Genomic DNA, 57,671 nt, shown 5'->3' with positions numbered 1-57,671 from the left:
TTCTTGCAATACATTTAGTTGAACATCTCCTTTACGGAAAGTATCTGAAGCACGCAGCGCCATTTCTTTAGAACCACCACCACCTGGAATTACACCAACTCCAAATTCGACTAATCCCATATAGGTTTCTGCCGCTGCAACTACTTTATCTGCGTGTAATGAAATTTCACATCCACCGCCTAAAGCCATTCCGTGCGGAGCAGAAATAGTAGGAATTGCAGAATAACGCATGCGCATCATGGTATCTTGAAAATATTTGATCGCCATGTTTAATTCATCATATTCTTGCTCTGCAGCCATCATAAAAATCATTCCAATATTAGCGCCTACAGAAAAGTTTGGCGCTTGATTACCAATAATTAAACCTTGGTAATTTTTTTCAGCTAAATCAATGGCTTTATTTACGGCAGCTAAAACATCACCACCAATCGTATTCATTTTAGATTGGAACTCTAAATTTAAAATTCCATCACCTAAATCTTCAATTACTGCACCAGAGTTTTTCCAGACCTCGTTCGTTTTTCTGATGTTATCTAAAATGATAAATGAATCTTGACCCGGTTTTTTAACTTGCTCTTTTGCAGGAATATCGTAATAGTAGGTAGCTCCTTCTTTTATAGAATAAAAAGAAGTTTCTCCTTTTTCAATCATTTCTGTAACCCAAGTGGCAATTTCATAGCCTTCGGCTTTCATAATCTCAACACCTTTGGCAACGCCAATTGCATCCCAAATTTGAAAAGGTCCGTGTTCCCAGCCAAAACCTGCTCTTAAGCCATCATCAATTCTGTAAACTTCATCAGAAATTTCAGGAATTCTGTTTTGAACATAGGCAAACATTGCTGCGAACGATTTTCTATAAAATTCTCCAGCTTTATCTTTTCCTGCAACTAACACTTTAAAACGATCTGCAACGTTATCAATCGTTTTCGTCAATTCTAAAGTAGCAAATTTTGCAGATTTCTTTTCTCTGTATTTTAATGTATTTAAATCTAATGATAAAATATTTTTATTACCCTTCGCATCTTTTGTCATTTTGTAAAAACCTTGTCCGGTTTTACTTCCCAACATGTTGTTCTCCATCATGTGGTTTACAAAATCAGGAATCACAAATTGATCTCTCATTTCATCTTCAGGGCAATTGTCTTTTACGCCATTTGCCGTATGAACAAGTGTATCTAAACCAACAACATCAATAGTTCTAAAAGTTGCAGATTTAGGGCGACCAATAACAGGTCCCGTTAATTTATCAACTTCTTCAATGGTTAAGTCCATTTCTTTTACAACATGAAATAAACTCATGATGCCAAAAATTCCGATTCTATTTCCAATAAAAGCAGGAGTGTCTTTTGCTAAAACAGAAGTTTTACCTAAAAATTTATCACCATACATCATTAAGAAATCGGTAACCTCTTGAGTACAGTTTGGACCGGGAACCACTTCGAAAAGTTTTAAATATCTTGGTGGATTAAAAAAGTGAGTTACCGCAAAATGCTTTTGGAAATCGTCACTTCTCCCTTCGTTCATAAACTTAATCGGAATTCCAGAAGTATTAGAAGTAATTAAAGTGCCTGGCGTTCTGAATTTTTCTATTTTTTCAAAAACGATTTTTTTAATATCTAAACGCTCTACGACTACTTCCATTACCCAATCAACATTTTTGATTAAGTGTAAATCATCATCTATATTCCCCGTTGTAATTCTATCTGCAAACTTTATGCTGTAAATAGGAGAGGGTTTAGATTTTAAAGAGGTTGTTAAAGCATCATTTACTAAACGATTTCGAACTGCCTTGTCTTCTAATGTAAGTCCTTTTGCTTTTTCGATGTCGTTTAATTCTCTTGGAACAATATCCAATAAAAGAACTTCAACACCAATATTTGCAAAGTGACACGCAATACCAGAACCCATAATACCAGATCCTATAATTGCTACTTTTTTAATTCTTCTTGTCATTTGTTTATATTTTTTTACTGCTTCTTATTTATCTTGATGAATAGCCTCAAAAATTTTTCTTTCCGCTATTAATTCGTTGATTGTAGTCATTACTTTAAAGAAAGAGTCTAATTCGCTTTCTGAAACATATTCTCTAACAATGTTGTTAAATTGATACACGTGGTTTTTAGAAAACTTACGCATTTCTAATCCATAATCTGTTAATCTAATTAAAACACTGCGCCCATCATCTGGGTTTTTTTCTCTAGAAATAGCGCCTTTTTTCTCCATAGATTTTAAAATTCTAGAAAGACTCGTGGGTTCCATTCCCATTAAAGGTCCTAGAGCAGTAGATGGCGTGCCGTTTTCTTTATCGATAGTTAAAAGAACAAACGCAGAAGACATTGTGCTTCCGTAATTTGTAGCTTGTTCGTTATACATTTTGGCAACGGCTTGCCAAGTTGCTCTTAATTGATGGTCTATTGAAATGTTCTTATCCATTACGCCAAATATAATAAAATTTATTATGCACGCATAGTAAATTTTATAAAAGTTATGCATGCATAGTAAATTTTAACAGAAAATTTACTTTTGTTTGAAGAGAAATGTAGGTATAGGCTTCAATTGTTTTAAGATCTTGTATTTTTTTTGATTGTTTACACTTGAAATTTCTAGAATATAGACACCAGTGTTAAAAGAAGACATATCAATTTCTAAATTAGTTTTAGCAGTTACTTTTTTTAAAAGTGAACCCTTAACAGAATATATTTTAACAGTACTATTTTCTGTGTTTTGAATTGTTAAAATATCTTTTACTGGATTTGGGAATATTTTTAATTGCAGAAGTCTTGTGTCCAAGAATTCTGCGGAGTTTAGAGTAAGATTACAGTTGTTGTTGACCATATCGTTACCTCGGCAAGCTAAACGAGGGTATGTAGACCGAAAATCGTAATCTTGATCATGGTAAAATCCATATTTACCTCCTAAACCTTCTGTATAGAAATAGGGTGTTGCTCCGTCGTTTTTAGTGGTTAACCAAAATCTATTCCTATTTTCATCATCTCTATCAATTTTCCAAACAGTCGCAAATTTTGAAAAAGCAAAAATTGGATATTTAAGGGTGTCTCCAACTTTTAAGGAAAAATCATAATATATGTTTTCAATTTTGTCATTCTCTTCTATTTCTAGCCTGTATATTTTTTTTTCGGCAATATCTTCCCTGTAATAATGATTTGAAAAACTAAACTTTGTGGTATCAATTATATAAGGACTATGTAAACATTCGTATAATCCACTTCGGGTCCCTATTGCTGCATAATGTTTAATTTTTTTATATGTTTTATCATCAATAATTGTATCCTTATCTATTTTGTATCTATTTATTTGATTGTAATGGCATGGATTTCTACTAGAACGATTGACTTTTATGACATCCCAGAACGCGTCTTTTTTTAAAATAGGTTCATAATCTTGTGAAATTAAATTCAAGGTAAAAAAAATAAAAAGAGGCGCAAAAAGTAATTTTTTAAACATGGCATTTATTTTCTACGAAGTTAATATTTTTTAGGTCAGAGTATAATTTAAAAAATAATTAAGAGATCGCTGTAACATAATAAGTGCTTTTTATACTAATAAGTAGAAAATATGTAGATTTGTGTTCCTTATCATATTATAAAAATAGAGCGAAGTCAATGAGTAATTTATTAGAAATCAATAATATAGTAAAAAATTATGGAGATTTTAGAGCATTGAATGATGTGTCTATCCATATCCCTAAAGGAAGTGTTTATGGTTTATTAGGACCCAATGGAGCTGGAAAAACTTCGTTGATAAGAATTATTAATCAAATTACCATGGCAGATTCTGGTTCTATTTTAATTGATGGAGAACCATTATCACCCAAACACACTTCAGATATTGGTTATTTACCCGAAGAACGTGGTTTGTATAAATCGATGAAAGTTGGTGAACAAGCGTTGTATTTGGCACAATTAAAAGGATTGTCTAAAGCAGAAGCTAAAAAACGATTACAATATTGGTTCGATAAATTTGATATCTCTGCCTGGTGGGGAAAGAAAATTGAGGAACTTTCTAAAGGAATGGCGCAAAAAGTACAGTTTATTGTTACGGTAATGCACAATCCTAAATTATTAATTTTTGATGAGCCTTTTTCTGGGTTCGATCCTATAAACGCACAATTAATTGCAAAAGAGATTTTGCAATTGCGCGATGAAGGAGCAACGATTATATTTTCTACACACAGAATGGAGTCTGTGGAAGAAATGTGTGATGAAATTGCGTTGATTGATAAATCGAATAAAATTTTAGATGGTAAATTAAACGACATCAAACGTCAATTTAGAACCAATACGTTTCAAGTAGGCTTAAATACATCGATTCCCAATGAAGTAAGAGCTGCTTTAGAACAAAATTTTGAGGTATTACCTGCGGATTTTAAATTATTAGGAAACGAATTAACGTGTAACGTAAAATTGAAAAATACAAGTTCAGCAAACGATTTATTGTCTTTTTTAACAGGCAAAGGCGAAGTGCAGCATTTTGTAGAATTAATACCCAGTGCAAACGATATTTTTATAGAAGCCGTAAATAAAAACAGGTAAAAAGATGAGTAAGTTAAAATTAATTATTCACAGAGAATTTATTGCAAAAGTTCGTAATAAATCATTTATAATGATGACTTTTTTAAGTCCGTTACTATTGGTTGGCGTTGGTGCTTTAGTCTTTTTTTTGATGAAAAAGAACAAGGAAATAGAAAAGAGAATTGTGTATGTAGATAATTCTGGATTATTTTCGAAGGAAGACTTTAAGGATACTGAAATTGTTTATTATGAAGATTTTACATCATTTGGTATTGAAGAAACTAAGAAAAAAGTTGAGAACGGCGATTATTATGGAGCCTTAATCATACCAAAAAAAGATAGTTTAGAGTTATTAGCATCCTCGATAGAATTTTATTCAAAAGAATCACCAGGAATGTCTGTTATTAATTCTTTAGAATCTAAAATAGAACGAAAATTAAGAAACGAAAAGTTGAATTATTTTGGCATTGATATCGATAAGATTAATGCCTCTAAAATTCAATCTAATATTAAAATGGTTAATTTTTCAGGAGAAGAATCATCAAAATTAATTAACGGGTTAAAAGTTGGCGTTGGTGCAGTTGCGGGGTATATGTTGATGATGTTTGTGCTTATTTACGGAACCTCTGTAATGAGAAGTGTTATCGAAGAAAAAACAAGTAGAATTGTAGAAATCATTGTGTCCTCTGTAAAACCCTTTCAATTAATGTTGGGTAAAATAATCGGGAATGCTTCTGCAGGTTTGTTGCAGTTCTCTATTTGGGGTGTCTTATTGTTTATAATTTTCACGGTAGCTTCTTCTGTTTTTGGGGTCGATATGGCAGAGATGCAAACATCTCAATTATCAGTAGAACAATTAGAGATGGCAAAACAAGCCGCTGGTGGCGATAAAGTGCAATTGATTATTCAAGAGCTTTTAAGGTTACCAATTTTAAAATTATTTGTATTATTCATTTTCTACTTTTTAGGAGGTTTTATGTTATATAGTTCTTTGTATGCCGCAATTGGGGCAGCGGTAGACAACGAAACCGATACACAACAATTCATGTTCCCGATTATGTTACCGTTAGTTTTGGGAGTATACGTAGGTTTTGCTACTGTAATTAATGATCCTCATGGACCGATACCTGTGCTCTTTTCACATATACCATTAACATCACCAATTGTCATGTTAATGAGAGTTCCGTTTGGTGTTTCTTGGGGTGAGTTGGCAATCTCAATGATTTTATTGGTAATTACCTTTGTGTTTATGGTTTGGTTAGCAGCTAAAATTTATAGAGTAGGTATTTTAATGTATGGTAAAAAACCTACCTATAAAGATTTGTATAAATGGCTAAAATATAAAGGATAAATGCAAGATAAATTAGAGCAAGTTACAGATTCGATTGTTGAGGAAGCGAATTCTATTTTAGATTTTTCTTTGCCATTAAGTAAAGAAATAAGCATTACTATTCAAGGACTATTAGTCGTTATTGTTGCTTTGATTATAACTTCTTTTATTTTAAAATTTGTTAGAAAGTTTGTAACCAGAAAAATGCCTAAAAATGACAAACTTAAATTTGTAAGTGTTTTTAGCTATGTGAGATGGTTTATTTTTCTAATCATTTTTTTAATTGCCATGCATACTTCTGGCGTAAATGTTACGGCAATTTTTGCAGCATCTGCGGCATTATTAATTGGTGTAGGTTTAGCGTTGCAGACACTTTTTCAGGATATTCTTTCTGGTATCTTTATTCTAGTAGATCAATCTGTGCATGTTGGAGACATTATTGAGCTCGAAGGAAAAGTTGGCAGGGTTTTAGATATACGTTTAAGAACCACAAGGGCAGTTACGGTAGATAATAAGGTGTTGGTGATTCCGAATCATTTGTATTTGACTAATATTTTATTCAATTGGACAGAAAACGGAACAGAAACAAGAGAATTTGTAGATGTTGGTGTGGCGTATGGGTCAGATGTAGAGTTGGTTAGAGATCTTTTAGTAAAGATTGCAGAAGAGCAACCGGCAGTTTTAAAAGCTCCGAAACCCATGGCTTTGTTTACTGATTTTGCAGACAGTTCTTTAAATTTTAGAATTGCGTTTACATTAACCAATAGTTTTGATGTGCGTTTTACACAAAGCAATATTCGTTTTGCAATAGACAAAGCATTTAGAGAAAACAATATATCAATACCATTTCCGCAAAGAGATGTTCACCTTATAAAACAAACTTAAAAAGTATGTCAAAAATATTAATTATAGAAGATGAAGCGGCAATTAGAAGAGTTTTAACCAAAATTATTTCTGAAGAAAATGATGCGTACAGGGTAGAGCAGGCAGAAGATGGTTTGCAGGGCATTGAAATGATTAAAGATAACGACTACGATTTGGTTTTATGTGATATTAAAATGCCAAAAATGGATGGTGTTGAGGTGTTAGAAAAAGCAAAAAAAATAAAACCAGAAATACCAATTGTAATGATTTCTGGACATGGAGATTTAGATACAGCGGTAAACACAATGCGATTGGGTGCGTTTGATTATATCTCAAAACCACCCGATTTAAATCGTCTTTTAAATACAATCAGAAATGCTTTGGATACAAAGGTGTTGATTGTAGAAAATAAACGCTTAAAGAAAAAAGTTAGCAAAAATTACGAGATGATTGGTGAGAGTGCTGAAATTAGTCACATCAAAGAGATCATCGAAAAAGTAGCAGCAACAGACGCAAGAGTTTTAATTACGGGTCCAAACGGAACGGGTAAAGAATTAGTTGCGCATTGGTTGCATGAAAAATCAGGTCGATCTAAAGCAGCAATGATCGAGGTTAATTGTGCTGCAATTCCGTCTGAGTTAATAGAAAGTGAATTATTTGGGCATGTAAAAGGATCTTTTACCGGAGCCAATAAAGACAGAGCAGGGAAGTTTGAAGCTGCCAATGGTGGTACTATTTTTTTAGATGAAATTGGCGATATGAGTTTGTCTGCACAAGCAAAGGTTTTACGTGCTTTGCAAGAAGGCAGCATCTCTAGAGTAGGTTCTGATAAGGATATTAAAGTAAATGTTAGAGTTGTTTCGGCAACGAATAAAGATTTAAAAACAGAGATTTCAGAAGGGCGTTTTAGAGAAGATTTGTATCATAGATTGGCGGTTATTTTAATTAAAGTTCCGGCATTAAATGAGCGCCGAGAAGACATTCCTTTGTTGGTTGATTTTTTCACTACAAAAATATCAAAAGAACAAGGAACTCCTAAAAAAATGTTTTCATTAGAAGCCATAAATCTTCTGAAAAAATATGATTGGTCAGGAAATATTAGAGAATTAAGAAATGTTGTAGAGCGTTTGATGATTTTAGGTGAAAAAGAAGTTTCTGCAAATGATATAAAATTATTTGCTAGTAAATAGGTTTTAAATAAGAGACAAGATACTTTGGATAAGCAAGAAACAACAAACAAGAAATAAGAAACAAGAGACAGTAGGCAAGAAGTTTTAGAGAAGAAACAGGATGCAAGAAACAAGGAGTAAGAAATTGTAAAGAAGAAACACGGAATAAGAAACAAGAAAAGCAAACGGAGTAGCAAAAGGCAGAACGGTTTGGTTTCTTTGGGTAAAAATCTAATAAGTAAAAATTAAAAAAGGGAATCAACATCGGTTGATTCCCTTTTTTTTTGTAAAAAGTTCTTTTTACTTATGTAGATCAAATCGATCAAGATGCATCACTTTTGTCCATGCAACTATAAAATCGTTTACAAAACGCTCTTTGGCGTCATCTGCGGCATACACCTCTGCAATTGCTCTTAATTCTGTGTTAGAACCAAAAATTAAATCTGCTCTTGTTCCTCTAAATTTAATTTCACCAGTTTTTCTGTCAGTTCCCTCAAATAAAGTATCATCGCTAGAAGTTGCTTTCCAAGTAGTACCAAAATCTAAAATATTTACAAAGAAATCATTTGTAAGTGTACCAACAGTATCGGTAAATACACCATATTTAGAAGCATCATAATTAGCACCTAAAACACGCATACCACCGACCAAAACTGTCATTTCAGGAATAGAAAGGGTTAGTAATTGGGCTTTATCAATCAACAATTCTTCTGCAGCTAATTTTAAATCTTTTTTAATAAAATTTCTAAATCCGTCTGCTTTAGGTTCTAAATAACCAAAAGAAGCAGTATCTGTTTGCTCTTTAGAAGCATCTGCTCTTCCAGAAATAAAAGGAACAGCAATAGCGTATCCTGCATTTTTCACGGCTTTTTCAATCGCAACAGTACCTCCTAAAACAATTAAATCTGCCATCGAAACGCTGCCGTTAAAATCTTTTTGAATTTCTTCTAAAACCTTTAAGACTTTATTTAATTCATAAGGAGTATTAACTGCCCAGCTTTTTTGCGGTTCTAAACGGATTCTTCCGCCATTTGCACCACCTCGCATGTCTGAACCTCTAAAGGTAGAAGCAGAAGCCCAAGCCGTAGTTACTAATTGAGAAATCGATACATCAGCACTTGAAATAGTCTTTTTTAATGTTGAGATTTCTGCATCAGAAAGCGTTGTTCCGGCCGGAATTGGATCTTGCCAAAGCAATTCTTCTTCTGGGAATTCTGAACCTAGATAACGAGAAATTGGTCCCATATCTCTATGTGTTAATTTGTACCACGCTCTAGCAAAAGCATCTTCAAAAGCCTTGTGGTCTTTATGAAAACGTTTAGATATTTCTAAATATTTAGGGTCTACTTTTAAAGCGATATCCGCAGTAGTCATCATTAAATCTTGTTGATTACTTGCATCACCAGCTTTTGGTGCTCTTTTAGCATTAGAGGCTGCTGTTGGTTTCCATTGGTGCGCTCCTGCCGGACTTTTGGTTAATTCCCAATCGTAATTTAGCAACATATCAAAATAATCATGATCCCATGTGGTTGGGTTGGGTGTCCAAGCACCTTCTATTCCGCTTGTAATTGTATCGTCTAAAACACCAGATTTGTAAGAATTTTTCCAACCTGTACTCATTTCTTCAATTGGAGCTGCATGTGGTGCTGGACCAACATACTTATTTGGGTCTGCGGCACCATGCGCTTTGCCAAAAGTATGGCCACCCGCAGTAAGTGCAACGGTTTCTTCATCATTCATAGCCATTCTGCCGAAGGTTTCTCTTACATCTTTTGCCGAGCCCATCGGGTCAGGATTTCCGTTAGGTCCTTCTGGGTTTACATAAATCCAACCCATCATTACGGCACCAAGCGGATCTTCTAATTCTCCTTCTTTATAACGTTCTTCGTTTTCTCCCCAAACGGTTTCAGAACCCCAATAGATATCTTGTTCTGGTTCCCAAACATCTTCACGTCCGCCAGCAAAACCAAAAGTTTTAAATCCCATAGATTCCATGGCACAATTACCAGCAAGAATCATTAAATCTGCCCAAGATAATTTGTTTCCATATTTCTTTTTAATCGGCCAAAGTAACAAACGTGCTTTATCTAAATTGCCATTATCTGGCCAACTGTTTATGGGAGCAAAACGTTGTGAGCCAGAACGCGCTCCTCCACGTCCGTCGCCAACTCTGTACGTACCCGCGCTATGCCAAGCCATTCTAACCATAAAAGGACCATAATGCCCGTAGTCTGCTGGCCACCAATCTTGTGAGTCGGTCATAAAGTCGAGTACATCTTGTTTTAAAGCAGCAAAATCAATGCTCTTAAAAGCAGTTGCATAATCAAAATCTTTTGCCATCGGGTTAGATGCTGCTGAATTTTGACGCAGAATATTTAATTTTAATTCATTGGGCCACCAATCTCGGTTAGAAGTCCCGTTACCGGCAGTTTGTTTTTGAATACCTCCCATAAATGGGCATTTATTACTATCGCTATATTTTTCCATAAGTATTGAATTTTATTTCCTCGATTGCAAACCTACAAGACTAAAAGAGTTGTTTTGGATAATTTTTATCTATAATTATTATTTTAAAATAGTTAAAAACTATTTTACTCTATTCATTCTCTAAAGTTACGCAATTTTATAGCAGTATTTTAAAATAGTATAACTCTATTTAATTAGCGGTTTGTCATAATTAAAGTTGATGGGAATATAAAAAGTTCCCATCAACTTTTTTGTTTTTAAGCCCATTACATTTCTAAATTTGCAGTAGAAAATTAAACAATAATAATCAAAAAAATATAAAAACATGGCAACAGCAGTTGGTAAAAAATTTCCAGATTTAAATGTAGACGCAATGAATGATATGGGCGATACTTTTAAACTAAATGTGTTAGAAGAAGCAGTAAACAATAAGAAGAAAGTATTGTTATTCTGGTATCCAAAAGATTTTACATTTGTATGTCCTACAGAATTACATGCTTTTCAAGCAGCTTTAGGTGAGTTTGAGAAAAGAAACACAGTTGTTATTGGTGCTTCTTGTGATACTCCAGAAGTGCATTTTGCATGGTTAAGTACCTCTAAAGAGAATGGCGGAATCGAAGGTGTAACCTACCCAATTTTAGCAGATACAAATAGAAATTTATCATCTATTTTAGGTATTTTAGATATTACAAATGAAACGTTTGATGAAGTTTCTCAAACTGTTCAGGTAGAGGGAGATAATGTAACATACAGAGCTACTTACTTAATTGATGAAGAAGGAACTGTATTTCACGAAGGAATTAATCATATGCCTGTTGGTAGAAATGTAAATGAATTTTTACGTTTAATCGATGCATATGCGCATGTACAATCTCACGGAGAGGTTTGTCCTGCAAACTGGGAAGAAGGTAAAGAAGCAATGGCTCCTAACGCAAAAGGAACAAAAGCATATTTAGCTTCTAACTAAAAAAATTAATTACAAATTATGAATTACGAGTTTTATACTTGTAATTCATAATTTAAAACTCATAACTATTATGGTGCAAGAATTAACAGAAGATAATTTACAAGAAATTATAAGTGGTAATGAAAAAGTTGTGGTGCAATATTCTGCAACTTGGTGTGGTAACTGTAGAATAATGAAACCAAAGTTTAAAAAGTTGGCTTCAGAATTAGAAACTATTAAATTTGTGATTGTTGATGCTGAAAAATTTCCTGAAAGCAGAAAATTAGCAGATGTTAGTAATTTACCAACATTCGCAACGTTTGTAGGTGGTGAAAAGAAAAATCAAACACAAACAAATAAGTTTGATGTTTTTAAGGAATTGGTGGCAGAAATTGAATAATTTTGTCATTCTGAAGAGGGTATTTCGAACATAGTCGAAAGCTTGTTTCAGCATCTTATTTAAAAAATTCAAATATGAAATTACCTGTAATAAAACATCTCACAAATTTTATCGAAGAAAACGATCAAGATTATATATTAGAAACCATTGAAACGCTAGAAGCATTAACGGAAGTTCCGTCTTTAAAAGATGAAGAATTAGATGTTATTGGCGAGTTAATCTCTAATATGTATGGCGCTGTTGAGGTCGATAAAATGATAAAGGACGGTGTACCGAAAAAAGAAGCGCTAAATACGTTTATGAAACGTGTATTAGGCTCTATCGATAAGTAAAAAGTATCTTTTAAGAAAAGATAAAATCTCAAGTGAAAACTTGAGATTTTTTGTTTTTAGAAGAAGTATTTTAATAGACGAATCATTAACAGGCTTTTAATCAAAGAAAAAAATACAGGCGAAAATGATAGTGAACAGTTTTATTTCTTCTACCACAGGGAAAAATCACTTAAAGTTAAGTTTTTCAAGTTCATTGTAATGAGATTTCTTCTAAAGTTAAAATGACAAAATACTACGTTTTGTTATTTGAAAAGGTATTTAATGATGGTAGGTTGGTAGCTTAAAATAAGAACAATTCTAATATTTCGAGAACTATTAAATTTTAAAACTTCTTTTTCAACTTTTCTATAATTTGATTTCCTCTATAAATTGCGCCTTCCATATAACCGCCATAACTTGGTGAGGTCTCAGAGCCTGCAATTATAAAGGTGCCGTTTAAAAATTCTTGCTGGTACATAGCATGTCCGTTATTAAAATGCGGACTCAAAAAGTGGTTATTTTTAAAATTTAAAAGGCTTTCTTGATTCCAAATTTTTTCTTGATACGAAAGATAGTTTTTTCCTTGTTCGCCGAAAAACTTAAAAAGTTGTTCCTTTATTTTTTCTTCTCTAAATTCTATGGTTTCGTTAGATAAGCTTCCGTTTAGAAAACCCATCAAAGCAAAATGATTGTTTTCAAAATCTGAATGATCGTAGATTTCTGTAAACGGACCCACGTTGCTAAACCCAACGCCAGATAATCCTTCTTCTCTCCAAAACGGCGTGTTGTAGACAATTGCAAATTTTATAGAATCTTTCATCCAAGTATGTGTGTCATTTGCAATTTGAAAGACTCTTTCATCTAATTTTGGGTTAAACTGAACCGAGTTGACCAGAAGTTGAGGCGGAATTGTAGAAATAACCATATCCGCAGAAAAGTTTAAATTGTCTGTAAAAACCGTAATTGAAGGTTTATCTGCATCAATTTTTGTAACTTTATGATGTAACAGCAATTCATCATCTGTAAAATCTACAGCTAATTTTTCTAAAATAGTGGCTGTTCCGCCAACAATTCGATAACTAATTTCTTGATTTTTTGGCGTCTGAAAGCGTTCTGGTAAATGTATGTTTGATGCTTCAAAAAGCGCATCACCACTCATATTTTGTTCGAATAAAGAAATTTCTAAATCTTTGCAAAGCTGTAATAATTCAGGATTGTATCTCCAAAGCCAAGCAGCGCCCAACTCAATTTTTGTGTTCTGAATTTTTTTGGTGTAAATTCTTCCTCCGACGCTATCATTTGCTTCTAGAATTTTTATGGAAAAACCTTCTTTTTTAAGACGATATCCAAGATAGATTCCAGAAATGCCGCCACCAATAATTAGGATTTTTTTCTTCATAGTATTTTAGCCTGTAAATTTTTCATTCATTAATTTTTTATCCAAAGGAAAAAATAAAATCAATAAAAAAATAAAAATAGGATTTAAATGGATTGCTATGATATCGCCAATATTTAAAGAGAAATTGACTTCTAAAATGAAGAAATCAATCAAAGAAAACAAGCCCAAAAGTAACGTTATTAAGAATGTTAAAATGTTTGTTTTCTTATCTTTTAAATAGGTGTATGTCGATATTATAAGTGCAATAAATCTGATAATGTGTTTTTGATTGATGCCATAATTAGAATATATTTACATTAAAAATGAAACAATAAGTAAAACTAACCCTAATTTAACGGAATAGAATCTTCTTTAAAACTGCTTTAAAATAGGCATCATTTTTAATGATGCGTTAATTGCGCAATAATTTCTGAATGTTCAGGAAACTCTTTTGATAATTCTGCGCACGTTGGTAAAACAAAATCTCTAAAATCAAAACCTGGAGAAACGGTGCAACCTGTAAAAGAAAAAGAATTTTTTTCTGTTACTTCGGCTGCAAAATAATGATGAGCAGGAACTGTAAATTGAGGAATTTCTCCCTTTACAAAATCATTTCCAATCATTACAAAAGAATAGGTTCCATCTAGAGAAATCATGTGTAACTTTAGAGTTGTACCCGTGTAAAAATGCCAAATTTCATCTTGACTAATTTTATGAAAAGCAGAAAACTTATCCGAAGTTAAAAGGAAATAAATACTGGTACAATAGTTTCTGTTTCCTTCAAAATCATCACTTAAATTCTTCGCTAAAATTTCTCCTTTGCTTCTGTATTTTTCTTTATAATAACCACCTTCGGGATGTTTTGTTAATTTAAAAAAATCGATTATTTCTTTTCCGTTCATTATTTAAAACTTTTTGTATTCATTATAAAAGTGGCCATATCCTTCCCCCAAATTTGATAAGTTAATTTAGAAGGATGTACGCCATCGCTAAAAAAAGCAGTCAAGTCTCCTTCTATTTTATATCTTTCTTTCCAGGTTTCAATGCTTATAATTTCATCGTTAAAATGAACATTTTTTTTATTTCTAACATTGTTAGCTAGCTTTTTTCCTAAAATTTCTGCCAAGTTACCAACCACAAATTTTATAATATTCGTGAATGCAGGAAACTCTTTTATTGGTGGCATATTTGTAAAATAAATAGGCGTTTTAGGAAACTTTCTTTTTAAATCTTTAATTAAAAGATGAATGTTGTGCATCCAAATTTCAGGAGAATTTAATTTAAATGCATCATTACCGCCTAAACCAATCACAATAATATCTGCATTAGAGTCTTCAATTTCAGGAACAATTCTTTTTCGCACCATTCTTGCGGTAAAACCGCTTTTGGCATAAACACGCCATAAAACCGAGCTGTTTGTTTTTTCTGATATTTCTTTGGCTAGCGCACCAATAAATCCGTTTTTATGAAAATCTACGCCAACTCCTGCCACAGTACTTTCGCCAATTGCTATAATTTTTAAGGTTTTTTCCGCATCCGTTTTTATGTATCCTCTCGGGTTTCTTGCTTCAGGAAGTCTTGGTACGTTTTTACGTATATTTTTTCCTTGCAAATACATAATGGGTAAAAGTGGAAAAGAAACAACGATACCTAAATAGTATTTTAAACTCATTTTTATGTATCCTTTTGTTCGTTAGCTTTTTTAATAATTGCTTTTAAACGCTCTTTAGTGAGTTGTTTTTCTGATTTTACCTTGCTTATTTTTTGATGCATCAATTTTGTGTGCTTCGCCTTATTAACAGTATTTTTTGCTTTTCCTTTCTTCGGCACTTTGTTTAATTTTCGCACGAATATAAGAAATTTTAGAATTAAAAAATAAAAAGCTTCGGTAATAATATTTTAAGATATAATTACCATTTAGAATGATAAATCGTTGCGTAAAAACTACACTAAAGCCACTAATTTCTCTATCTTTAAACCTTTATAAAAAGTACTATGAATTTACAGAAATACAAAGTTAGCAGTACTCTTAAACTCGATGAAGTTTCTACAAAAGAGGTGCTAGAAGATGCCAAAAAGGAGCTTAAAAAAATTAGAAAAAAGTTAAGCAATTTGCAAAATAGCATGTATGCAGAAGGCAAATATGGTGCGCTAATTTGCTTGCAGGGAATGGATACTTCTGGCAAAGATAGCCTTATAAGAGAAGTTTTTAAAGATGTAAATGCAAGCGGAGTGCAAGTTCATAGTTTTAAAGTACCAACGGAGTTAGAGTTGAAGCACGATTTTATGTGGAGACATTATATTGCGATTCCGCCAAAAGGAAAAATAGGTATTTTCAATAGAACGCATTATGAAAACGTGTTGGTAACAAGAGTGCATCCAGAATATGTTTTCGGTGAAAATATTCCGGTAATAAAAAATTTGGCCGATTTGAACGATGATTTTTATCATGATAGAATGGAGAGAATTAATGATTTCGAAAATCATTTGGCTAAAAACGGAACTATTGTTTTAAAGTTCTTTTTAAATCTTTCTAAAAGTGAGCAGAAAAATAGATTATTAAGAAGGCTAAACATTCAAGAAAAGAACTGGAAGTTTTCTATGGCAGATCTTAAAGAACGCAAATTATGGGACAATTATATGTTTTGTTACGAAGATTTATTAAACAGAACTTCTAAAGAAAATGCTCCTTGGTTTGTAATTCCTGCAGATGATAAACCAACGGCACGTTTAATTTTAGCAAAAATTTTAGTAAAAGAATTAAAAAAGTACAACTTTAAAGAGCCAAGTTTACCCGCTAAAGTTCAAGATCAAGTAGAAAAATTTAAAGCACAATTAAATAACGAATAGTTCTCTATTGCGTTGAAACTAACAAACACTATTTTTGCCATCGTAGTAAAGAGATTAAAATAACAAAATGAATTTAGAATTAAAGCAACCCATCGTATTTTTTGATTTAGAAACAACAGGAGTAAACATTGCAAAAGACAGAATTGTAGAAATATCAATTTTAAAAGTTTTTCCGAATGGCAATAAAGAAAGTAAAACGTGGTTGGTAAATCCGGAAATAGAAATTCCAGGAGAGTCTACCGCTGTGCACGGCATTACCAATGAAAAAGTAGCCGCAGAACCTACGTTTAAAGAATTGGCAACCACAGTAAATGACATGATTAAAGGTTGTGATTTAGCAGGTTTTAACTCGAATAGATTCGATATTCCTTTATTAGCAGAAGAATTAATGCGGGTAGGCATCGATTTTGATATGAAGGGTAGAAAAGCAATTGATGTGCAAGTTATTTTTCATAAAAAAGAACAAAGAACGCTAGGAGCTGGGTATCAGTTTTATTGTGATAAAGAATTAGAGGGCGCCCACGGGGCCGAGGCAGATACGAACGCAACCTATGAAATTTTGTTAGCGCAAGTAGAAAAGTATGGCGATATCGGCAACACAGTGGATACGTTAAGCGAATATTCTACTCACGGAGAAAGAGCAGATTTTGCTGGTTTTATTTTAATGAATGATAAAAAGCAAGAAATATTTTCTTTCGGAAAATATAGAGGTAAAACTGTAGAGGAGGTGTTTACAGAAAACCCTGGGTATAATAACTGGATTCAGAATGCCGATTTTCCGTTGTATACAAAAAAGGTTTTAAAAGGAATTAAAGAGCGAATGTCTGCACCAAAAGACACGATGTCTGATGCCGATAAATTACAAGCTTTACAGCAAAAATTTAATTTGAGATAGAAGATACGGTTACTTTGAGTAAATTTATTTTTTCAAGAATTTTGTATCGAAAAGTGGTTTAAATGTAAAATAAATCAACAAAAATTAATAGTGTATCACTGTATTTTGTGAGGGTATCATTTCTAATTAAAAAAAATCACCTTATTTTAATTTAGAAAATATAGAGGCTGTGTGCTATGTTTTTTATGCAGTTGATTTTAAACAATAAAATAATTGATGAAAAACTTACTTTTTTTTTTATTCATATCCACACAACTGTTTTCTCAAAAAATAGAGTTCAAAGGAAAACTAGTAGATTCAAAAACACAAGAACCTGTGGTGTATGCAAACATCAGTTTTTTGAATTCAAACAAAGGGATTTCGTCAAATGAAGGTGGTATATTTTCAATGAATTTAAATAAAAAATATTTAGAATCGAAAGTTCATGTTTCTTGTTTAAATTATAAAGACACCCTTGTTTTTGCAAAAGATTTGTACAAGAAAACGTTTTATTTACAGGCTTTAAATATCGTTTTAGATGAAATTACATTGACGAAAAGAATTGAGAAATCAGTTGTTTTAGGGGAAGTAAAAAGTAGGGTAGAGGGCGTGCATACTTCCGGAATGAGGATGCTAGCAAAATATTTTCCGAAGGATAAAAGAGCAAGTTGTTGCAGTTATTTAGAAACGTTAGAAATTCATTTTTCTAAACGAAATGCGCATAGAAAAAAAGCGAAATTTAGAATTCGAGTTTTTAATAAAGACACTAAAACAGGGATGCCAAAAGAAGATATTTTAAATGTAAATGTACCCGTTGAGATAAAAGAAGGACAAAAAAAAGTAAGCATTGATATTGCTAACTATAATTTAGAAATGCCAGAAAACGGACTTTTTATCGCCTTTGAAAAACTACTTATTCCGTTTAATGAATACGGAGAAAACGATAGAATAACTGAAAATGAACTTTATTATGCCCCTATTATTGGGTATGCTAAATATGGTAGGAAAGATAGAAATGACAATTTTTATCTTTATAGAAAAGGAAAGTGGCAATTATCGCCAATAAATAGCATTCAGGAAATGAAAAAATATGCTCCGGCAATTTCATTAACTTTATCTAATTAAACAAATACACACTTAAACAATTAAACATTCTTAAAATATGTTTACAGAATATAAAAATTTACCTCATAATTCTCGTGTTTGGATTTATCAATCTAATAGAGAATTCACCCTTACAGAAATAGAATTTATTTCAGAAAAAGCAGTGGAGTTTATCAATACTTGGACGCGACATGGAGACAATTTAAAAGGCTCATTTACTATTAAATACAATCAGTTTTTAGTGTTGGCGGTCGATGAAAGCTTTAACAATGTTTCTGGTTGTTCTATTGATTCTTCTGTTCGTTTTATACAAGCAATAGAAAAAGAATTACAATTAGATTTAATGGATAAAATGAACGTTACTTTTAAAGATGGCGAACATGTAAATATGTTAAAATTATCTGATTTTCAGCATTTTGCAAAAGAGAAAAAGATTACTTCAGAAACTATTGTATTTAACAATATGGTACATACAAAAGAAGATTTCGAAAATAATTGGGAAATTCCGGCAGCGCAAAGTTGGCACAAACGCTTTTTGGTATAACGATTGATTTTAAATTAAGCGTTGCTGTTAATTGGCAAGTTGCTGTAGCGATTGAGCCTAACGGCAACCTCAAAAAAAGTTAATTGCTTGGACTCTTTTTGCCTGTTAGTTGCAGTAGTTCTGCTTTTTAGCGAAATGATACAGAAACAAACCTAAAAAAAATTGAGTAGCGAAAGCCTGCTAAAATCCCTAAAAATATTCAAAAGAATAGATGAAAAAAGAATTCTTATACATAGTATTAATCGCTTTAAGTATTAAGTTAAGCGCCCAAACCATAGACCCTTTAAGAACTAAAGATTTTGAAGCTCAAGAAATCTGGGTAGATAGTTTGTTAAGTAATATGACGGTCGATGAAAAAATTGGTCAGTTATTTATGGTGCAAGCGTATTCTAATTTAGATACAAACCATGAAGATTTTATTACTGAAATGATTACAAAATATCATGTAGGTAATTTAATTTTTATGCAAGGAACTCCGCAAAAACAGGCAGTTTTAAATAATAAATATCAAGCAACTGCTAAACTACCATTAATGATTGGTTTTGATGGCGAATGGGGTTTAGACATGCGTTTACAAAACACCTATAAATTTCCTTGGAACATGACTTTAGGTGCCATTCAAAATGATTCTTTGGTAAAACAGTTCGGAGAACATTTAGGAAAGCACTGTAAAAGATTAGGAATTCATATTAATTTTGCACCTGTTGTAGACATCAATACAAATCCAGAAAATCCTATTATCGGAAATCGTTCTTTTGGCGAAAGCAAAGAAAACGTTACCCAAAAAGCGATTGCTTTTACACAAGGAATGCAAAAATACGGAGTAATGGCCAATGCAAAACATTTTCCAGGGCATGGCGACACCGCAACAGATTCTCACCATACCTTACCGCTTTTAGATTTTGATAAAGCTCGTTTAGATTCCATAGAATTATACCCTTATAGAAAAGTGTTTGATGCAGGAATGGGCAGTGTAATGACGGCGCATTTAAACATACCAAGTTTAGAGTCTAACACGAATTTGCCAACCTCACTCTCAAAAAGTGTCGTAACAGATTTATTGCAAAAAGAGTTGGGCTTTAATGGTTTAATTATTACTGATGGATTAAACATGAAAGGTGCAGCTAATTATGCAACTTCTGCAGAAATAGACTTGGCAGCTTTTATGGCAGGGAATGATCTTTTGTTAATTCCGCAAGACGTGCCAGCAAGTATTCGTCTTATAAAACAAGCACTCACTTTAAAAACACTAACCGAAGAAAGACTTAATTTTTCTGTAAAAAAGATTTTAAAGGCAAAGTATTGGATGGGTTTGCAAAATTACACCCCTGTTAAATTAGCTAATTTACAAGAAGATTTAAATACCATAGAAGACGAACTTTTGCATCGAGAACTTGTAAAGAATGCTATTACTCTGGTAAAAGACACAAATCAAAATGTTCCTTTTGCAAATTTAGAGTACAAGAAAATTGCTTATGTAAAGTTAGGTGATGCACCTGCAGCTCATTTTGTAAATATGCTTAAGAATTATACAAAGGTAGATGTAATTTCTGATGAAAATTTAGATGGTTTACTAGAAAAATTAAAACCGTACAATCAAGTAATTATTGGGTTTCATAAATCAAACGATCATCCTTGGAAAAGTTATAAATTTAAAAGCAAAGAGTTAGTTTGGTTGCAAGAAATTGCTAGAGAAAAAAATGTAATTTTAGATGTTTTTACAAGTCCCTATAGTTTACTAAAAGTAAAAAGTTTTACGAACATAGAAACTATTATTGTTTCTTATCAAAACAGTAAATTGGCGCAAGAAATTTCTGCACAAATTATTTTCGGTGCTTTTAAAGCGCAAGGAAAACTACCCGTATCTATAGGTAGCGATTTTAAAGTTGGGCAGGGCATACAAACTTATAGTTTAAGCAGATTAGAATACACCATACCAGAAGCGGTTAAGTTATCGTCTAAAAAGTTATCTTTTATAGACACGATTGCAAAGACCATTTTAAGCGAAAAAATGGCACCTGGTTTTCAGGTTTTAGTGGCAAGAAAAGGAAAAGTAGTTTTTCAGAAAAGTTACGGCTATCATACCGAAAAAAAAACGAGATCTGTAAAAAATTCTGATATTTATGATTTGGCATCTTTAACCAAAATGTTGGCTTCTTTACCTTTAATGATGAAGGCAGAAGAAGATCAAAAAATACCATTAACAGCAAATGTACAAGATATTTTGCCAAGTTTTGCAGCTACAAATAAAGCCATGGTGTCTGTAAAAGAAGTATTATCGCATTCTGGTAAACTAAAAGCTTGGATTCCTTTTTATTTAAAAACACAAGATAGTATTACGCATAAAAATTTACCAATTTTTTACAGAAAAAAAAGAAGTTATAAATACAATGTTAAAGTTGCCGAAGATCTTTATATTAGAAAATCGTATAAAGACAGTATTTATAAATATATCAGAGATGCAGATCAAAGAATAGATGAAGGTTATAAATATAGCGATTTAGGATATTATTTATTTAAAGAAGCGCTAGAAACAAACTACGGATTGCCGCTAAATAAATTAGCCGAGCAGCAATTTTATAGTTCTTTAGGTGCGGATAGAATGACGTATTTACCGCTTAAAAAGTTTCAAAAATCAGAGATTGTACCTTCAGAAATAGATGATTATTTTCGGAATCAATTAGTGCATGGTTATGTGCATGATATGGGCGCTGCTATGCTAGGAGGCGTTGCTGGGCATGCGGGTTTGTTTGCCAATGCTAATGATGTTGCAAAAATGATGCAAATGTATTTGCAAAAAGGTTTTTATGGTGGCAGACGTTATTTAAAATCAGAAACCATAGATAAATTTAACACGCGCTATTATGTCGATAAAAAAGTACGCCGTGGTTTGGGGTTTGATAAACCGCAATTAAACCCAAATGTAGAAGCAACTTGTGGCTGTGTTTCAGAGGAGAGTTTTGGGCATTCTGGTTTTACAGGCACGTATGCTTGGGCAGATCCAAAAAGCGAAATCGTGTATGTATTTTTATCCAACAGAGTGTATCCTAATATGGGCAATAGAGGTTTGATTAAAGAAAATATTCGGACTAAAATTCAGCAAATTATTCAAGATGCTATTATTGATTAGTGAAACTAAATTTTGTGTAAATTACACAACAGTCAAAATTAAATAGAAAAGCCAATTCTAATTTTGTCCTTCTTTTTTTAGAAGCTATTTCCAGCTTTCACTACTCGCTTTACGCCCAAAAGCGTAAGAGCTCAAACAGGCCGTTCAATCTGGGCTAAACTTGTTTGTCGGCTATTTGTATAGTCCGCTTGTTTTGTGCTAATTAAAAAAATAGCTATTATTTAATTTTTTATTTGGCTCAATTTACTTTTTGCTAATTTTAGCAAGCTTACCTTTTTAAAAAAATCACTCTAGTATGCCTCTGTAAAAAGTTTTTTAAAAGCAGTTATCGTATGATATAAAACGTAGTAATCATGAAAAAAATGAAGTAATTTTTATTTTAATTTCTTTTTGTATTAGTCTTATACTTCTACAAAATATTGCGGGAGTTGAAAACGTAAAAATTCAGTCGAAAGTTAAACAGTAAAAAAGAGATATTTTAACTTATACGCCAGTTGATCATGATTGGAGAGTTCACGAATATTTTAATGTAATCAATGTGTTTGACAGCCAAACTAGCATTTTCTGAATATCCGAGCGCTATTTTTTTTTTAACCGAAAATACAAAATCTTTTATTGTGGCTGGCATAACTTCTCCTTATTACAAAAAATTAGATTATGCAAGAAATAACGAGTTATTACCTGTTTTAGAAACTTAAAACTCGATCGATAGATATGGAAAATGTGCTGAAAATGCAGAGAATTTCTTTGGTTATGTAAGTACAGAATTTATACCTTAAATAAATGCGCATTATAGAACGCTAAAGAATGCAATTGCTGTTGGGCATTTATTAAGTACTTTATTTATTTTAGATTCATTTAGTAAGAATCCTAATTTATTTAATAATTACATTGCTATCTCGCCAAACTTGGCTTATAATAATGTTAAATTAGCAAACAAGCTTATTCATTTTGATTACTCTAAAATAGATAAACGCATTTATATATAACAATCATTCTTGTCCGATAAAAGACTCGAGATTGCTCCGCTTTCAGAACCAACCTATCTGCCGGTAGGCAGGGAATCAAGACTTGACCCTAACTACCTGAAAAACAGCTACAAATTAAAATAAAATTGTCTATCTTATGTTGATGAAATTATTTTTAAAAAAGCAAGGTGTCATTTAAAAAATTTGCAGAATCCTTTATTTTAAGAGGGTCTATCAAACTAAAAATATTTTTAATCGAACACCAATGATAAGCAAATCAAATGAAGGTATAAAGTATTGGTTATAACAGAAACCTGCCACAGATAGAGGTTCCTCATTTTTTAATAAAACTTTAAAGAATACGTAGGTCAAATTTCAAATGAGCGAATTTCTAGAAAATAATCATTGGAATACTTTTTCGCCAAGTCTCAATAAAGCGTTTGAATTTTATTTTAAAGAAATATTTTATTTGCAAGAAAAAGAGGTAAGTATTGAGGCCTACGAGGTTACGTTAAAAGTAAAAACATTAAGCAAAAAAGATACAATTTACACAACAGGCAGTCAAACTAATTTAGGAAATTGGCGTCCTGATAAAGTTAAAATGAAAAAAGTTTCTACTTTTGAGCGCGCATTAACATTAAAGATAAAAAGCCCTGCTCAATTTAAAATTACAGGAGTAAATTGAGATACCGAAGCAGAGCTAAAAGGAGCGTATGGTACGATTATAATAAGTACTGAAAAACAATAAAATTTTGAGTTTGAGATCGAAAATTATGTTGATAAATAGTAAGAAACTATAAAATTGGATAAATTTAATTACTTGATAAAGGCTCGTTGATGAAAATTGCGACATTTTATACCTTTATGTATAAGTCATCTAGTTATCATCTAGTTTTCCGTATTGGTAACAGAAAATTTAGTGTACACCAAAACCAAAACAAAGGAAAGAAGCCAGTAGCTTATCGCGATGTTCCATCCGAATAAAAAATGAATCAGAAGCGCTTGTAAGCTATAAAAGACTGGAAAACTAATAGCGTTTACGGCATATTTCATCGTGTCGATAAATTCAATCTCACCAATATTTTTAGACAATTTTTTCCATAGTAAAAACGAAAAAACACTATTTAAAAGCAAGATGTAAAACAAAGGTTGCACATAATTTATTTGCTTTTTTACAGTTTTAGGGAACTTGTTTTCGGCAATCATTTTGTTAACCAAATCTACTTGGGTAAAATCTACATTAGCGTTATTTAATTTAGATAGTATAGCATTGTAATTTTCATCTGCAGGAATATGAACTGTTAGTTTTTTTAGTTGATTACTCACTGTAGTTTTTAAAATATTGATTGCTTTTGGCTTTTCGTTCTGACTAAAAATTGCTCTCGAATAAATGACTGTACCAAAATGAATACTTACTTTAGCTGGGTAGCTAGAAGAATTCTGATAGGTAATGCCCACGGGAATTACTGCAATGTCTAAAGCTGGATTTTTTTCTAGAGCGCCAAATACAATTCTTGTAAATCCTTTGCTTAAAGGCTGAATTGTTCGGGCTCTGCAATGACCTCCCTGCGGAAAAATCATTAAAGTTTCTTTTTTTTTAAGAATATCAAAACATTTTGTAAAAACGTCTTCATTGTTAGAAAGTTCTTTTCTGCCATCTCTAATTCTATAGATGGGCATTAAATTTAAAGAAGCTAATACTTTTTTAATAAATGGTTTCTTAAAAACATCTGCCCTTACTAAAAAATGACTTTCTCTAGTACTATTAGACGTCACAAACAAAGGGTCCATAAGGGCATTTGGGTGATTGATGGCAAATAAAACAGCTCCTTTTTTAGGAATGTTTTCAGTGCCAAAAACTTTTATTTTTTTTGCATAAAACTGTAAACTAATTTTTAAAAAAAGTTTTACACTCGCATACCAAATTTTTTTAATCAACATTTTCGATCTCTAATTTATTTTTATTTCTGCCCCAAAAGGTAGCCAATGCCATTCCTGAAAACACATCCCAAATACCCCAAAAAGCAGCCAATAAAGCCATACCTCCAAGACCCTCAAAAAAACCAAAAATCAATAACAACCCTAAACCGCCATTCTGAATTCCTGTTTCCATAGAGATGGTTTTGCAATCTTGATGACTTAATCCGAAAATTTTTGCAGTGTAAAAACCGAGTATAAAGGCAATTATATTATGAAAAATAACTAATAAAACTACATGATGAATATGATTTAGAAACACCTTTAGATTTTGAGAGAAGGCAATAAATATAAGAGCGATAAAAACTAGCATAGAAAGTGGCTTTAAAACTTTTTCAATTTTACCTGCCATTTCTGAATGGTAATGTTTTATAAGCATGCCAGCTATTAACGGAATTCCTAAAATTAAAGAAACGAGTTTTAATAAATCGAGCCAATTGAGTTCTACAGTTTTTAAAATTTCATGGGTAGGTTGGTACATGCTTCCCCAAAATTGCAAGTTAAAAGGTGTCATAAAAATACAAATTAAGGTTGCAAAAGCAGTTAAACTTACCGAAAGTGCAGCGTTTCCGCCAGCCATTTTACTGAAAAAGTTAGAAACATTTCCGCCAGGACAGGCTGCAATCAGCATCATACCTAAAGCAAAACTTGGGTGAGGTTCTATAAGAATAATTGCTAAAAATGTAACAGCAGGTAATAAAATGAACTGTGATAAAACACCAACAAAAACTATTTTTGGGTTTTTAAAAAGGTGTTTAAAATCATCTACTGTAATTGCTAAAGCAACTCCAAACATGATAATAGCAATCGCAATGTTTAAAACCCATAAACCGCTTTCATCAAAGTTTATTTTTATGGCATCTATGTCTATTTGGTTTTGCATTTTCAAAGTTTTAAAGCTTTTTAGTAAGAGTATCGGAGTTTTTATTTTTGCTAACTGCTAACTGCTAACTGCTAACTGCTAACTGCTAATTTGTAAAAGCATACTCAATAATATTAGACCCCATTTTTAAGGCTTTTTCACGAACTTCCTTCGGATTGTTGTGTATGATTTGATCTTCCCAACCATCACTTAAATCTGTTTCATAATCGTAAAAAATCACCAATCTTCCTTCATAGAATAAGCCAAAACCCTGTGCAGATTTTTTATCGTGTTCATGAATTTTAGGAATGCCTTCTGCGAATTTAAACGTTTGATTATAAATAGGATGATTGCTTGGTATTTCTTGAAATTCTAAAGATGGGAAAACTTTTTTCAGTTCTCTTCGTATAAATTTATCTAAACCGTAATTGTCTGAAATATGTAAAAATCCGCCAGAAATTAAATAGTTTTTTAAATTGATTGCTTCTTCATCAGAAAAATAAACATTTCCATGACCTGTCATAAATAACATAGGGTAATTAAAAAGATCTTCACTATTTACAGCAACACTTTGTGGATTTTCAGAAATATTCGTTTTAATATTTTGATTTGTAAATGCCACCAAATTAGGAATTGCAGTTGGGTTTGCATACCAATCTCCACCACCATTATATTTTAAAATGGCAACATCTTGTGCGTTTGTTTGAAAAAAAAAGTTTACAATAAATAGTATTATAAATTGCTTCATAACTAATTAACAGAATTTGAAGCAAGATAGTAAATTCAAATTTCGTTTTTTAAAAAGAAGATTTTAAAATAATAATCTTTTAGATTCGTGTTAATAATAAATAGAAAAGAGCTAAAATTATGACAGTTCCTAAACCTCTTATTAATAATTGTGTTTTTAAATTAGATTTTTTCCTTTCTTTAATTTTTTTAATTTCAGAAAATGGAATTATAACAAATTCATTCCAAGTTTCTAAAGTTAGTTTGTCGTCTTTATATTCTATAACATCCCCTTTATACTTTTTAGAATTTTTTAATTGAATTTTTATAGAATTAGAAGCTGTATATCCATGGTTTTCTATCTTAAAGGTTTTATAAGAATAACAACTTTGAAATAAAATTAAAATCGATAAAAAATAGATGGTGTTTTTCATAGATTTTATTATTGATTTTTTATATTTAAGGAATTAATTATCTAAAAATAATTATATAAACACAAAAAAATGATAATAAAGAAGCGCCATTAAAATTAATGACGCTTTAAAATACTTCTTTTCCAAATGTTTTAATTACCTCTTGGTTTAACGATTATAGTGTGACCACCACCACCTCCTCCAGAAGATTGACTAGTTACATTAAACATTTGATATTTAAAATCTGTACAACCACATTGATTATACATTTTTACACCAACATTTAATTGCCCTGTGCTGTAAGGATTTACATCTATACTACTTGTATCAGAAAAATTACGAACCTGACTGTTTGGCACAGACCATTCGTAAGTTAAACCATAATTTAAAGTATTTCCCATCAATTCCATTGGTGGTGCAGGGTGTATTACTCTCAATTTTGTCCATTGGTTTGCATAAAAATTATAACTATTACCAACATTAATACTTAAAAAATTAGGATCAGGTACACCTACCCAAACTACTTTGTCTAGTGTAATATTTTTTTCTACTACGTATGCACTTATGTGACCAATAATATCACTAGTGCCATTTATGGGTTTTACAGTTACACTATTATTAGTTGAATATAAAATATCTATATTATTAGATGAACTCCAAGTTACATTAAAACCACTACAAGTATTAGGGATGTTTAAAGTATAAGTATTTGTTTTATTATCACAAACAGCTAAATCGCCATTAATATTATCATTTTTAAATAAGTTTACATTAGGTTGTTGAGGATTTCCATTTAACTCCTTTAATACCCAAGGAATATTATTTGAGTTTAATGTTATATGCTCCTCATTATTATTTGGTGCATAGTAACTATCAAAAGGTATTTCACCTGTACAAACTAAATTTCTGTTATCTAATCTTTCTCTCCATAGCTTATTAGTACCAGTAAATGCTAATGCACTTTTTGTCGGTATAAAAGAAGGTAGTCCTTGATGTAAATTCAAATATATAGAACTATTAAATCTGAATAAAAGGAATTGTACAAAAGCATCAACAAGCCACCTTGAAACACCGTCTCTCACATCTAGGGCTGCATTAACAGCGACACCAAGATTGCTGTTGGTTAAAGGTAGTTTTGTGCCTAGAGCTTCTTCAAAAGTATTTTTCATATCAAAAGTACCACCTGGTGCATTATCTAAACTTCCTCTACCAGAATTGTCTATCAAATATGCAGATTTTGTGTTTTTAAAGAAGGTGATTCTTTTGTAACGTTCAAATATTTTATGCCTACCACCATTGTGAGTGGCAAATGTTTTTATTTTATATCTACCCAAACTACCAAATAATGTACCAACTACTTTTACATTAAGGTCTAACTCAACTCCTTTGGGTGTACCTTGTATAGAACCACTTGTACTTCCATTAATTAATGCTAAATTTCTTGTTTGTTGTGGGAATCCCAAAGTGTTTAATAAATTCTTAAAGGTATTTCTTGTAATATAAGTTGGCTCTACTACTTGTGTGATTAACATTTGTCTTGCTGCTGGGCTTTTTAACATTTCTATTTGGTCTAACTCCATAAAATTGAAAAAATACTGCAAGCCAATTGGTATATTTGCTCCTAAATGAGGGCTATCAAAACTTACCCAAATATCTGTATTGTGGTTTTGGTTGGCTTGCTCCATTTGGGTTAAGGCAACTCTACTTATTAAACCTCCCATACTTGGGCCAATAATTTTTAGTTTTTCTGTACTACCATTTGTAGCAAGTTCTCCATTTAACTTATTTATTAATGCTTTTAAGACATTAGCATTACGTTCTACATAATCTGCACCACCATCTCTATAAATTTTATTAACAACTGTTATTTTTTGATTAGCTAAAGGATGCCAAAAAGTAAAACTTTCATCTGCTATTTCATATTTAGGAAAATTTAGAATAACAACATCAAAACCTTCATCTGAAAATTTCTTCATATTTTTTTCTTTGAAATCATTGTCAATTAATTGAACAATTGAACCCTCTCCTTCTCTAATTTTACGTTCATCACCTGGGTCAAAACCATCTAAAATAATTAAAGGTTTTGTTAATTGGGTATTACCATCTCCTAAAAATACTTGGTATTCTCCTTTTCCAAAACAATTGCCATTACAATCTGTGGGTTCATCATAGCCTCTAAAAGCTTGTGTTGCGAAAATATCTTTTATAGCATTGCTTTTAGCCAACACATTTTGGATAGTTATATTAATAGTAGCATTGCTAATTAATTGTTGATTATTGTTTAAGATAGCTTTAAATTGAAGAATTTTTAAACCAGAACTTGTAAAACTAAAACTAAAATTAGGTTGTGTTAAGGTGCCATTTTGTATAATGGTTTTGGTAACATTATTGTACATTACTTGTAAAGTAGTAATGTTGGTAGTGGCTTGTTGTACACCTAATGTACCAAACTGGAAATTTACAGGGGTGTTTTCTGGTGTTTTAATACTACTTTCTGTTATCGGGCTTGCTAAAAACAAGTGCTTATTTTCATAAGGCGATGCTGTGGTTGCTCTGTTTCTAGTTGCTAATAGATTAATAGTGGTTCTATCTTCTTCTAAATCTGTTAATGCAGTGTTGGTAAACTGCGTAAAATCTAAATGTAGAAACCCAACTGGGATAGTACCTTGGTTTTGATAATGCGTTACCAATTTATTGAAATCTTTTAGTGCAATATGTTTGTTGGTAGGTGTTGCTCTGGCATCATACAATTCTTGCTAAGCACGTTTAAAATGTGTGGTGTTGGTTTCCATTACTGCACTTGTTTCTCTTAAATTAGCCAAAGGCATAACTCTATCATACAAAATTGAGTTTTTAAATAGTGTTGCATCTGCCTGTAATAAAGGTGCTAGTTCAATAGTACTTTCTTGTTTGTAAGTTGTTATGTTTTCTAACTGTTGTGCTATCATCGAAAATGGTAGCAAAAATAGAAGTGCAATAAGGCACTGAAACAAGTTCAGCGTTTTCATAATTTTTTTCATAATTTTGTGTTTTAAATGTTAATTATTTCTGTTGATATTTAATTGTAAGAGCAGTAGTTACAGCTACTGCTTTTTTTTAATTCGTTCTGCTATCTAGTGATAAGTTAAATTTTCCATTGGTTACTTTTAGTTCATCTCCATTATCATTGTATAAAGTGCATTCAAAAGTTCCAATAGCTTTAGTGTTTGTCAATTCTGTAAAGGTTATGGTGCCATTATTTTGGTTATCTTTCGTATTGTAATAAATTATCTCATTTAATACAATCATACCTGTGTGACCATAATCAAGTGAATGCTTTAATTCTTCTTTTAAATTATTAATCCCTTTTTTTGGATTTATTATGTTAATAAATACTGTGTACTCACCTCCCCCTTGAATATTTATATAACTATTAGATCCTTCATCAAAAGACCAATTAAAAGGTCTAATATCTCCACCACCAATACCAGTTCCAGCAGAAGGTATATAAAGTTTTCCATTTACGTAACAAGAAAAAGAATCTTTCCCTGTGGAGTCGTTTGTGTTGGTGTTGTCTTCGCAACTAAACATAGTTGTTATAAAAATTAATAGTGCTGTTTTTAAAAATGTTGTTTTCATATTTATAAATAATTTAAGGTTAAATTTTGTTATAGATTTTTTTAGTTTATTTGATACTTTCTAATTAAAAGGTCTCTCTGTTTTCTTTTATTTTTAGATGAATTAAATAAAGGAATAGAAATACAACCTGAAACAATTCCAGCTCCTAAAAATGCACCTCCAATTGAGTTGGTAATAGTTCCTTTCCCTTGAGAAAATACAAAAATTCCTAAAGTTGTAGACACTATAGAAAACGAAGTTAAAACTATACCTAATGTTTTATTATTACGTCTTTTTTTCTCTAATTTTAATATTAAATTAAAATCGTTATATACTTTCGGATTATCTAATTTATTAATATTAATTTCAAAAGATTCAAGTTTTTTTAAACTTTGATTGCTAAAATTTTGAGAATAAGTTTTAATTGTAATTCCGAGAAATACAATTAATAAAAGTGTAAATTTTATGATTAAGTTTTTCATAATTATAGTTTTGGGGTTCGTAGATTATAAAATTAGATAACAATTAAATTTTAAGAGTCCTAAATTCTTTGTTATAAATATTTTAGGACTAATTTATTTTTATTGTATTAATTTTAAGTATTTTATATATTTAATTTTCTTTTAGTTTTTTTCCTTTTAAATAATATAAAACTATGTTTTTAAGAACTATTATCTAAATCCATTTAATAAAACGGCTAAAAGTATTATTAATGAAGTTAATGCAATACTAAATGATAAACCCATAATTTTTAAAACAGAGACTTTTCTTTCTTTAATAGTTTTAATATCAGAAACAGGGATTTCTATATTTTTCTCGAAACTTTTTAATAAAATTCGATTGTTATTAAATGCAATAATTTCTCCTTTATACTTTTTAGAATTTTCTAATTCAATTTTTACTTTATCAGGTTGTATGGTTTTATAATTTTTTAAATCGAAAATTTTATAAGAGTAACAACTTTGAAATAAAATTAAGATCGATAAAAAGTAGATGTTAGTTTTCATGTGAATTTTAATTTCCAACTAAATTAGAAATCAATTTAAAAACAAGAGTCCTATATTCCTCATAAACAGAGAATATAGGACTCATTTGTAAATTTTAGGACGTATTATTTTAAGATTGTTGCTCTTGGTAAGCTGCAGGCGTAATTCCTTCCACTTTTTTGAAGTTTAAATAAAAGGAAGATTTAGAATTAAAACCAGATTCTAAACCAATAGAAGTAATGGTATAGTTTTTATAAGAAGCATCAGAAAGTAATTCTTTGGCCAATTCAACTCTATATTCATTAATATATTCGTTAAAAGATTTCTTTGCATAGAGTTTTATCAACAGTGTTAATCTGCCAGAACTCATATCTAAATCGTTAGATAATGACTCTAAATTTATTTTTGTTTCTGTAAACTTTTTGTGTGATGTAACAAACGCATCTATCTTTTTGAATTGCAATTTTTTAACTTCATCTAACTCCTCATTCGTGTTTTCTGCGGATGCAAAACCTGAAGGAACAAATTGCAATTGATTTCTTAAATTTTTACGTTCTTTTAATAATCGAAGTTGAATGATGGCTTGATACCCAATCCAATAAATAAGAATTGTGGTTAAAATTCTTAACGGATAATAAGAGTAAATAAAACCTTTAAAATCTAGTGCGACAGTGACTGCCAAAGCAATAATCCAAAAAAGATAAGCAACTCCACCAATCTTAAAGAATGTATAGATCCAACGTAAATTATCAAAAGAAAGAATATTTGCAAACAATTTTTCTTTTTTTGATAAAATATGATAGGTATAAAAAAAGATGCTCAATGAAAAAATTAAACTAATAATTTCTTCGATGGATGTATATTTTTCAAAAAGATAAGCAATGTCAGCTGTGTTTTTAGAACTATAAAAATAAACGAAACCAATTCTAATACTTATAATAATTAGAAAAACGGGAACAACTAATTTTATAAGGTTTTTACGCTGTTTTTCAATGTTTAAATAGTGGATTAAGAACATGTAAAAAAATGGAGCAATCCAGAAATGCCAGGGAATATGAATATAATCTAAATAAAAATAGGCAGCAAAAAAGTTTTTAGCAATAAACCAAGATTGTAAATTATTCAAAGAAATAACTAAAACCAATAGATTTATGAAGAGCATACTTTTTTCTCTTCTATTTTTCGAAAATAAAATAACAGTGCAAAACAGAAAACCGTGAATTGTACTTGCCAATAAAAAGAGATTAAAGATTTCTGTTATTGTCAAAATTTCTATTTTTAATTTTAGTAAGCTGTCTCTGCTAAGTTATCTATTCATTTACAAAAGAAACTATATTCACAGCAACCAAACCAGCAGTTTCAGTTCGCAACCTACTTTCGCCTAAAGAAATAGGAATAAATTTTTTATCGAACGCTTTTGCAATTTCATCCGAAGAAAAATCTCCTTCTGGACCAATTAAAATAGTTGTTTTTTCTGCTGGTTTTATCACAGATTGTAGCAGGTTTTTATGGCCGTCTTCGCAGTGAGCAATACACATTTTGCCTTCAAAATTTTGGTTGATAAACTCATTAAATTTTACAGGTTCATTGATTTTAGGTAAGGTAAACTTTAAAGACTGTTTCATTGCCGATTGAATTATTTTTTCAAACCGTTCTAATTTTACAAATCTTCGTTCAGAATTACTACAGATTATTGGTGTAATTTCATCGATACCAATTTCTGTGGCTTTTTCTAAGAACCATTCTATTCTGTCGTTATTTTTTGTAGGCGCAATAGCAACGTGCAAATAATACAGCCAGGGTTTCGGTTTTTCTTGCACTTTTATAATGTCTGCAACACACTTTTTATCACTAGCAACAATAATCTTTGCATCAAACAAAAACCCTTTGCCGTTTGTAATGTGTAAAGTATCACGTTCTTTTTTTCTTAAAACACGAACAATATGTCTGCTTTCTACTTTATCAAAAGTAATTGAAGAAGTTTTTGTGTCAATATCAGGGTTATAAAATAGTTGCATTTTTAAAAGATTAAAGTTTTAATTTATAGTACTCAAGTTCTTATTTTAAAAGATGAAAAATACTAACTGTTTTTAGAGCAAACTCATTTTTATTTTTTTATTTTGCCCACAGCCCACAGCCCACAGCCCACAGCCCACAGCCCACAGCCCACAGCCCACAGCCCACAGCCCACAGCCCACAGCCCACAGCCCACAGCCCACAGCCAGCTTACAGAATACTCTTTCTATACGTTCTTCTTCTTTTATGAGTTACGGGGTCAAAATCTTTCCATAATTTTTTAATAGCTTCATTATTTTCTAGTTCTGGAGTTCGAATACAATTTTCGATGCCTAGAGGTGCAAATGTTTTGGTATATTGATCAAAAATAATAGCATGCACTCCTTTGTTTTGATAGTCTGGGTGCACACCAATTAAATAAAACGTTACATCTTTTGAATGTTTTCTAGCTCTTAATAAGTGAAAAATACCAAAAGGAAATAACTTGCCCTTCGATTTTTGTAAAGCTTCTGAAAACGATGGCATTACAATGGCAAATGCAACTAGTTTATGATCTTTGTCAACCACAAATTTTATATATTCTGGGTTGATGAAGCTGATGTATTTCTTTTTAAAAAAAGCAATTTGAGCATCAGAAATTGGCACAAAAGTAGAGAGTTTAGAATAGGCAGCACTAAAAACTGCAAACATTTCATCTACATACGGCAAAATGTCTTTAGTTTTGGTGAAATCTAACGCTGTTAAAGAATATCTACGTTTAATTATAGTACTTATTCTATCAAAATAAACGCCATCAACTTTATTAAATTTAAATTTATTCTCTAAATATTCTTTTTCTTTTACAAAGCCTAATTGTTCTAAATGTTCTTTATAATAAGGATGATTGTACCAAGTAATCATGGTGCCTATATGATTAAATCCATGCACTAAAACGCCTGTTTTATCTAAATTATTAAAACCAACAGGTCCCTCTATATAGTCTAAGCTATTGGCACGCCCAATTTCGTTGACTTTCTCTAGCAATACTTTTGAAACTTCGATATCATCAATAACATCAAACCAACCAAAACGCATTTTTTTGAGGTGTTGTTTGTTCACTTCATACCAATTGATAATCGCAATAACTCGGCCTACAATTTTATCGCCTTTGTAGGCTAAAAAAAACTGTGCATCTGCATTGTCAAAAACAGGGTTTTTTTTAGGATCGAAATTGGCAATTTCATCTTTAATAATGGGCGGAACCCAATAAGGATTATTTTTATATAATGAAAAAGGAAAGACAACAAATGCTTTCATTTCTTTTTTAGAGGTAACTTTTTTTAAAGTAATCATAGAAATATTTTCAGATTAATTCCTTTTTCTTTTTGCTTTTTTTCGGCCTTCTTTCTTCTTGAAAACACTAAAAAGCCTGCCAAAAAAACCTTTTTTATTTTTCTCGTATCTAGAAATTGGTGTGTTTTTTAATTTTCGTCCGTTTTCATCGAGCTCTATATAAGAATCTTTATGATGGTCAATTCTATAAGAAAGTCCGAAACTTGAATAAACACCCGTAGATGGTCCTTCTATAAGATACCTTGCAGAAGCGTTAATTTGTAAATCTTTGCTAAATAAAAAGGCTAAACCTGTGCCTATATTTGTGTTGTTTTGATATTTCTGAAACACTGTTTGGTTTTCAAAAAAAGTAGACCAGCGATTATTAAAATTATAGGTTCCGGTAATGATATAAGAATATTCAAAAAACTCTGTTCCAATTTTATCATAGAAAAAATTGGAAATTAAATTAAAATCATTGCTTAAATTTTGTTGAAATAAAAGGCCTAGTTTAGGGGTAACACTGCCTGTTTTGTATGGATCGTTTACAAGGTCGGTATTAATACCCACATAAATTGCTATAGAAGGTATCAATCTTTTGTTGTCAAAAGCCTGTCTTCTTTTCCAGCTTCTTACCTCTTTACTTTTATCCTCATATGTTTGCTGATACAATAAATATTTGGCCCCTATGGTTGCAGTACCCAAGCCTGTTGTAAAATAACTAGAGGTAAAAATATTTTTAAACGCTATTTGATCTCTCTGGTAACTTATTTGTGCATTTAATTCTAATTTTTCTGATAAAAATCCAGTTCTAAATAACATGTCAAATCCAAAAGATTGTGGTCTAGAAAAAGTAGGTTCTATAGAGCTATTGCTAAAAAAAAAGTTATTTTCAAATTGATACACACCCGTTCCAACACTATAAGGGCTCTCTGAAAAACCAGGTTTGTTAGAGTTTATAACTTCTGTATATTGACTGTAAATAGATGAAAAATTAAGAAGAAATAAGAAAATAAATATTTTTAATAGCAGGTTTTTCATCACCAAAAAAAGATTTTTAAATTAAATTTATCTACCGAACAAACATAGCACAAAAATGCTGTTTGTAAAAACATTGCATACTTTTTTACCTTTGTTAAAGTTTTATAGTTTGTTAACGCTACAATTGTTAGCAAATTGTTATTTTTGGTTGATTTTTAACACGAATGCATTATGGTGGGTTTATTAAAGACTTTATTTTTTTTTTTTTTATTTTATTACATTTTTAAAATTTTGGTAAAATTATTAGCTCCTTTTTTGGTAAAAAAAGTAGCAGATACAATGAAGAAGAAGGCTGAAGAGCAGTTTAGAGGTCAACAGCCAAAAAGCACTGTAAAAGAAGGAGAAACTATTATTGATAAAGCGCCAAAAAATACAGCGCAGACTAAAAATTCAGTGGGCGATTATGTAGATTTTGAAGAAATAGACTAAAAGTATTAAATAAGCATTGTTAGATGCTGTTTTTATCAACCATAAAAGACAATCTTAACGTATACATGAAGTATTTGAAATTAAAAAAAATATTACCTTATAGTATCGCAGTCGCAATTTTTGTATTTGCTTCTTTAGCCTATTTTTATCCGGTTTTAAAAGGGCAAAAAATAGCGCAATCAGATATTACGCAGTTTAGAGGAATGGTGAAGGAAATTAACGACTTTAGAGCCGATAAAAATACAGAACCTTATTGGACAGGAGCGTCTTTTAGCGGCATGCCAGCCTACCAAATAAGCGCGTATTATCCGTATGATTTTGTAAGAACTTTAGACAGAACACTTCGGTTTTTACCAAGACCCGCAGATTATACTTTTCTTTATTTTTTAAGCTTTTTTGTGTTGATGATGGCACTCAAAGTAAAATGGAGGTTGGCAATTTTAGGGGCACTTTCCTTTGGCTTTTCCACCTATTTAATTATCATATTTGTGCCAGGTCATAATTCTAAAGCACACGCAATTGCTTATATGCCTTTGGTTTTAGCGGGGGTTTTGTGGGTTTTTCAGAAAAAATATGTGCTGGGGTTTATTGTTACAGGTTTGGCAATGGCGTTAGAAATTTACACAAACCACATACAAATGACGTATTATTTAGGTTTTTGTTTGTTAATTTTAGGAATTGTAGAGCTTATAAATGCCATTAAAGAAAATATTTTACCTGTTTTTATAAAGCAAGCCGCTGTTATTTTAGCAGCCGTTATTTTAGGTTTTGGCGCAAATGCTTCTAGATTAATGGCAATGAAAGAATATGCAGATTTTAGTACAAGAGGAAAATCTGAATTGACAATCAACCCCAACGGAACTAAAAAAGAGGTCACAAAAGGTTTAGATAAAGCTTATATAACACAATTTAGTTACGCAAAATTAGAGACCTTTAATTTATTTATTCCGGGTTTTATGGGCGGCGGAACTGTGGAGGAATTGGGTAAAAACTCCAATTTATATGAAGTAATTGAAACTAAATTAGGTAAAAAAGGAGCAGATTATTTTACAGAACAGGCTCTTACCTATTGGGGAGATCAAACCATTGTTGAAGCGCCTGCATATATTGGTGCTGTTGTTTTCTTTTTGTTTTTTCTAGGGATGTTTCTTGTAAAAGGACGCTTAAAACAATGGTTGGTTGCTGCTACTGTGTTTTCAATCTTATTAAGTTGGGGTAGAAATTTTGAAGGACTAACCTATTTTTTTATCGATTATGTGCCGTTATATAACAAGTTTAGAGCCGTTTCTTCGATACAAGTTATTGCAGAATTATGTGTGCCTATTTTAGGAATTCTAGGATTAAAAGCCTTTTTCTCATCAAACATCACATCCAAAGAAAAAACTGAATCTTTGAAAAAAGCGGTTCTAATTTTTGGAGGATTGATTGTTGCTGGTTTTTTATTAGCCCATAGTTTTTCAACTTTTGAGGGTATTAGAGATGCAACCTATTTAAATATTGAAAAAGAATATTCTATGACTGGCGTTTTAGATGCCATTATTGCTGATAGAAAATCGATGTTATTAATAGACACGTTGCGCTCTTTAGCTTTAGTGCTTGTTTCTGGCGGAATTTTATGGTTTTTCTTAAAAAATAAATTAAATAAACAGTTTACCATTATTGGGCTAGCTGTATTTATGTTGTTTGATTTAATTTCTGTGAATAAAAAGTATGTAAACGAATCAGATTTTAAAGCAGCCAAAAAAGTAGAAAAACCATTTACGGCTTCAAGTGCAGATAAGTTAATTTTAAAAGACAAAACGCATTTTAGAGTAGCTAATTTTGCTGGCGATCCGATGCAAGATGGTTCCACTTCTTATTTTCATCAATCTATTGGTGGGTATCATGCGGCAAAAATGGGGCGTTATCAAGAGTTGTTCGATCATCAGATTGCAAAAAATAACATGGAGGTTTTAAACATGTTAAACACTAAATATTTTTTGATTCCTGATAAAAATGGCGAACCTCAAGCGCAACAAAATACCGATGCAAACGGAAATGCTTGGTTTGTAGAGACTGTAAAAGTGGTGAATTCTGCAAATGAAGAAATGCAAAGTTTAGATTCTTTACCAACTAAAACTACAGCTGTAATTGATATTAGTGGCGTCCAAAATAAAACAACATTTAATATTTTAAAAGATTCAATGGCTACCATTAAATTATTAAAATATGATGTTACTGAGTTAACATATCAATCAAAAGCAACAAAAGAACAGTTTGCTGTTTTTTCTGAAATTTATTATAAAGATGGTTGGAATGCTTATGTAGACGGTGAATTAACCCCACATTTTAGAGTAAATTACGTTTTACGCGGAATGAAAGTTCCTGCGGGCGAGCATACAATTGAGTTTAAATTTGAGCCTGAAGTGATACAAAAAGGAGGTTTTATTTCTTTAACATCTTATGGTTTACTCCTGTTAATTACAATTGGTTGGTTATTTTATGATAAAAAGAAGAAGAAAAAACGAGCATGAGAATAGGAATGATTCTAGATGCTGTCTTTCCGCCTGACCCCAGAGTAGAAAATGAAGCTGTTTCTTTGGTAAAAGCAGGTCATGAAGTTTTTCTTTTTTGTTTAAAATATGCCAATGAAAAGACATCTGAAATTATAAACGGAATTCAAGTTAAAAGATATACTTCTAATCAATTAGAATATAAACTATCTGCTTTAGCCTATACAATTCCTTTGTATACTTTTTTGATGCAGAAAAAAATTCATCAATTTATAAAAGAAACAAACATCGAAGCTTTGCATATTCATGATATTAGAATTGCAGAGGCTGTTTTTAATGCTAATAAAAAATACAAGGTACCGGTTGTTTTAGATTTACATGATAATATGCCAGAGGTGATGAAGTTATATCCTCATTTGCAAAAATTTCCAGGAAAATATGTCATATCACCAAAAAAATGGAAACAAAAAGAAGAGGAGTTTATTTTAAAGGCCGATAAAGTAATTTCAGTTTCACCAGAGTTTATAGAAACGCTACAAATTAGATTACCAATAGAAAAAGAGAAGTTTGTTTTGGTGCCCAATACCATTAGAAAGTCGTTTTATGAGGCTTATAAAGTGGATGCAACAATCACTGAAAAATATAAAAATAAATTTGTTATTTTATATCTAGGTGACACACATATAAGAAGAGGTTTGCAAACAGCGATTAGTGCCGTCGATACATTGAAACTTAAAATCCCTAATTTAAAATTAGTGATTGTGGGGAAGAATACAACAGATACTATTTTAAAGCAGCAAGTTAAATATTTAAATATTACAGATTTCGTTGATTTTGAAGGATGGCAAAACGTTACTCTTTTTCAGTCTTATATTCTTTCTAGTGCTATCTGTATTTCTCCTTTGCATAGAAATTTACAACATGATGTTGCGTATGCAAACAAGATTTTTCAATATATGAGTTTAGGTAAACCTTTGCTAGTAAGTGATGCCATTGCTCAAAAAAGATTGATAGAAAGAACAAATTCAGGGTTGGTGCATCAAGAAAAAAATGTGGATGATTTTATAAATCAGGTTTTAAAATTATACAACGATGCCTCTTTAAGAAATGAGTTAGGAGAAAACGGAAAGAAGTTTGTTAGAAATGAATTTTCTTGGGAACAAACCTCTAAAAAACTATTATATTTATACGATAATTTACAAAATTGAAAGTACTCATTATTACATATTATTGGCCGCCTGCTGGGGGTTCTGGCGTTCAGCGCTGGCTAAAGTTTGTAAAGTATTTACAAAATTTTGGCATCGAACCTATTGTCTATACCGTAGATCATGCAAAGTATCCAAAAGAAGATGCTAGTCTAATTGATGAAATACCCAAAGGAGTACTGATTTTAAAACAGCCTATTTGGGAACCAACAGATTTGATGTTTTGGAAACAAAAAAATCAACAAAAAAAAGATATTTCGAATAGCACAAACAGTGGACTTTTATCTTTTATTCGAGGTAATTTTTTTATTCCAGATCCGAAAGTGTTTTGGGTAAAACCCTCTGTTAGTTTTCTTGAAAAGTATTTGAAAGAACATAAAGTTGATGCGATTATTTCTACAGGTCCGCCGCACAGCATGCATTTAATTGCAAACCAACTACATCAAAAAACAAACATAAAATGGCTGGCAGATTTTAGAGATCCTTGGTCTAACTTATACTATAACAAAGATTTTAAACAGTCTAAATTTGCCATCAATAAAAATAAAAAGTTAGAAAAGATTATTTTAGAAAATGCAGATTGTGTTTTAACAGTTAGTAATTCTTTAAAAGAAGAATTTGTAAAACAAGCAAAAAGGGTAGAAGTTATTACCAATGGTTATGACAGTGAGGTTCTAGTTTCTACCCCATCAGCGTTAGATGAAAAATTCAATATTTCTTACATTGGTTTGCTGCCAAAGCAGAGCAATCCTACATTGTTTTTTAGCGCATTGCAAAAAATATGTGCAGAAAATACTGCTTTTAAAAACGATTTAAAGTTGCATTTTATTGGTGATATTTCTGATGAGGTAAAAAATGAAATCGAAATCAATAATTTATCAGAGAACACCGAATTTATTGGGTATGTTTCTCATAAAAAAGCGATTGAATATCAGCAAAAAGCGCAAGTTTTGTTGTTATTAATTCCGAATATTGAGAACGCCCAAGGAATTTTAACGGGCAAATTATTCGAATATTTAACAGCAAACCGCCCTATATTCGCTATTAGTCCGGCAAACATAGATCTAGAAGATATTTTAGAGCAAACCAATACGGGTTTTGTCGTAGCTTACAAAAACGAAGAAAAAATAAAGGAAGCTATTGAAGAATTGTATTATCGATACAAAACGGGGTTTTTGTCTGTAGATTCGAAAAACATAGCACAATATCATAGAAAACAGTTAACCAGACAGTTAGCGGTACTCATTAAAAGTTTACATTCGTAATATGGGAATTGTATTAAAACAATCTTTTAAAAATACATTATTTATATATTTAGGTTTTGCCTTTGGCGGTATTAACACGCTATTTTTATATACTCGTTTTTTAGAAGATGAATACTATGGTTTAGTTACCTTTCTGCTGTCTTCATCAAACCTATTAATGCCTTTAATAGCATTAGGAATTCACCATACGATTATAAAATTTTTCTCGAGTTATTTTACCAAAGTAGAAAAAGATAAATTTTTATCCTCCGTATTATTTTTGCCATTACTGATTGCAATTCCGATGGGATTTTTAGGTAATGTTTTCTATGAAGAGATTAGTAATTCTCTATCAGTAGAAAATCCGGTAATTAAAGAATACACGTTTGTAATTTATTTAATTGCCTTTACGTGTGCTTATTTTGAAGTTTTTTATGCCTGGGCAAAAGTGCAATTTCAATCGGTTTTTGGTAATATTTTAAAAGAATTATGGAACAGAGTAGTGGTGATGATTTTGCTCTTTGCTGTCTATTTAGAATTTATAACAAAAGCTGAATTTATCTATTACTTAACAGGAGCTTATTTCTTAAGAATGTTTGTAATGATGTTCTATGCTTTTAGTCTATATTTTCCGAAATTTACGTTTTCAAGACCAGAGAATTTTAACGAAATAGTTCGTTTTTCTCTTTATATTATACTGGCAGGTAGCGCAGGTGCTATCATTTTAGATATTGATAAATTTATGATTCCGGGTAAAGAATCTCTAGAAAAAGCAGCTTATTACTCGGTAGCTGTTTTCATTGGTTCTTTTATCGAAGCACCAAGTAGAGCGATGTTAAATATTTTACAACCCTTAACCTCTAAAACTTTAAATGAAGAAAATCACAAGGAAGTTGCTTCTTTATATAAGAAAAGTTCTATTAATTTATTGTTAATTAGTGGTTTGTTTTTCGTGTTGATTAATGCCAATGTAGGGCAGTTATTTAGTCTGTTGCCAATAGAATATGCTGGAGGTGCATTGGTGGTGTTTATGGTTTCTTTATTAAAATTGTATAACGGATTTTTAGGAAATAATGGCGCTATCATCAACAATTCAAAATATTATAAAGTTACTTTACCGTTTAGTTTAATAATGGCTTTTTCTGTCTACTTTTTAAATAAACTTTTTTATTATGAGTTAGATATGGGTACAGATGGTTTGGCGTTGGCAACGTTAATTGTAATTTTTTTCGCAAATACAGGGAAGATTATTTTTGTAAAAAATAAATTTTCAATAACGCCTTTTACAGATAAATCATTTTTAATGATTTTAATAATTGCTGTGCTGTATGTCCTTTTTAATTTTTGGGATTTTCCTATCAGCGAAATCTATCTGTTTGATTTTCCTGTGCATCCGATTATAAACATCCTTTTAAAAAGTATTTTAATTACTATTTTATATGTCTTTTTGATCATAAAACTGAATGTTTCAACTGAAATAACAAACTTAACGAAACGATTTTATAAATAGCAATCGATCAAGTCTGTAAGAATATGAAATAGCAGTGCCATGCAGATAATTCTTGTCTTTCTAAAAAATAGCCCTATATAATAAAATGCAATTGCAACATAAGAATGCAAAGGATGAAAATTAATGCTACATCTATTTTCTGCAAAAATAGGACTTGCCAGTAAATGATCTAAATCAATCAACATGGAAAGCAAGAAAATTAAGTACACCCTTTTCCATCGCCCTTTAAAAAAGAAATAGGCAATTAAAAGTGGAACTAAAAAATGAAGCGTGTAGTGAATTGAAAACTTTATCATAAAAATGAAACTTTATCATAAAAAAAAAGACTTATTATAAAAATAAATCTTTTTCATAGCAATTATATATAATTAAGTTGAGGGATTTTTTACTTATTTTCAAATATAGAAGATATTCAACGATAACTTCTTTACCTATGTTAATAGATCATTTAGAATACAGTTCTTTACGTATTCTACTTAACTGAACCGGAGAAATATTTAGAAAGGAGGCAATATGATATTGAGGAATTAAATTTTCTATATCGGGAATTACTTTTTTTAATTGATCATATCTCATAGTTGCATTTAAAACAGTGAGGTCGTAAATTCTTGATTCTAATAATAAGAACACACTTTCTAGAGCACTTGCGTACATATAGGCAATATCCTTGTCTTTTAAAGCAAGTAGTTTTAAGTCTTTAAAGTTAATTGCATACAACTCGCAATCTGTTAAACAATCATAAGAAAGATCAGAAGTTTTGTCTAGAATTAAAGCGCCTAATGCACCGGTAGCGCTAAAGGGTGTAAATAAACTTCTTATGTATTCTTTGCCTTTTTCATCGGTGTAATAAGATCTAACAATACCACTTTTAAGAATAAAAAGGTCTTTGGGTGTTTCTCCGTATTTTGCTAATATTTCTTTGTTAGAGAATTTCTTTAGTTCGGTAAGTTTATAAAAATTTTTGTAAGAATCTGCAGGTAAAACATGAAAATTATTAATAAACTTGTTTAAGTTTTTCATGAGCGAGGGGTTTTAGATGTTACGCTAAAATAATAAAAATTCTTATAAATAACTAATAGTATTTGGACCCTCCATAAAAAGTAAGTCTAAAATAGAAAGGTTAGGGATAAAACCATGTTTGTCATCAAACATTTGTATGTAGTTTTCTATAGGTTTTGTGGGTTTGTGTTTTCTGTCGGATAAAAATCTATAATCATTTTTAGTCGTTTCGACTTTATAATTTTCAGTGGCAGAAAAATCAGAATTCAATTGCAAAGCATCCGTAATAAATAAAAAAGTATCGATATTTATATCTTGAAGATATTTATATTTTTTTTCAAAAATAGGGGCAATATCAGCCTCTAGTAAGTCAAAAAAAGGCGATGTGCGGTAGGCAATCTGTAAAGATTTAAAATGTTGGTCTTGCCAACGAAAGTTGTTTTCAACCAAAGTGTCTTTGGTTTTTTTTCGGGCGTCTTTCAATTGATGTTTTACAGGAATACTCAGCAATTGTTTTCCGCTAGAATTATAAATATAGCAACGATTTCTATAACTCTGTTTCTGAAAATTATCTTCCATTTCAAAAGTTACGGTAGCTGCTTTTATAATTTCTGAATATTGAGAAATAGGAGCGAAGTAGGTTGGTATAAATAAGGACATAATTTTAATTTACCGTATTCAGTTGCAGTTCAGAGTAAAATTTTAATTAAATAAAACTTACTTTTAATTATTTCAATCTAATTTTAAGAATTTTGCTAATCACTAATCACTAATCACTAATCACTAATCACTAATCACTAACCACTAACCACTAAACACTAACTATTTTTTAAGTTCTTTATTTTTTCTAGCTTTATAAAAACTCCAACCAATATATAGTGCGATCAATGCAAAAACAAAATAGCGATAAGAAACCGGTTCGCCATCTCCATGAACCGTAGTAAACATTCTGTCCCATCGAATCGATTTTAACTTTGCACCAAGGCTTGCCGCATTTGCATCCCAGCTAAACCAAATCATTACAGGTTTTCCTAATACATGATCAAAAGGCACATACCCCCAATAACGCGCATCTAAAGAGTTGTGTCGGTTATCCCCAACCAACCAATAATAATCTTGTTTAAAGGTGTAAGAATCTGCTTTTTCTCCGTTGATAAAAATAGCATCACCATTAATTGTTAAATCATTATTTTCATAATTTTTGATAATCTGCTCGTAATAAGGTAAAGATTTTGCATCTAATTTTACGGTAGCGCCAGCTTTCGGAATGTAAATTGGTCCAAAATTATCTTGACTCCATTGATTGCTTTCAATGTGCGGAAAAATGGCATTGTCTGGGGCATGATTTACTTTTTTAACAGACAAGGTAAGCGGTTGTTTTTTAAGCTTTTCAGCTTCCGCTTCGGTCATGTTAATGTTGATTTTGTTATCAACAGAAATCATTTTTATTTTTTGGGCAAAAGCTTGGTTTACGCCTCCAACAACTTCTGTGTATAGAGAATCTTGTCCTATTTTAGAAAGATTTCCGTTCTGCTTTATCGCTTCTTGAATTCTTTCATCAACCCATAATTTTGTAAGAATTTTATACACGCCAGTTCTACCTTTATCTAACAAAAACTGCGGATAGGTATTTCTATCAATCTGTCCTTTAGCTTCATAAGTGTAATAGAATTGCAATTTAGCTCTGTATGGTAAATTGTTCTTTTTACCGTTTATATATACATAGCCATCTCTAATTTCTAAAGAATCACCAGCAATACCTACAGATCGTTTTACGTAATTTGTTTTTTTATCAACAGGTTTGTAAGTAAATTTACCTGAATAATCCCCCCACATAGTCGCTAAAGTATCTGCAGGCCAATTGAAACAAACAATATCATTGTTTTTAATATTCTGTAAACCAGGTAATCTGGTATAAGGTAGTTGAGGTTTTTTTAGATAAGAAGCTAAACTTGTAAAGGGCAAAGAATCATGCACCATCGGAGCTGCAATTACGGTAGACGGAACTCTAGCACCATAATGAAACTTGCTTACAAATAAATAATCACCCACTAATAAAGATTTCTCTAAAGAAGAAGTTGGTATGGTAAAAGGCTGCATAAAATAGGTATGCACCAAGGTTGCAGCAATAATGGCAAATGTTATAGAACTTACCCATTCGCCTACTTCAGATCGAGGTTTTAAGCTTCTATCAGCATTGAACGCCGCGTCTGTTGCATAGTTGATATAAAAAATATATAAACCTAACGTTAAGATGACTAAAAGCGAATCTAGTTTTTTGTAGTAGCCAAAAGTTCTAATGGTTTCTATCCAAATTACAGGAAACATTAATAGGTTTATGACAGGTATAAAAAGTAAAATAATCCACCATTTAGGTCTATTTATAATTTGCATTAAAACCACACCATTATAAATAGGTATTGCAGCTTCCCAAGCTTTTCTGCCTGCTTTTACATAGAGTTTCCAAGTGCCTAAAAAATGGAGAACTTGAACTACTAAAAAAAAGATAAACCACTGCGAATATGTCATAATATATTTTTTGTTTCCTTTACAAGGAATAATTGTATTGTTTTATAAGGCGCAAAATAAAGAAAATGTTACAGTTCTTAACGGATGTTTAACACATCTTTCATAGAAAATACACCTGTTTTATTTAAAATCCATTCTGCGGCAATTACGGCACCTAATGCAAAACCTTTTCGGCTGTGAGCGGTGTGTTTAATTTCGATGGCATCTACTTCAGATTTGTACCAAACAGTGTGTGTGCCGGGTACATCTATTATTCTTTTTGCTATAATAGGTATGTTTTCTTCGGATGAAACAGCGTCTAATTCCCAACCTGTTTTTGAAGTGTGTGCTATAATTCCCTCTGCCAAAGAGATTGCTGTTCCGCTTGGTGCGTCTAATTTTTTTGTGTGATGAATTTCTTCCATAGAAATGTTATAATCTTCTAAAGTACTCATCATTTTTGCCAATTGTTTATTCAACTCAAAAAAGATATTTACGCCAACACTAAAATTTGAGGCATAGATAAATGCGCCTTTTTTTTGCTTGCATAGCGCAACTGCATCTTCATAAGCATCTAACCAACCTGTTGTTCCAGAAATAACAGGCACGTTATTCTTAAAGCAATTAGAAATATTATTAAAAGCGGAATTTGGTACACTAAAATCAATTGCTACATCTGCTAAAGTAATATCAATAGCATCATCAACATCTTTTTTAATCACTATTTCATGACCTCTAGAAATTGCAATTTGCTCAATTTCTTTACCCATTCTTCCATAACCTAAAAGTGCAATTTTCATTTTAAAAAGTATATTTAATTTTTAATCCTATGGTGGGCGATTCAAATCGAATAGGATTTGTAATCATGGTGGGTTTAAATGATAAATTATCATCGGTGTTAAATTGCAGTAAATGTGCATTTACACTGGCTTCTACAATTTGTAAAATATATAAAATAACGCCCGTTAGTATCGACATATCTCTATTTTCTCTTAATTGTTTTTGCGCAGTTTCTAGGGTTTCTGTAGAAACAATTTCTACACCATTTACTGTAAATTCATCTACCAAACCGTTTTCTCTTAACTTGTAAGCGGTTCTAAATCGAATATAATCATTATTGTTAGTTTGATAATAATAGGCTGGAATAGCTAATGCGCCCCAAACAATAGGCGCTTTCCAGTATTTCTTGTTATAAATTTGTCCCATTCCTGGAAAAATAGCAGAATAAAAAGCCGCTCTAGAAGGTGCTAAAGGATCATAAATACCTCCTGTATTTTTTATTTTTCCTGTTACCTTTATATTTTTCACTTTTAAAAGTTCTGGTATCGAATCTTTTTGCGCTAAAAGATTCGCAGAAAAAAATGCGACGCATAAAACAAGTATGATTTTTTTTAAAGACAATTTATTTTAAAAGATTTTTTATGCGATTAAAGTCTTCTTCTGAATGAAAAGGAATTGAAAGTTTTCCTTTTCCGTTGGCCGATACAGTAACATCTATTTTATGACCAAAATAGTCACTAATATCTTTTAAGCTATTTTTAATATATGGCGGTACAGCTTTCTTTTTTGGTTTTGCGATAGCGCCAGATTTTAGATTTTTTACTAAATCTTCGGTTTGTCTTACAGATAATTTTTCGCGTAATATTTTTTCATAAATAGCTAACTGATCTTCTGTATTCTCTACATTAATCATTGCGCGTCCGTGGCCCATAGATATAAAACCGTCACGCATGCCTGTTTGTAAAATAGGGTCTAACTTTAATAAACGCAAATAATTGGTGACCGTAGAGCGTTTTTTACCAACTCTTGTGCTTAAATCTTCTTGCGTTAATTGAACTTCATCAATTAAACGTTGATACGAAAGTGCTATTTCTATCGGATCTAAATTTTTACGCTGAATGTTTTCAACCAAAGCCATTTCTAGCATTTCTTGGTCGTTGGCAAGCCTTATGTAAGCAGGCACAGTTTTGTTGCCTATTAATTTTGAGGCTCTAAACCTACGTTCTCCAGAAACTAATTGGAACTTATTTCCTTCTAATTTCCTTACGGTAATTGGTTGTATAACTCCTAATTCTCTTATAGAACTTGCTAATTCACGTAAAGATTCTTCATCAAAATACGTTCTTGGTTGATACGGATTTACATCAATTAAGCCCAACTCAAGTTCAATAATACTCCCCACAACTTTATCTGCATTTTTGTCAGATGCAGAGTTAATGTTTGGTGTGTCTTGCAACAAAGCAGATAATCCTCTTCCTAAAGCTTGTTTCTTGGTTGCTTTTGCCATTTTACGAATTCTTTTTTAATAATTCTTGAGCCAAATTTAAGTAATTTACAGCGCCTTTGCTAGTGGCGTCGTAAGCAATAATACTTTCTCCATAACTTGGTGCTTCTCCTAAACGAGTATTTCGTCTTATAATTGTATCAAAAACCATACTAGAAAAATGTTTTCTAACTTCATCTACTACCTGGTTTGATAAGCGTAAACGAGAATCAAACATCGTTAATAATAAACCTTCAATATTTAAATCTGTATTATGAATGTTCTGAATACTTTTAATAGTGTTTAATAGCTTTCCTAATCCTTCTAAAGCAAAATATTCACATTGAATAGGAATAATGACTGAATCTGCTGCCACTAAAGAATTTAAAGTAATTAAACCCAATGAGGGTGCACAATCAATCAAAATATAATCGTACTCATTTTTAATATCTTGCACTGCTTTTTTAAGCATATACTCTCTTTCTTGTTTGTCTACTAGTTCGATTTCAATGGCTACTAAGTCGATATGCGCAGGAATAATATCTACGTTTGGAGACGATGTTTTTACAATTGCCTCTCTTGCATTGATAGAATGTTCTAAAACTTGGTAGGTTCCAAATTCTACAGTCTCTACATCGATGCCTAAACCAGAAGATGCATTTGCTTGAGGGTCAGCATCAATAAGCAATACTTTTTTCTCTAAAACACCTAAAGCAGCGGCTAAATTAATGCTTGTTGTTGTTTTACCAACACCTCCTTTTTGATTTGCAATTGCAATTATTTTTCCCATATAAGTTTGATGTTATTAAAGAGTAAAATTACATATTTTTCTGTTTTATAAAAGTGAAAGATGTTAACAAAAAGCTAAACTTATAATAAATTGAAAATCAATTTATTATAAGTTTTTTTTTAATGTTTTTAAACAAATACAATTCTTAAAATTAAATCTGCTTTTAAGATTATTTTTCTGAATCTATTTTGATGTTTTTTCTGGAATATTCTTCAAAACTTCGATCAGTAGTTTCCAGAATTTTTTGGTTGATGATATTTGAGCACGTTCATCAGGAGAATGTGCACCTCTTATAGTTGGTCCAAAAGAAATCATATCGATATTAGGGTAATTCTGACCTAAAATTCCGCATTCTAAACCCGCATGACAAGCGGCTACATTCGGATTTTCTTGAAACAATTCTTTATACAAGTTCTCTACAACCACTAAAATTTCTGAATTTAAGTTGGGCAACCAACCAGGATACGTTCCTGAAAAATCGACATCAAAACCGGCCAATTCAAAACAAGAGCGTAAAGAGTTTGCCAAATCCCATTTATTACTTTCAGAAGACGAACGGGTTAAACACCCTACTTTAATGCTGCCGTCTTTTACAATAATTCTTGCAATATTATTAGAGGTTTCTACCAAACCAAGAACATCAGGACTCATTCTATAAACGCCGTTTAAAGCGCCGTAAATAGCCTTTATAAAACCTTCTTGCACACCCAAATCCATTACGTTTTTTGGTGCTGTAACTTCTATAATTTCAATTTCTAAATTAGCTTCTAGGGTTAAAAACTCTTCTTTTATTGTGTTGATTAATTGCGTTGTTTCAAACAAAAAAGGTTCTTTAGAAACGGTGTCAATAACCACAGATGCAAAGCTTTCTCTCGGAATTGCGTTTCGCAAACTTCCGCCATTAATCTCGGAAATACGCAAGCCGAAATTTGTAAAACTATCAAACAAAATACGGTTCATTATCTTGTTCGCATTTCCCAAACCTTTAATAATATCCATTCCTGAATGCCCACCATTTAAACCTTTTACGGCAATTGTAAAGCCAGTTGTATTCGCAGGAGTTTCTTCTTCTTTGTAAGTTCTTTTAGCCGTTAAATCTACACCACCAGCGCAACCAATGCCTATTTCATCGTCTTCTTCAGTGTCTAAATTTAATAAAATTTCACCTTTTAAAACACCACCTTCTAAACCCATTGCACCGGTCATTCCGGTTTCTTCATCAATCGTAAACAAAGCTTCAATTTCTGGATGCTCTATGTCTGTAGAAGATAAAATTGCCATAATTGCAGCAACACCTAATCCATTATCTGCCCCTAAAGTAGTGCCTTCTGCTTTTACCCAATCCCCATCAACAAACATTTTAATACCCTCTTTGTCAAAATCAAAAACAGTATCTGCATTTTTTTGATGTACCATGTCGATATGACCTTGCATCACAATGATTTTTCTGTTTTCCATACCAGCTGTTGCTGGCTTTTTTACGATTATATTCCCAACGTGATCTACAAAAGTTTCAAGATTTAAATTATTTCCAAAATCGACCATAAATTGGATAATTCTTTCTTCTTTTTTAGAAGGTCTTGGTACTGCATTTAAATCTGAAAAATGATTCCAAACAGCTTTTGGCTCTATATTTCTAATATCTTGACTCATTGTATTTACTTTAAAATTGGTTCCTCAAAAGTACAGTTTTTAAAGACCAAAAAAAAGCCTTCTGTTTAAAGAAGGCTTCCTTTGTTTTTAATAGATTTAGTTAAACTCTATGACTACATCATGAATGTTTTTACGCACTTTTTTTAAGTCTTTCATATAATCATCATTTGCTCTAAAACCAATAGGTAAAACCAAAGTAGATGTTAAGTTGTGTTCCTTTAGCTTTAGAATTTCATCATACTTTTCAGGAGAAAAACCTTCCATTGGGCAAGAGTCTATTTTTTCTAAAGCACAAACTGTTAGTAAATTACCCAAAGCGATATAGGCTTGGTTTTTGTTCCATACCAACAATTCTTCTTGTGTTTTTTTTCCTATTTCGCCAGTTAAAAACTTTTTAAAAGGATTGATAACGGCATCAGGTGAATCTCTAACTTCTTTTACCAAATTAAAATAACTTTCTACTTCTTTCGTTGTGTACTCTTTCGGAATACAGATGACTAAAAGATGTGAAGCTTGTAAAATTTGTGGCTGATTCCAGGAATGTGCAACCAATTCTTTTTGAATTGTTTTATTCTTAATCACCAATAATTTTAAAGGCTGCAAGCCATAAGAAGTAGCCGTTAAATTAAACGCTTCTTTTATAGTGTCTATTTGTGATGTTGATAATGATTTATTTTCATCAAATTTTTTAACAGCATATCGCCATTTTAAACTTTCTACAGAATTCATTTCCTTATTTTTAGACTGCAAAAGTATATGTTTATCAGGGTTTATTTTTCTTCCTTCTATTGGAAAAATTGATGAGCAAATAAGTTTTTTTGTATCTTGTAAACAAAAAAAGAGATGAATGAAGAATTTTTATATTACGTGTGGAAACACAACATGTTTTCGAGTTTAAATCTACAAACTTTAGATGCTAAAGAAGTATATATTGTAAAATCTGGAATGCATAATAAAAATTCAGGGCCTGATTTTTTAAATTCGCACATAAAAATAGACCAGCAACTTTGGGTTGGTCATACAGAAATGCACGTAAAATCTTCTGATTGGTATTTGCATAAACATGAAGAGGATGTAAATTATGATGCCGTAATTTTGCATGTTGTTTGGGAACACGATGTAGCTGTTTATATGAAAAACAACAAACCTTTGCCAACTTTAGAGCTGAAAAACTATGTTTCTAAAGCGCTTTTAGCAAATTATAAAAGCTTGGTATACCATCAACAACAATTTATTCCTTGTGAAAATCAAATTTTAAATGTCGATGAATTTGTTTTAAATAACTGGTTAGAACGTCTTTATTTTGAAAGGTTAGAGCAGAAATCAACTTTTATAAAAGATTTATTATTAGACACAAATGCCGACTTTGAAGCTGTTTTGTTTCAATTATTGGCTAAAAACTTCGGATTAAAAGTAAATGGAGATTCGTTTTTAGAATTAGCAAAGTCCATGGATTTTTCGATTGTTAAAAAAGAACGATTTGATCTGTTGCAATTAACAGCATTATTTTTTGGGCAAGCAGGGTTTTTAGAGGAAGACGCTGAAGTGGGTTATCATAAACAGTTACAGGAAATATATCACTATTTGAAACACAAACATAATTTACTTCCTATTGCGAATAGGCAGTTTCAATTTTTTAGGATGCGGCCTCAAAACTTTCCAACCATAAGAATTGCACAATTAGCCTCTTTGATGTTTACGCATCAAAATTTATTTTCAAAATTGATGAATTGTCAGAAAAAAGAGGATTTTTATATCGTGTTTAATTTTGAAATTCAAGAGTTCTGGAAAACACATTATACGTTTGAATCAGTCTCAAAAAAATCACCCAAAAAATTATCAAAAGCTTTTATTGATTTGATTTTAATCAATACGATTATCCCCTTAAAATTTGTCTATTTACAAAGTAGAGGAGCAGTGGATGAAGAAGAGATTCTACAGTTGATAAAACAAGTTTCATCAGAAAAAAATAGTATTATTTCTAATTTCTCGTCGCTTAAAATAAAATCTAAAAATGCATTAGAAAGCCAGGCTTTACTAGAGCTTAAAAACAACTATTGCACAAAGAAACGTTGTTTACAATGTGCAATAGGGAATAGTTTTTTAAGAAAATAATTTTGAAAGGACTTTGGCAGTCACAGAGTATTCAAAATAAAAAGTAAGATTGCCATAGCTCGCAGAAAAACTGTAATTAGCAATGCCAGGTAAAAGTTATTTAGGATTCAATATTTCCTTAATATTTGCCAAACAATCGCTGTAATGATATTTCGTCATTCTATTCACACGTCTGTTTTTTGCAATTGTTAATTGAAAGTTTAAACTTTCTAGTTCACCTCTAATAATCGCGTTAATATCAGAATTTTTAATATTTTTAGCATTAAATAACTCGCCCATTCTGGCAATCATCGATTTTTGAAGATTACGTCTAAATACATCAACATTTTTTATATAATTTACTTCAGAAAAAACACCAATTCTCAAATCACGAACCATGTCTAAAACATTGTAAGTATCAGAGGTTATAATTTCTGCATCAATCATTCTTTCTAGTTTTGATGCATTTAAAAGACTATACAATTGTCTGTTTTGAAGATTTAGCATACTGTTTGTATATCCGCTTTCATCAATATTAGAAAGTATGCTTTTATCAACCAACCAATCTTGTGTTTTAAATACATTTTGTTGCAACCAAACCATTGCTTCTTTTTGTTTTTTTTCTGAAACAGGATGATAAACAACACCATCTTGCGTTGGTTTTTTATTGTATTCATAAACACCACCGATATTGCCAGAAACATGACCAGCATATCGGTTCCAAACACCTAAAAGTTCTCCATATAATTCAGATAAATCATCATAATTATTGGTTTGATCTGAAGTCCAACTTGGTAAATTTTCAGCAACAATTTTCAAGTTATTCATACCGTAAGTAGAGGCTTTTACTTGATCATTACCAATCCCTTCGGTTTGTGCAGAAGGATCAAAACGTTGCGCACCAAATCTATAAATAGGATTATCGGCCTTGTTTGAAATCCATGTATCTAAAGTTGCTATTTCTTGTTCAGGAGTTGTTGCTTCAGGAATTTTACGATATCCCCAGTTAATAGCATACTGATCATAAGGCCCCAGTTGACGAATAAAACGGATGTTTTCATCACCCGGTTGCGCAACATAATTATAACGTGCATAATCCATAATGGTTGCGGCAATTCCCATTTTTTGAGTAAATTTACCCGAACGCAAAGAATCTACAGGATAAGCATAACTAGCCGCCATGTTGTGAGGCAAACCTAAAGCATGACCAATTTCGTGAGAAATTACCATGCGCATCATTTCTCCAATTTCTTCCGCAGGGGTATCAAGTGTTCTTGCAGACGGATTTGCCGCCCCCGTTTCTAATAAATAGCGATTTCTATAAGAGCGCAAATGGTTGTGATACCAAATAATATCGCTTTCTATAATTTCTCCGGTTCTTGGGTCAGAAACACTCGGTCCTGTTGCATTTCTTGTAGTACTTGCTACATATCTAATAGAAGAATAGCGCACATCTTCCATGCTAAATGCCGGATCTTCTTCTTTTGTTGGTGGATGTTTTGCCATAATTGCATTCTTAAAACCCGCAGTTTCAAAAACTTTTTGCCAATCGTCAACACCTTGTTTAATGTATTTTTTTAATTTATCTGGCGTGGCAGGATCTAAATAATAGACAATCGGTTTTATCGGTTCTACCAATTCCCCACGATGGTAAGCATTGATGTCTTTTGGTTCTAATCGCCAGCGTTTAATATACCTTTTGCTATCTGCTTTTAAGGCTTCCGAACTATAATCTACAGTACCGATAGAAAAATAACCGACCCTTTTATCGTATATTCTAGGAGTCATTTTATTTTCTGGCAACACAATCATCGATTGATTTACGCGCAAAGTAATCGTATTTGTGCTTGAATTACTCGGAGGTGCATCTGCATCAAACGTAAAATCTTGCACAACTTCTATATTCTTCGGATAGCTTTTTACACTGTTAATAAAGCTTCTAGAAGGATCTAATCTTTTTACTTTATACCGTTTTCTGTAAGCGTCACGCAAACCTGTAATCGCTTTTATATCGGTAGCAAAGAATTTTGTTACATCTATTATAACGGCTGTAGAATCGGTGTTTTGTGTTTTAATATCAAAAGCATAGATGATAGGTTCTAGATTGTTTGCTCTTACAGATTTATAAATAGGTAAAGAATCGTTTGCAATAGCATTATAAGATTTTACTTTTAATAAAACCTTGTTTTGAAATTCTTCCCAAACAACAACTTGTTCGTTAATTTTGGATCCTGCATTTACATAGCCACCTCCCAAGCCAGCCGGAAGTTCTTTAATTCTTGTTACCAACAACATCTCTTTTCCGAAATGAGTTTTCGGAATTTCATACAAATAATTATTGTCTGACTCATGAACTTTAAAAAGCCCTTCATCAGTTTTTGTTTCTTTAGTCACAAAATCTGAATATTTTGGAATTTTACTTTTTTTAGGTTTTGGAGTTGTTTGCGCTGTTTTTTCGTCTTTAGATTTCTTTCTTTGAGCATTTATTTCTTTAGGAAATGTAAAAGCTAAAATCAATGAGAATAGTAATAGTTTTTTCATGTTGGTTTTGTTTGGTGTATAAAGTTCTAAAATAATAAAAAGGATAAGTATTCGCTTTATGGATTGTGTTAAAACTGAATTTATTATTTTTGTGTAAACTAAACGCATATTTATGAATCAGGCCATTCAAGTTTCTGTAGACGCTGTTGTTTTCGGATATGAAGCAGGTGTTATTTCTGTTTTATTGATTAAAAGAAAATACGAACCTTTTAAAGGAGATTGGGCAATTCCTGGCGGATTTGTTTTAAATAATGAATCTTTAGAAGCCGCAGTAGAGAGAGAATTAGTGGAAGAAACTGGCGTAAAAATAAATTATTTAGAGCAATTGTACACGTTTGGAAACACAGATAGAGATCCAAGAGGAAGAGTTATAACGATTGCTTATGTTGGGTTGGTAAGACCAAATGCTTTTAAAATAGTTGCTGCTACAGATGCAGAAAAAGTGCAGTGGTTTTCTATTGAAGCGTTACCAAAGTTGTCTTTTGATCATAAAGCTATTTTAGAAAAAGCTATTGTAAGATTACAGGGTAAAATAACCTATGAACCGATTGGCTTTGAGTTGTTAGATAAAAAATTCCCGTTCTCTGATTTAGAAAAATTATACACCACACTTTTAGGTCGAGAAATTGATAGAAGAAACTTCCGAAAGAAAATAATAAAGCTAACTGTTTTAGATGAACTAAATGAAAAAGTGTCTCAGGGTTCAGGTAGACCGGCTAAATTATTTCAATTCAATCAAGAAAGATACTTTCATTTAAAACAAGAGGGAATTATTTTCGAAATTTAATACGCTTATTATAAGTTACATACATGTTTTGTGTAAAAATAACACTAATTATATTTGCGAGGGTTTTGATTTGAATCTATATTTGTGTTATAATTACGCAAATACAAAAAATATGAATGGATTATTATTAACAGACGGATACAAAACAGGACATCACCAACAGTACCCAAAAGGAACAGAAGAGGTATATTCTAATTGGACGCCAAGAAGCAATACATACGCGCCTAAAGGTTGCGATAAAGTGGTTTCTTTTGGTCAGCAATATGTAATGAAATGGTTACATGATTATTTTGAAGAAAACTTTTTCTCTAAAGATAAAAATACTGTTTGCCATGAAATAAAGGAAGAACTTTCTTTGTATCTAAATACTGATTATGATGTGTTGCATTATGAAAAACTACATGATTTACAACATTTACCAATCAAAGTAAAAGCATTAGAAGAAGGGGTAGAAGTACCAATGAGAGTTCCGATGCTTACAGTCGTAAACACACATAAAGAATTCTATTGGGTTACTAATTTTTTAGAAACGATTTTTTCTGCAATGTTATGGCAACCAATTACATCGGCTACTATTGCACTTTTGTATAAACGAATTTTTAAAAAATGGGCGCTTTTAACGGATGAAGAACATATAGATTTTATCGATTTTCAAGGGCATGATTTTTCAATGCGAGGTATGGGTGGTTTACAAAGTGCTATACTATCAGGAATGGGACATGCAAGTGTGTTTTTAGGGTCAGATACTTTACCCGTAATAAGTAGTTTAAGGAAATATTATAACGCAAAAGGTTTTGTAATTGGTTCTGTAAATGCTACAGAACATTCTGTAATGTGCGCGGGTACTAAAAATGACGAGATAGAAACTTTTAGAGCATTGATAAAAACCTATCCAACAGGAATTTTATCGGTTGTGAGTGATACTTGGGATTTATGGAAAGTACTTACAGATTATCTGCCAAAATTACAAAATGAAATTTTATCGAGAGATGGCAAACTAGTCATACGACCTGATAGTGGAGATCCTGTTGCTATTATTTGTGGAGAACGTGAGAAATTAGACGGAACATTGCCACAAGAAAAAGGTGTGGTTGAGTCAGGGCAGAATCATACTTTTTTTGTGTTTAAATTATTTATTTAATTGATTTACAGTTGTTTAAGTTGTTAATTATTCGTATATTATGCTGATAATCAATAATTTAACTAAATGGAATCATCGGGTAATTTAAAGCATATTTTTGGTCAAATAGAAGATCATAGAAGCCATATAAACCGACTTCACAATTTAGTCGACATTCTTCTTATCGGAATAACTTCGGTCATTTGTGGGGCAGAAACTTGGGAGCAAATGGTTGTGTTTG

General features: G+C 31.5%; 55 protein-coding genes (1 of these 55 running past the window's edge). 23 read left to right on the top strand and 32 right to left on the bottom strand.

Features of this window, described 5'->3' with window-relative positions; translation table 11 throughout:
- From ES044_RS09055 to ES044_RS09045, 3 genes are all read right to left on the bottom strand, one after another.
- A protein-coding gene (locus ES044_RS09055; protein ID WP_147119102.1) for a 3-hydroxyacyl-CoA dehydrogenase/enoyl-CoA hydratase family protein crosses the window boundary here: on the bottom strand, window positions 1-1,953 show its 5' portion. The gene continues 453 nt to the left of window position 1, outside the view; 1,953 of the gene's 2,406 nt are visible here — the first part of the coding sequence; it begins with the start codon at window positions 1,951-1,953; the stop codon falls past the left edge of the window.
- A gap of 24 nt (window positions 1,954-1,977) precedes the next feature.
- Window positions 1,978-2,433: a MarR family winged helix-turn-helix transcriptional regulator gene (locus ES044_RS09050; RefSeq protein WP_147119101.1), complete on the bottom strand. Its 456-nt coding sequence runs from the start codon at window positions 2,431-2,433 to the stop codon at window positions 1,978-1,980.
- Between the two features lie 84 nt (window positions 2,434-2,517).
- Window positions 2,518-3,465, bottom strand: coding sequence for a T9SS type A sorting domain-containing protein (locus ES044_RS09045; RefSeq protein WP_147119100.1), 948 nt, complete (start codon window positions 3,463-3,465; stop codon window positions 2,518-2,520).
- 158 nt (window positions 3,466-3,623) lie between these two features.
- On the opposite strand from ES044_RS09045, the gene ES044_RS09040 reads away from it, so the two are divergent.
- The 4 genes from ES044_RS09040 to ES044_RS09025 are packed head-to-tail and all read left to right on the top strand — an operon-like array spanning window position 3,624 to window position 7,916.
- Window positions 3,624-4,553, top strand: coding sequence for an ABC transporter ATP-binding protein (locus tag ES044_RS09040; protein WP_147119099.1), 930 nt, complete (start codon window positions 3,624-3,626; stop codon window positions 4,551-4,553).
- A gap of 4 nt (window positions 4,554-4,557) precedes the next feature.
- Window positions 4,558-5,883: an ABC transporter permease gene (locus tag ES044_RS09035; RefSeq protein WP_147119098.1), complete on the top strand. Its 1,326-nt coding sequence runs from the start codon at window positions 4,558-4,560 to the stop codon at window positions 5,881-5,883.
- A complete protein-coding gene (locus ES044_RS09030; RefSeq protein WP_147119097.1) occupies window positions 5,884-6,747 on the top strand; it encodes a mechanosensitive ion channel family protein in 864 nt (287 codons plus the stop codon). It begins immediately after the preceding gene.
- Window positions 6,748-6,752: 5 nt separating this feature from the next.
- The gene (locus tag ES044_RS09025) at window positions 6,753-7,916 is read left to right on the top strand and encodes a sigma-54-dependent transcriptional regulator (RefSeq protein ID WP_147119096.1); all 1,164 of its coding nucleotides are present in this window, start codon (window positions 6,753-6,755) and stop codon (window positions 7,914-7,916) included.
- Between the two features lie 279 nt (window positions 7,917-8,195).
- Here the strand turns inward: ES044_RS09025 and katG are convergent, their stop codons facing one another.
- On the bottom strand, window positions 8,196-10,382 hold the full coding sequence (gene katG / locus ES044_RS09020) for a catalase/peroxidase HPI (RefSeq protein WP_147119095.1): 2,187 nt from the start codon (window positions 10,380-10,382) through the stop codon (window positions 8,196-8,198).
- 304 nt (window positions 10,383-10,686) lie between these two features.
- Here katG and ES044_RS09015 point away from each other — a divergent pair, with 304 nt between their 5' ends.
- The 3 genes from ES044_RS09015 (at window position 10,687) to ES044_RS09005 (ending at window position 12,039) form a co-directional block, all read left to right on the top strand.
- Window positions 10,687-11,328 carry a peroxiredoxin gene (locus ES044_RS09015; RefSeq protein WP_147119094.1) on the top strand — a complete coding sequence of 214 codons (642 nt, stop codon included), beginning with the start codon at window positions 10,687-10,689 and terminating at the stop codon, window positions 11,326-11,328.
- A gap of 70 nt (window positions 11,329-11,398) precedes the next feature.
- Window positions 11,399-11,707 carry a thioredoxin family protein gene (locus ES044_RS09010; protein ID WP_147119093.1) on the top strand — a complete coding sequence of 103 codons (309 nt, stop codon included), beginning with the start codon at window positions 11,399-11,401 and terminating at the stop codon, window positions 11,705-11,707.
- A 74-nt stretch (window positions 11,708-11,781) separates the two neighbouring features.
- Window positions 11,782-12,039, top strand: a complete 258-nt coding sequence (locus ES044_RS09005; RefSeq protein ID WP_147119092.1) for a DUF6952 family protein — start codon at window positions 11,782-11,784, stop codon at window positions 12,037-12,039.
- Window positions 12,040-12,361: 322 nt separating this feature from the next.
- On the opposite strand, the gene ES044_RS09000 is transcribed toward ES044_RS09005, so the two are convergent.
- The 4 genes from ES044_RS09000 to ES044_RS18525 form a co-directional block, all read right to left on the bottom strand.
- Window positions 12,362-13,417 carry a flavin monoamine oxidase family protein gene (locus ES044_RS09000; protein WP_147119091.1) on the bottom strand — a complete coding sequence of 352 codons (1,056 nt, stop codon included), beginning with the start codon at window positions 13,415-13,417 and terminating at the stop codon, window positions 12,362-12,364.
- A gap of 380 nt (window positions 13,418-13,797) precedes the next feature.
- Complete coding sequence (locus ES044_RS08995) at window positions 13,798-14,298, bottom strand: cupin domain-containing protein (RefSeq protein ID WP_147119090.1); 501 nt, start codon at window positions 14,296-14,298, stop codon at window positions 13,798-13,800.
- A complete protein-coding gene (locus ES044_RS08990; RefSeq protein WP_147119089.1) occupies window positions 14,298-15,068 on the bottom strand; it encodes an SGNH/GDSL hydrolase family protein in 771 nt (256 codons plus the stop codon). The genes ES044_RS08995 and ES044_RS08990 overlap by 1 nt, the downstream gene beginning before the upstream one ends.
- A gap of 2 nt (window positions 15,069-15,070) precedes the next feature.
- A complete protein-coding gene (locus ES044_RS18525; protein WP_189663258.1) occupies window positions 15,071-15,244 on the bottom strand; it encodes a hypothetical protein in 174 nt (57 codons plus the stop codon).
- A gap of 147 nt (window positions 15,245-15,391) precedes the next feature.
- Here ES044_RS18525 and ES044_RS08985 point away from each other — a divergent pair, with 147 nt between their 5' ends.
- The 7 genes from ES044_RS08985 to ES044_RS08960 all read left to right on the top strand — a co-directional run bounded on the left by ES044_RS08985 (window position 15,392) and on the right by ES044_RS08960 (window position 23,551).
- Window positions 15,392-16,246, top strand: a complete 855-nt coding sequence (locus tag ES044_RS08985; RefSeq protein ID WP_147119088.1) for a PPK2 family polyphosphate kinase — start codon at window positions 15,392-15,394, stop codon at window positions 16,244-16,246.
- A gap of 67 nt (window positions 16,247-16,313) precedes the next feature.
- Window positions 16,314-17,141, top strand: a complete 828-nt coding sequence (locus ES044_RS08980; protein WP_147119087.1) for a 3'-5' exonuclease — start codon at window positions 16,314-16,316, stop codon at window positions 17,139-17,141.
- A 216-nt stretch (window positions 17,142-17,357) separates the two neighbouring features.
- Window positions 17,358-18,245 (top strand): carboxypeptidase-like regulatory domain-containing protein, encoded by an 888-nt coding sequence (locus tag ES044_RS08975; RefSeq protein WP_147119086.1) that lies wholly within the window; start codon window positions 17,358-17,360, stop codon window positions 18,243-18,245.
- 37 nt (window positions 18,246-18,282) lie between these two features.
- Window positions 18,283-18,768: an ABC transporter ATPase gene (locus ES044_RS08970; protein ID WP_147119085.1), complete on the top strand. Its 486-nt coding sequence runs from the start codon at window positions 18,283-18,285 to the stop codon at window positions 18,766-18,768.
- A 211-nt stretch (window positions 18,769-18,979) separates the two neighbouring features.
- Entirely contained in the window at window positions 18,980-21,898 is a 2,919-nt protein-coding gene (locus tag ES044_RS08965) for a glycoside hydrolase family 3 N-terminal domain-containing protein (protein WP_147119084.1), read from the top strand.
- A gap of 542 nt (window positions 21,899-22,440) precedes the next feature.
- On the top strand, window positions 22,441-22,596 hold the full coding sequence (locus ES044_RS18520; protein WP_189663256.1) for a hypothetical protein: 156 nt from the start codon (window positions 22,441-22,443) through the stop codon (window positions 22,594-22,596).
- Between the two features lie 649 nt (window positions 22,597-23,245).
- A complete protein-coding gene (locus tag ES044_RS08960) occupies window positions 23,246-23,551 on the top strand; it encodes a carbohydrate-binding module family 20 domain-containing protein (RefSeq protein WP_147187033.1) in 306 nt (101 codons plus the stop codon).
- A gap of 203 nt (window positions 23,552-23,754) precedes the next feature.
- Here ES044_RS08960 and ES044_RS08955 read toward each other — a convergent pair whose 3' ends face one another.
- From ES044_RS08955 to ES044_RS08895, 13 genes are all read right to left on the bottom strand, one after another.
- The gene (locus tag ES044_RS08955; RefSeq protein ID WP_189663255.1) at window positions 23,755-24,807 is read right to left on the bottom strand and encodes a 1-acyl-sn-glycerol-3-phosphate acyltransferase; all 1,053 of its coding nucleotides are present in this window, start codon (window positions 24,805-24,807) and stop codon (window positions 23,755-23,757) included.
- Window positions 24,797-25,726: a bile acid:sodium symporter family protein gene (locus tag ES044_RS08950; RefSeq protein WP_147119082.1), complete on the bottom strand. Its 930-nt coding sequence runs from the start codon at window positions 25,724-25,726 to the stop codon at window positions 24,797-24,799. Before ES044_RS08950 ends, ES044_RS08955 begins: the two co-directional genes overlap by 11 nt.
- An 85-nt stretch (window positions 25,727-25,811) precedes the next feature.
- Window positions 25,812-26,453, bottom strand: coding sequence for a DUF4159 domain-containing protein (locus tag ES044_RS08945; protein ID WP_147119081.1), 642 nt, complete (start codon window positions 26,451-26,453; stop codon window positions 25,812-25,814).
- Window positions 26,454-26,532: 79 nt separating this feature from the next.
- Window positions 26,533-26,865 carry a hypothetical protein gene (locus ES044_RS08940; RefSeq protein ID WP_147119080.1) on the bottom strand — a complete coding sequence of 111 codons (333 nt, stop codon included), beginning with the start codon at window positions 26,863-26,865 and terminating at the stop codon, window positions 26,533-26,535.
- 131 nt (window positions 26,866-26,996) lie between these two features.
- Window positions 26,997-29,594, bottom strand: coding sequence for a hypothetical protein (locus tag ES044_RS08935; RefSeq protein ID WP_147119079.1), 2,598 nt, complete (start codon window positions 29,592-29,594; stop codon window positions 26,997-26,999).
- Between the two features lie 6 nt (window positions 29,595-29,600).
- A complete protein-coding gene (locus ES044_RS08930) occupies window positions 29,601-29,864 on the bottom strand; it encodes a hypothetical protein (RefSeq protein ID WP_147119078.1) in 264 nt (87 codons plus the stop codon).
- Between the two features lie 76 nt (window positions 29,865-29,940).
- A complete protein-coding gene (locus ES044_RS08925) occupies window positions 29,941-30,462 on the bottom strand; it encodes a hypothetical protein (protein WP_147119077.1) in 522 nt (173 codons plus the stop codon).
- Between the two features lie 41 nt (window positions 30,463-30,503).
- Entirely contained in the window at window positions 30,504-30,923 is a 420-nt protein-coding gene (locus ES044_RS08920; RefSeq protein ID WP_147119076.1) for a hypothetical protein, read from the bottom strand.
- Between the two features lie 189 nt (window positions 30,924-31,112).
- Entirely contained in the window at window positions 31,113-31,448 is a 336-nt protein-coding gene (locus ES044_RS08915; RefSeq protein WP_147119075.1) for a hypothetical protein, read from the bottom strand.
- A 109-nt stretch (window positions 31,449-31,557) separates the two neighbouring features.
- A complete protein-coding gene (locus tag ES044_RS08910) occupies window positions 31,558-32,694 on the bottom strand; it encodes a helix-turn-helix domain-containing protein (RefSeq protein ID WP_147119074.1) in 1,137 nt (378 codons plus the stop codon).
- A gap of 43 nt (window positions 32,695-32,737) precedes the next feature.
- Window positions 32,738-33,445, bottom strand: a complete 708-nt coding sequence (locus tag ES044_RS08905; RefSeq protein WP_147119073.1) for a 16S rRNA (uracil(1498)-N(3))-methyltransferase — start codon at window positions 33,443-33,445, stop codon at window positions 32,738-32,740.
- A 208-nt stretch (window positions 33,446-33,653) separates the two neighbouring features.
- Window positions 33,654-34,775 carry a GTP cyclohydrolase gene (locus ES044_RS08900; protein ID WP_147119072.1) on the bottom strand — a complete coding sequence of 374 codons (1,122 nt, stop codon included), beginning with the start codon at window positions 34,773-34,775 and terminating at the stop codon, window positions 33,654-33,656.
- A gap of 15 nt (window positions 34,776-34,790) precedes the next feature.
- Window positions 34,791-35,795: a transporter gene (locus tag ES044_RS08895; protein WP_147119071.1), complete on the bottom strand. Its 1,005-nt coding sequence runs from the start codon at window positions 35,793-35,795 to the stop codon at window positions 34,791-34,793.
- A gap of 171 nt (window positions 35,796-35,966) precedes the next feature.
- Here ES044_RS08895 and ES044_RS08890 point away from each other — a divergent pair, with 171 nt between their 5' ends.
- From ES044_RS08890 to ES044_RS08870, 5 genes are all read left to right on the top strand, one after another.
- On the top strand, window positions 35,967-36,224 hold the full coding sequence (locus ES044_RS08890) for a DUF4834 family protein (protein ID WP_189663254.1): 258 nt from the start codon (window positions 35,967-35,969) through the stop codon (window positions 36,222-36,224).
- Window positions 36,225-36,289: 65 nt separating this feature from the next.
- Complete coding sequence (locus tag ES044_RS08885) at window positions 36,290-38,737, top strand: YfhO family protein (RefSeq protein WP_147119069.1); 2,448 nt, start codon at window positions 36,290-36,292, stop codon at window positions 38,735-38,737.
- Window positions 38,734-39,924: a glycosyltransferase family 4 protein gene (locus tag ES044_RS08880; RefSeq protein ID WP_147119068.1), complete on the top strand. Its 1,191-nt coding sequence runs from the start codon at window positions 38,734-38,736 to the stop codon at window positions 39,922-39,924. The genes ES044_RS08885 and ES044_RS08880 overlap by 4 nt, the downstream gene beginning before the upstream one ends.
- A complete protein-coding gene (locus ES044_RS08875; RefSeq protein WP_147119067.1) occupies window positions 39,921-41,186 on the top strand; it encodes a glycosyltransferase family 4 protein in 1,266 nt (421 codons plus the stop codon). The genes ES044_RS08880 and ES044_RS08875 overlap by 4 nt, the downstream gene beginning before the upstream one ends.
- A gap of 1 nt (window position 41,187) precedes the next feature.
- Window positions 41,188-42,675, top strand: coding sequence for a lipopolysaccharide biosynthesis protein (locus ES044_RS08870; protein WP_147119066.1), 1,488 nt, complete (start codon window positions 41,188-41,190; stop codon window positions 42,673-42,675).
- Here the strand turns inward: ES044_RS08870 and ES044_RS08865 are convergent.
- The 10 genes from ES044_RS08865 to ES044_RS08820 all read right to left on the bottom strand — a co-directional run bounded on the left by ES044_RS08865 (window position 42,666) and on the right by ES044_RS08820 (window position 51,617).
- Window positions 42,666-42,971, bottom strand: coding sequence for a DUF6122 family protein (locus ES044_RS08865; protein ID WP_147119065.1), 306 nt, complete (start codon window positions 42,969-42,971; stop codon window positions 42,666-42,668). The genes ES044_RS08870 and ES044_RS08865 overlap by 10 nt on opposite strands.
- A 148-nt stretch (window positions 42,972-43,119) precedes the next feature.
- Entirely contained in the window at window positions 43,120-43,695 is a 576-nt protein-coding gene (locus ES044_RS08860) for a Crp/Fnr family transcriptional regulator (protein WP_147119064.1), read from the bottom strand.
- Between the two features lie 42 nt (window positions 43,696-43,737).
- Entirely contained in the window at window positions 43,738-44,334 is a 597-nt protein-coding gene (locus tag ES044_RS08855) for a WbqC family protein (protein WP_147119063.1), read from the bottom strand.
- 162 nt (window positions 44,335-44,496) lie between these two features.
- Entirely contained in the window at window positions 44,497-46,203 is a 1,707-nt protein-coding gene (gene lepB, locus ES044_RS08850; RefSeq protein ID WP_147119062.1) for a signal peptidase I, read from the bottom strand.
- Between the two features lie 77 nt (window positions 46,204-46,280).
- On the bottom strand, window positions 46,281-46,982 hold the full coding sequence (dapB, locus tag ES044_RS08845; protein ID WP_147119061.1) for a 4-hydroxy-tetrahydrodipicolinate reductase: 702 nt from the start codon (window positions 46,980-46,982) through the stop codon (window positions 46,281-46,283).
- 1 nt (window position 46,983) lies between these two features.
- A complete protein-coding gene (locus ES044_RS08840) occupies window positions 46,984-47,490 on the bottom strand; it encodes a DUF5683 domain-containing protein (protein ID WP_223269173.1) in 507 nt (168 codons plus the stop codon).
- Window positions 47,491-47,584: 94 nt separating this feature from the next.
- Entirely contained in the window at window positions 47,585-48,469 is an 885-nt protein-coding gene (locus ES044_RS08835; protein WP_147119059.1) for a ParB/RepB/Spo0J family partition protein, read from the bottom strand.
- Between the two features lies 1 nt (window position 48,470).
- Entirely contained in the window at window positions 48,471-49,235 is a 765-nt protein-coding gene (locus tag ES044_RS08830) for a ParA family protein (RefSeq protein ID WP_147119058.1), read from the bottom strand.
- Window positions 49,236-49,418: 183 nt separating this feature from the next.
- Window positions 49,419-50,888 (bottom strand): aminoacyl-histidine dipeptidase, encoded by a 1,470-nt coding sequence (locus ES044_RS08825; protein WP_147119057.1) that lies wholly within the window; start codon window positions 50,886-50,888, stop codon window positions 49,419-49,421.
- Window positions 50,889-50,984: 96 nt separating this feature from the next.
- On the bottom strand, window positions 50,985-51,617 hold the full coding sequence (locus ES044_RS08820) for an NAD(P)H-dependent oxidoreductase (RefSeq protein ID WP_147119056.1): 633 nt from the start codon (window positions 51,615-51,617) through the stop codon (window positions 50,985-50,987).
- A 114-nt stretch (window positions 51,618-51,731) separates the two neighbouring features.
- On the opposite strand from ES044_RS08820, the gene ES044_RS08815 reads away from it, so the two are divergent.
- The gene (locus ES044_RS08815) at window positions 51,732-53,003 is read left to right on the top strand and encodes a DUF2851 family protein (protein WP_147119055.1); all 1,272 of its coding nucleotides are present in this window, start codon (window positions 51,732-51,734) and stop codon (window positions 53,001-53,003) included.
- A 96-nt stretch (window positions 53,004-53,099) separates the two neighbouring features.
- On the opposite strand, the gene ES044_RS08810 is transcribed toward ES044_RS08815, so the two are convergent.
- Window positions 53,100-55,523 (bottom strand): zinc-dependent metalloprotease, encoded by a 2,424-nt coding sequence (locus tag ES044_RS08810; protein ID WP_147119054.1) that lies wholly within the window; start codon window positions 55,521-55,523, stop codon window positions 53,100-53,102.
- A 112-nt stretch (window positions 55,524-55,635) separates the two neighbouring features.
- On the opposite strand from ES044_RS08810, the gene ES044_RS08805 reads away from it, so the two are divergent.
- The 3 genes from ES044_RS08805 to ES044_RS19480 form a co-directional block, all read left to right on the top strand.
- Complete coding sequence (locus tag ES044_RS08805) at window positions 55,636-56,310, top strand: NUDIX hydrolase (RefSeq protein ID WP_147119053.1); 675 nt, start codon at window positions 55,636-55,638, stop codon at window positions 56,308-56,310.
- Between the two features lie 112 nt (window positions 56,311-56,422).
- The gene (locus tag ES044_RS08800; RefSeq protein WP_223269172.1) at window positions 56,423-57,451 is read left to right on the top strand and encodes a nicotinamide phosphoribosyltransferase domain-containing protein; all 1,029 of its coding nucleotides are present in this window, start codon (window positions 56,423-56,425) and stop codon (window positions 57,449-57,451) included.
- Window positions 57,452-57,517: 66 nt separating this feature from the next.
- On the top strand, window positions 57,518-57,671 hold a 154-nt coding region (locus tag ES044_RS19480; protein WP_147119052.1), incomplete at its 3' end, for a transposase family protein.

This window comes from Polaribacter sp. IC066 (genome assembly GCF_007997085.1).
GTDB lineage: Bacteria > Bacteroidota > Bacteroidia > Flavobacteriales > Flavobacteriaceae > Polaribacter.
This window is presented reverse-complemented; position numbering and strand designations above follow the sequence as displayed.

Coding starts and splice junctions, on each gene's coding strand:
- ES044_RS08815 (WP_147119055.1), top strand. CDS start 51,732: ATGAATGAAGAATTTTTATATTACGTGTGGAAACACAACATGTTTTCG.
- ES044_RS09045 (WP_147119100.1), bottom strand. CDS start 3,465: ATGTTTAAAAAATTACTTTTTGCGCCTCTTTTTATTTTTTTTACCTTG.
- ES044_RS09015 (WP_147119094.1), top strand. CDS start 10,687: ATGGCAACAGCAGTTGGTAAAAAATTTCCAGATTTAAATGTAGACGCA.
- ES044_RS08865 (WP_147119065.1), bottom strand. CDS start 42,971: ATGATAAAGTTTTCAATTCACTACACGCTTCATTTTTTAGTTCCACTT.
- ES044_RS09025 (WP_147119096.1), top strand. CDS start 6,753: ATGTCAAAAATATTAATTATAGAAGATGAAGCGGCAATTAGAAGAGTT.
- ES044_RS08885 (WP_147119069.1), top strand. CDS start 36,290: ATGAAGTATTTGAAATTAAAAAAAATATTACCTTATAGTATCGCAGTC.
- ES044_RS08825 (WP_147119057.1), bottom strand. CDS start 50,888: ATGAGTCAAGATATTAGAAATATAGAGCCAAAAGCTGTTTGGAATCAT.
- ES044_RS08995 (WP_147119090.1), bottom strand. CDS start 14,298: ATGAACGGAAAAGAAATAATCGATTTTTTTAAATTAACAAAACATCCC.
- ES044_RS08800 (WP_223269172.1), top strand. CDS start 56,423: ATGAATGGATTATTATTAACAGACGGATACAAAACAGGACATCACCAA.
- ES044_RS09005 (WP_147119092.1), top strand. CDS start 11,782: ATGAAATTACCTGTAATAAAACATCTCACAAATTTTATCGAAGAAAAC.
- ES044_RS08945 (WP_147119081.1), bottom strand. CDS start 26,453: ATGAAGCAATTTATAATACTATTTATTGTAAACTTTTTTTTTCAAACA.
- ES044_RS08900 (WP_147119072.1), bottom strand. CDS start 34,775: ATGATTACTTTAAAAAAAGTTACCTCTAAAAAAGAAATGAAAGCATTT.
- ES044_RS08960 (WP_147187033.1), top strand. CDS start 23,246: ATGAGCGAATTTCTAGAAAATAATCATTGGAATACTTTTTCGCCAAGT.
- ES044_RS09035 (WP_147119098.1), top strand. CDS start 4,558: ATGAGTAAGTTAAAATTAATTATTCACAGAGAATTTATTGCAAAAGTT.
- ES044_RS08940 (WP_147119080.1), bottom strand. CDS start 26,865: ATGAAAAACACCATCTATTTTTTATCGATTTTAATTTTATTTCAAAGT.
- ES044_RS08820 (WP_147119056.1), bottom strand. CDS start 51,617: ATGAATTCTGTAGAAAGTTTAAAATGGCGATATGCTGTTAAAAAATTT.
- katG (WP_147119095.1), bottom strand. CDS start 10,382: ATGGAAAAATATAGCGATAGTAATAAATGCCCATTTATGGGAGGTATT.
- ES044_RS09050 (WP_147119101.1), bottom strand. CDS start 2,433: ATGGATAAGAACATTTCAATAGACCATCAATTAAGAGCAACTTGGCAA.
- ES044_RS08870 (WP_147119066.1), top strand. CDS start 41,188: ATGGGAATTGTATTAAAACAATCTTTTAAAAATACATTATTTATATAT.
- ES044_RS08955 (WP_189663255.1), bottom strand. CDS start 24,807: ATGTTGATTAAAAAAATTTGGTATGCGAGTGTAAAACTTTTTTTAAAA.
- ES044_RS08990 (WP_147119089.1), bottom strand. CDS start 15,068: ATGAGTTTAAAATACTATTTAGGTATCGTTGTTTCTTTTCCACTTTTA.
- ES044_RS08860 (WP_147119064.1), bottom strand. CDS start 43,695: ATGAAAAACTTAAACAAGTTTATTAATAATTTTCATGTTTTACCTGCA.
- ES044_RS08805 (WP_147119053.1), top strand. CDS start 55,636: ATGAATCAGGCCATTCAAGTTTCTGTAGACGCTGTTGTTTTCGGATAT.
- ES044_RS08970 (WP_147119085.1), top strand. CDS start 18,283: ATGTTTACAGAATATAAAAATTTACCTCATAATTCTCGTGTTTGGATT.
- ES044_RS08965 (WP_147119084.1), top strand. CDS start 18,980: ATGAAAAAAGAATTCTTATACATAGTATTAATCGCTTTAAGTATTAAG.
- ES044_RS08830 (WP_147119058.1), bottom strand. CDS start 49,235: ATGGGAAAAATAATTGCAATTGCAAATCAAAAAGGAGGTGTTGGTAAA.
- ES044_RS09010 (WP_147119093.1), top strand. CDS start 11,399: ATGGTGCAAGAATTAACAGAAGATAATTTACAAGAAATTATAAGTGGT.
- dapB (WP_147119061.1), bottom strand. CDS start 46,982: ATGAAAATTGCACTTTTAGGTTATGGAAGAATGGGTAAAGAAATTGAG.
- ES044_RS08975 (WP_147119086.1), top strand. CDS start 17,358: ATGAAAAACTTACTTTTTTTTTTATTCATATCCACACAACTGTTTTCT.
- ES044_RS09000 (WP_147119091.1), bottom strand. CDS start 13,417: ATGAAGAAAAAAATCCTAATTATTGGTGGCGGCATTTCTGGAATCTAT.
- lepB (WP_147119062.1), bottom strand. CDS start 46,203: ATGACATATTCGCAGTGGTTTATCTTTTTTTTAGTAGTTCAAGTTCTC.
- ES044_RS08810 (WP_147119054.1), bottom strand. CDS start 55,523: ATGAAAAAACTATTACTATTCTCATTGATTTTAGCTTTTACATTTCCT.
- ES044_RS09030 (WP_147119097.1), top strand. CDS start 5,884: ATGCAAGATAAATTAGAGCAAGTTACAGATTCGATTGTTGAGGAAGCG.
- ES044_RS08980 (WP_147119087.1), top strand. CDS start 16,314: ATGAATTTAGAATTAAAGCAACCCATCGTATTTTTTGATTTAGAAACA.
- ES044_RS08835 (WP_147119059.1), bottom strand. CDS start 48,469: ATGGCAAAAGCAACCAAGAAACAAGCTTTAGGAAGAGGATTATCTGCT.
- ES044_RS08930 (WP_147119078.1), bottom strand. CDS start 29,864: ATGAAAAAAATTATGAAAACGCTGAACTTGTTTCAGTGCCTTATTGCA.
- ES044_RS08985 (WP_147119088.1), top strand. CDS start 15,392: ATGAATTTACAGAAATACAAAGTTAGCAGTACTCTTAAACTCGATGAA.
- ES044_RS08950 (WP_147119082.1), bottom strand. CDS start 25,726: ATGCAAAACCAAATAGACATAGATGCCATAAAAATAAACTTTGATGAA.
- ES044_RS09040 (WP_147119099.1), top strand. CDS start 3,624: ATGAGTAATTTATTAGAAATCAATAATATAGTAAAAAATTATGGAGAT.
- ES044_RS08855 (WP_147119063.1), bottom strand. CDS start 44,334: ATGTCCTTATTTATACCAACCTACTTCGCTCCTATTTCTCAATATTCA.
- ES044_RS08895 (WP_147119071.1), bottom strand. CDS start 35,795: ATGAAAAACCTGCTATTAAAAATATTTATTTTCTTATTTCTTCTTAAT.
- ES044_RS08905 (WP_147119073.1), bottom strand. CDS start 33,445: ATGCAACTATTTTATAACCCTGATATTGACACAAAAACTTCTTCAATT.
- ES044_RS08890 (WP_189663254.1), top strand. CDS start 35,967: ATGGTGGGTTTATTAAAGACTTTATTTTTTTTTTTTTTATTTTATTAC.
- ES044_RS08920 (WP_147119076.1), bottom strand. CDS start 30,923: ATGAAAAACTTAATCATAAAATTTACACTTTTATTAATTGTATTTCTC.
- ES044_RS08880 (WP_147119068.1), top strand. CDS start 38,734: ATGAGAATAGGAATGATTCTAGATGCTGTCTTTCCGCCTGACCCCAGA.
- ES044_RS08925 (WP_147119077.1), bottom strand. CDS start 30,462: ATGAAAACAACATTTTTAAAAACAGCACTATTAATTTTTATAACAACT.
- ES044_RS08915 (WP_147119075.1), bottom strand. CDS start 31,448: ATGAAAACTAACATCTACTTTTTATCGATCTTAATTTTATTTCAAAGT.